General features: G+C 61.2%; 61 protein-coding genes, 1 other RNA gene and 1 pseudogene (2 of these 63 cut by a window edge). 13 read left to right on the top strand and 50 right to left on the bottom strand.

Annotation, left to right across the window (positions count from 1 at the left end; all coding sequences use genetic code 11):
* From C7T36_RS18700 to rnpB, 3 genes are all read right to left on the bottom strand, one after another.
* Positions 1-430: the 5' end (the start) of an RNB domain-containing ribonuclease gene (locus C7T36_RS18700; RefSeq protein ID WP_045067143.1), read on the bottom strand. The gene continues 1,022 nt to the left of window position 1, outside the view; only the first 430 of its 1,452 coding nucleotides appear in the window; the start codon lies at positions 428-430; its stop codon lies off the left edge, out of view.
* Between the two features lie 9 nt (positions 431-439).
* Complete coding sequence (locus C7T36_RS18695; protein ID WP_033233133.1) at positions 440-625, bottom strand: hypothetical protein; 186 nt, start codon at positions 623-625, stop codon at positions 440-442.
* Between the two features lie 336 nt (positions 626-961).
* An RNA gene (rnpB, locus tag C7T36_RS18690) (RNase P RNA component class A) lies at positions 962-1,375 on the bottom strand.
* 54 nt (positions 1,376-1,429) lie between these two features.
* Between rnpB and C7T36_RS18685 the strand changes: the two genes are divergently transcribed.
* Entirely contained in the window at positions 1,430-1,957 is a 528-nt protein-coding gene (locus C7T36_RS18685; RefSeq protein ID WP_045067141.1) for a DUF1697 domain-containing protein, read from the top strand.
* Positions 1,954-3,189, top strand: coding sequence for an SLC13 family permease (locus tag C7T36_RS18680; protein WP_045067140.1), 1,236 nt, complete (start codon positions 1,954-1,956; stop codon positions 3,187-3,189). The genes C7T36_RS18685 and C7T36_RS18680 overlap by 4 nt, the downstream gene beginning before the upstream one ends.
* On the opposite strand, the gene C7T36_RS18675 is transcribed toward C7T36_RS18680, so the two are convergent.
* From C7T36_RS18675 to cobC, 4 genes are all read right to left on the bottom strand, one after another.
* Positions 3,190-4,353 carry a bifunctional RNase H/acid phosphatase gene (locus C7T36_RS18675; RefSeq protein ID WP_033233129.1) on the bottom strand — a complete coding sequence of 388 codons (1,164 nt, stop codon included), beginning with the start codon at positions 4,351-4,353 and terminating at the stop codon, positions 3,190-3,192. It abuts the gene before it with no gap.
* The gene (locus C7T36_RS18670; RefSeq protein WP_045067137.1) at positions 4,350-5,087 is read right to left on the bottom strand and encodes a zinc ribbon domain-containing protein; all 738 of its coding nucleotides are present in this window, start codon (positions 5,085-5,087) and stop codon (positions 4,350-4,352) included. Before C7T36_RS18670 ends, C7T36_RS18675 begins: the two co-directional genes overlap by 4 nt.
* Before the next feature lie 80 nt (positions 5,088-5,167).
* On the bottom strand, positions 5,168-6,298 hold the full coding sequence (locus C7T36_RS18665; protein ID WP_045067136.1) for a Nif3-like dinuclear metal center hexameric protein: 1,131 nt from the start codon (positions 6,296-6,298) through the stop codon (positions 5,168-5,170).
* On the bottom strand, positions 6,295-7,344 hold the full coding sequence (gene cobC, locus C7T36_RS18660) for an Rv2231c family pyridoxal phosphate-dependent protein CobC (protein WP_045067135.1): 1,050 nt from the start codon (positions 7,342-7,344) through the stop codon (positions 6,295-6,297). The genes C7T36_RS18665 and cobC overlap by 4 nt, the downstream gene beginning before the upstream one ends.
* A gap of 56 nt (positions 7,345-7,400) precedes the next feature.
* Here cobC and C7T36_RS18655 point away from each other — a divergent pair, with 56 nt between their 5' ends.
* From C7T36_RS18655 to C7T36_RS18645, 3 genes are read left to right on the top strand one after another with little or no spacing between them, the layout of a single operon-like run.
* Positions 7,401-8,087: an HAD-IA family hydrolase gene (locus tag C7T36_RS18655; protein ID WP_045067134.1), complete on the top strand. Its 687-nt coding sequence runs from the start codon at positions 7,401-7,403 to the stop codon at positions 8,085-8,087.
* Positions 8,074-8,550, top strand: coding sequence for a low molecular weight protein-tyrosine-phosphatase (locus tag C7T36_RS18650; RefSeq protein WP_045067133.1), 477 nt, complete (start codon positions 8,074-8,076; stop codon positions 8,548-8,550). The genes C7T36_RS18655 and C7T36_RS18650 overlap by 14 nt, the downstream gene beginning before the upstream one ends.
* A gap of 50 nt (positions 8,551-8,600) precedes the next feature.
* Positions 8,601-9,494: an SURF1 family protein gene (locus tag C7T36_RS18645; RefSeq protein ID WP_045067132.1), complete on the top strand. Its 894-nt coding sequence runs from the start codon at positions 8,601-8,603 to the stop codon at positions 9,492-9,494.
* On the opposite strand, the gene C7T36_RS18640 is transcribed toward C7T36_RS18645, so the two are convergent.
* The gene (locus C7T36_RS18640; protein WP_045067130.1) at positions 9,435-10,439 is read right to left on the bottom strand and encodes a cobalamin biosynthesis protein; all 1,005 of its coding nucleotides are present in this window, start codon (positions 10,437-10,439) and stop codon (positions 9,435-9,437) included. The two genes, C7T36_RS18645 and C7T36_RS18640, sit on opposite strands and share 60 nt — an antisense overlap.
* Before the next feature lie 34 nt (positions 10,440-10,473).
* Entirely contained in the window at positions 10,474-11,529 is a 1,056-nt protein-coding gene (locus C7T36_RS18635; protein WP_045067127.1) for a type III polyketide synthase, read from the bottom strand.
* A 151-nt stretch (positions 11,530-11,680) separates the two neighbouring features.
* Between C7T36_RS18635 and C7T36_RS18630 the strand changes: the two genes are divergently transcribed.
* Entirely contained in the window at positions 11,681-12,994 is a 1,314-nt protein-coding gene (locus C7T36_RS18630; protein ID WP_052683508.1) for a glycosyltransferase, read from the top strand.
* Positions 12,995-13,005: 11 nt separating this feature from the next.
* Positions 13,006-13,683 carry a YceI family protein gene (locus tag C7T36_RS18625; RefSeq protein WP_045067125.1) on the top strand — a complete coding sequence of 226 codons (678 nt, stop codon included), beginning with the start codon at positions 13,006-13,008 and terminating at the stop codon, positions 13,681-13,683.
* Here the strand turns inward: C7T36_RS18625 and C7T36_RS18620 are convergent.
* Positions 13,656-15,218, bottom strand: a complete 1,563-nt coding sequence (locus tag C7T36_RS18620; protein ID WP_045067122.1) for a bifunctional 3-(3-hydroxy-phenyl)propionate/3-hydroxycinnamic acid hydroxylase — start codon at positions 15,216-15,218, stop codon at positions 13,656-13,658. The two genes, C7T36_RS18625 and C7T36_RS18620, sit on opposite strands and share 28 nt — an antisense overlap.
* A 386-nt stretch (positions 15,219-15,604) precedes the next feature.
* Here C7T36_RS18620 and C7T36_RS18615 point away from each other — a divergent pair, with 386 nt between their 5' ends.
* From C7T36_RS18615 to C7T36_RS30800, 4 genes and pseudogenes are all read left to right on the top strand, one after another.
* Entirely contained in the window at positions 15,605-16,111 is a 507-nt protein-coding gene (locus tag C7T36_RS18615; RefSeq protein WP_045067121.1) for a hypothetical protein, read from the top strand.
* A 299-nt stretch (positions 16,112-16,410) separates the two neighbouring features.
* Positions 16,411-16,608: pseudogene (locus C7T36_RS30600) on the top strand (MerR family transcriptional regulator); the annotation flags it as partial.
* A gap of 33 nt (positions 16,609-16,641) precedes the next feature.
* Entirely contained in the window at positions 16,642-17,043 is a 402-nt protein-coding gene (locus C7T36_RS30595; RefSeq protein ID WP_239654746.1) for a DUF433 domain-containing protein, read from the top strand.
* Positions 17,040-17,456 (top strand): hypothetical protein, encoded by a 417-nt coding sequence (locus tag C7T36_RS30800; RefSeq protein ID WP_045067119.1) that lies wholly within the window; start codon positions 17,040-17,042, stop codon positions 17,454-17,456. Before C7T36_RS30595 ends, C7T36_RS30800 begins: the two co-directional genes overlap by 4 nt.
* Positions 17,457-17,494: 38 nt before the next feature.
* On the opposite strand, the gene C7T36_RS18600 is transcribed toward C7T36_RS30800, so the two are convergent.
* From C7T36_RS18600 to C7T36_RS18520, 17 genes are all read right to left on the bottom strand, one after another.
* Positions 17,495-18,421, bottom strand: a complete 927-nt coding sequence (locus tag C7T36_RS18600) for a recombinase family protein (RefSeq protein WP_045067118.1) — start codon at positions 18,419-18,421, stop codon at positions 17,495-17,497.
* A gap of 97 nt (positions 18,422-18,518) precedes the next feature.
* Positions 18,519-18,902, bottom strand: coding sequence for a hypothetical protein (locus tag C7T36_RS18595; protein ID WP_052683506.1), 384 nt, complete (start codon positions 18,900-18,902; stop codon positions 18,519-18,521).
* An 11-nt stretch (positions 18,903-18,913) separates the two neighbouring features.
* Positions 18,914-20,017 (bottom strand): LGFP repeat-containing protein, encoded by a 1,104-nt coding sequence (locus tag C7T36_RS18590; protein WP_045067117.1) that lies wholly within the window; start codon positions 20,015-20,017, stop codon positions 18,914-18,916.
* Positions 20,018-20,050: 33 nt separating this feature from the next.
* On the bottom strand, positions 20,051-20,830 hold the full coding sequence (locus C7T36_RS18585) for a hypothetical protein (RefSeq protein ID WP_052683505.1): 780 nt from the start codon (positions 20,828-20,830) through the stop codon (positions 20,051-20,053).
* Positions 20,830-21,285 (bottom strand): hypothetical protein, encoded by a 456-nt coding sequence (locus C7T36_RS18580; protein WP_045067115.1) that lies wholly within the window; start codon positions 21,283-21,285, stop codon positions 20,830-20,832. Before C7T36_RS18580 ends, C7T36_RS18585 begins: the two co-directional genes overlap by 1 nt.
* Before the next feature lie 51 nt (positions 21,286-21,336).
* Complete coding sequence (locus C7T36_RS18575; protein ID WP_045067114.1) at positions 21,337-22,965, bottom strand: hypothetical protein; 1,629 nt, start codon at positions 22,963-22,965, stop codon at positions 21,337-21,339.
* A gap of 55 nt (positions 22,966-23,020) precedes the next feature.
* Positions 23,021-24,007 (bottom strand): hypothetical protein, encoded by a 987-nt coding sequence (locus tag C7T36_RS18570; RefSeq protein WP_045067112.1) that lies wholly within the window; start codon positions 24,005-24,007, stop codon positions 23,021-23,023.
* Between the two features lie 15 nt (positions 24,008-24,022).
* Positions 24,023-28,840 (bottom strand): transglycosylase SLT domain-containing protein, encoded by a 4,818-nt coding sequence (locus C7T36_RS30590; protein WP_052683504.1) that lies wholly within the window; start codon positions 28,838-28,840, stop codon positions 24,023-24,025.
* 101 nt (positions 28,841-28,941) lie between these two features.
* Positions 28,942-29,511, bottom strand: a complete 570-nt coding sequence (locus C7T36_RS18560) for a hypothetical protein (RefSeq protein WP_045067110.1) — start codon at positions 29,509-29,511, stop codon at positions 28,942-28,944.
* Between the two features lie 3 nt (positions 29,512-29,514).
* Positions 29,515-30,036, bottom strand: coding sequence for a hypothetical protein (locus tag C7T36_RS18555; RefSeq protein WP_045067109.1), 522 nt, complete (start codon positions 30,034-30,036; stop codon positions 29,515-29,517).
* Positions 30,037-30,046: 10 nt separating this feature from the next.
* Positions 30,047-30,511, bottom strand: a complete 465-nt coding sequence (locus tag C7T36_RS18550; RefSeq protein ID WP_052683503.1) for an HK97 gp10 family phage protein — start codon at positions 30,509-30,511, stop codon at positions 30,047-30,049.
* A complete protein-coding gene (locus C7T36_RS18545; protein ID WP_146153456.1) occupies positions 30,511-30,921 on the bottom strand; it encodes a hypothetical protein in 411 nt (136 codons plus the stop codon). Before C7T36_RS18545 ends, C7T36_RS18550 begins: the two co-directional genes overlap by 1 nt.
* A 46-nt stretch (positions 30,922-30,967) precedes the next feature.
* Positions 30,968-31,513, bottom strand: coding sequence for a hypothetical protein (locus C7T36_RS18540; RefSeq protein ID WP_045067107.1), 546 nt, complete (start codon positions 31,511-31,513; stop codon positions 30,968-30,970).
* A complete protein-coding gene (locus C7T36_RS18535) occupies positions 31,513-32,268 on the bottom strand; it encodes a hypothetical protein (protein WP_052683502.1) in 756 nt (251 codons plus the stop codon). The genes C7T36_RS18540 and C7T36_RS18535 overlap by 1 nt, the downstream gene beginning before the upstream one ends.
* A 1,113-nt stretch (positions 32,269-33,381) precedes the next feature.
* On the bottom strand, positions 33,382-33,879 hold the full coding sequence (locus C7T36_RS18530) for a protein-export chaperone SecB (RefSeq protein ID WP_084702727.1): 498 nt from the start codon (positions 33,877-33,879) through the stop codon (positions 33,382-33,384).
* Entirely contained in the window at positions 33,876-34,154 is a 279-nt protein-coding gene (locus tag C7T36_RS30795; RefSeq protein ID WP_375129323.1) for a helix-turn-helix domain-containing protein, read from the bottom strand. The genes C7T36_RS18530 and C7T36_RS30795 overlap by 4 nt, the downstream gene beginning before the upstream one ends.
* Positions 34,155-34,243: 89 nt before the next feature.
* Entirely contained in the window at positions 34,244-34,597 is a 354-nt protein-coding gene (locus C7T36_RS18520) for a hypothetical protein (RefSeq protein WP_045067104.1), read from the bottom strand.
* Positions 34,598-36,037: 1,440 nt separating this feature from the next.
* Between C7T36_RS18520 and C7T36_RS30155 the strand changes: the two genes are divergently transcribed.
* On the top strand, positions 36,038-36,199 hold the full coding sequence (locus C7T36_RS30155) for a hypothetical protein (RefSeq protein ID WP_162487740.1): 162 nt from the start codon (positions 36,038-36,040) through the stop codon (positions 36,197-36,199).
* 383 nt (positions 36,200-36,582) lie between these two features.
* A complete protein-coding gene (locus tag C7T36_RS18515; protein ID WP_045067103.1) occupies positions 36,583-36,843 on the top strand; it encodes a hypothetical protein in 261 nt (86 codons plus the stop codon).
* A 237-nt stretch (positions 36,844-37,080) separates the two neighbouring features.
* Here C7T36_RS18515 and C7T36_RS18505 read toward each other — a convergent pair whose 3' ends face one another.
* The 23 genes from C7T36_RS18505 to C7T36_RS18400 form a co-directional block, all read right to left on the bottom strand.
* The gene (locus C7T36_RS18505) at positions 37,081-37,791 is read right to left on the bottom strand and encodes a hypothetical protein (protein ID WP_045067101.1); all 711 of its coding nucleotides are present in this window, start codon (positions 37,789-37,791) and stop codon (positions 37,081-37,083) included.
* Positions 37,791-39,581: a hypothetical protein gene (locus C7T36_RS18500; RefSeq protein ID WP_045067098.1), complete on the bottom strand. Its 1,791-nt coding sequence runs from the start codon at positions 39,579-39,581 to the stop codon at positions 37,791-37,793. The genes C7T36_RS18505 and C7T36_RS18500 overlap by 1 nt, the downstream gene beginning before the upstream one ends.
* Before the next feature lie 103 nt (positions 39,582-39,684).
* Positions 39,685-40,377 carry a hypothetical protein gene (locus tag C7T36_RS18495; RefSeq protein ID WP_045067097.1) on the bottom strand — a complete coding sequence of 231 codons (693 nt, stop codon included), beginning with the start codon at positions 40,375-40,377 and terminating at the stop codon, positions 39,685-39,687.
* A 118-nt stretch (positions 40,378-40,495) separates the two neighbouring features.
* Positions 40,496-42,016 carry a hypothetical protein gene (locus C7T36_RS18490; RefSeq protein ID WP_146153455.1) on the bottom strand — a complete coding sequence of 507 codons (1,521 nt, stop codon included), beginning with the start codon at positions 42,014-42,016 and terminating at the stop codon, positions 40,496-40,498.
* Between the two features lie 4 nt (positions 42,017-42,020).
* Entirely contained in the window at positions 42,021-43,196 is a 1,176-nt protein-coding gene (locus C7T36_RS18485) for a hypothetical protein (RefSeq protein ID WP_052683500.1), read from the bottom strand.
* Positions 43,193-43,453 (bottom strand): hypothetical protein, encoded by a 261-nt coding sequence (locus C7T36_RS18480; protein WP_045067095.1) that lies wholly within the window; start codon positions 43,451-43,453, stop codon positions 43,193-43,195. The genes C7T36_RS18485 and C7T36_RS18480 overlap by 4 nt, the downstream gene beginning before the upstream one ends.
* Positions 43,450-43,869, bottom strand: coding sequence for a hypothetical protein (locus tag C7T36_RS18475; protein ID WP_106939770.1), 420 nt, complete (start codon positions 43,867-43,869; stop codon positions 43,450-43,452). The genes C7T36_RS18480 and C7T36_RS18475 overlap by 4 nt, the downstream gene beginning before the upstream one ends.
* The gene (locus C7T36_RS18470) at positions 43,869-44,183 is read right to left on the bottom strand and encodes a hypothetical protein (RefSeq protein ID WP_052683498.1); all 315 of its coding nucleotides are present in this window, start codon (positions 44,181-44,183) and stop codon (positions 43,869-43,871) included. Before C7T36_RS18470 ends, C7T36_RS18475 begins: the two co-directional genes overlap by 1 nt.
* Positions 44,184-44,193: 10 nt before the next feature.
* Positions 44,194-44,988: a hypothetical protein gene (locus C7T36_RS18465; protein WP_045067093.1), complete on the bottom strand. Its 795-nt coding sequence runs from the start codon at positions 44,986-44,988 to the stop codon at positions 44,194-44,196.
* 80 nt (positions 44,989-45,068) lie between these two features.
* Entirely contained in the window at positions 45,069-46,964 is a 1,896-nt protein-coding gene (locus tag C7T36_RS18460) for a major capsid protein (protein ID WP_052683497.1), read from the bottom strand.
* 243 nt (positions 46,965-47,207) lie between these two features.
* Positions 47,208-49,061: a hypothetical protein gene (locus C7T36_RS18455; RefSeq protein ID WP_146153454.1), complete on the bottom strand. Its 1,854-nt coding sequence runs from the start codon at positions 49,059-49,061 to the stop codon at positions 47,208-47,210.
* Positions 49,062-49,149: 88 nt separating this feature from the next.
* On the bottom strand, positions 49,150-49,476 hold the full coding sequence (locus C7T36_RS18450; RefSeq protein WP_045067091.1) for a hypothetical protein: 327 nt from the start codon (positions 49,474-49,476) through the stop codon (positions 49,150-49,152).
* A 3-nt stretch (positions 49,477-49,479) separates the two neighbouring features.
* Positions 49,480-51,543, bottom strand: coding sequence for an ADP-ribosyltransferase (locus C7T36_RS18445; protein WP_146153453.1), 2,064 nt, complete (start codon positions 51,541-51,543; stop codon positions 49,480-49,482).
* Between the two features lie 54 nt (positions 51,544-51,597).
* On the bottom strand, positions 51,598-51,933 hold the full coding sequence (locus C7T36_RS18440) for a hypothetical protein (RefSeq protein WP_045067089.1): 336 nt from the start codon (positions 51,931-51,933) through the stop codon (positions 51,598-51,600).
* Complete coding sequence (locus C7T36_RS18435) at positions 51,930-53,561, bottom strand: hypothetical protein (RefSeq protein ID WP_045067088.1); 1,632 nt, start codon at positions 53,559-53,561, stop codon at positions 51,930-51,932. The genes C7T36_RS18440 and C7T36_RS18435 overlap by 4 nt, the downstream gene beginning before the upstream one ends.
* Positions 53,561-53,863: a hypothetical protein gene (locus C7T36_RS18430; protein ID WP_045067905.1), complete on the bottom strand. Its 303-nt coding sequence runs from the start codon at positions 53,861-53,863 to the stop codon at positions 53,561-53,563. The genes C7T36_RS18435 and C7T36_RS18430 overlap by 1 nt, the downstream gene beginning before the upstream one ends.
* Before the next feature lie 132 nt (positions 53,864-53,995).
* A complete protein-coding gene (locus C7T36_RS18425; RefSeq protein ID WP_146153452.1) occupies positions 53,996-54,838 on the bottom strand; it encodes a hypothetical protein in 843 nt (280 codons plus the stop codon).
* Positions 54,839-55,035: 197 nt separating this feature from the next.
* A complete protein-coding gene (locus C7T36_RS18420) occupies positions 55,036-55,305 on the bottom strand; it encodes a hypothetical protein (protein WP_045067087.1) in 270 nt (89 codons plus the stop codon).
* Positions 55,302-55,835 (bottom strand): hypothetical protein, encoded by a 534-nt coding sequence (locus tag C7T36_RS18415; RefSeq protein ID WP_045067086.1) that lies wholly within the window; start codon positions 55,833-55,835, stop codon positions 55,302-55,304. The genes C7T36_RS18420 and C7T36_RS18415 overlap by 4 nt, the downstream gene beginning before the upstream one ends.
* Positions 55,828-56,109, bottom strand: coding sequence for a hypothetical protein (locus C7T36_RS18410; RefSeq protein ID WP_045067083.1), 282 nt, complete (start codon positions 56,107-56,109; stop codon positions 55,828-55,830). Before C7T36_RS18410 ends, C7T36_RS18415 begins: the two co-directional genes overlap by 8 nt.
* Positions 56,110-56,200: 91 nt before the next feature.
* Positions 56,201-56,398, bottom strand: coding sequence for a hypothetical protein (locus C7T36_RS29865; RefSeq protein ID WP_045067081.1), 198 nt, complete (start codon positions 56,396-56,398; stop codon positions 56,201-56,203).
* Positions 56,395-56,862 (bottom strand): hypothetical protein, encoded by a 468-nt coding sequence (locus tag C7T36_RS18405; protein WP_106939769.1) that lies wholly within the window; start codon positions 56,860-56,862, stop codon positions 56,395-56,397. Before C7T36_RS18405 ends, C7T36_RS29865 begins: the two co-directional genes overlap by 4 nt.
* A gap of 107 nt (positions 56,863-56,969) precedes the next feature.
* Positions 56,970-56,977, bottom strand: the 3' end of a protein-coding gene (locus tag C7T36_RS18400) for a hypothetical protein (protein WP_045067078.1). 1,219 nt of this gene lie beyond the right edge of the window; only the last 8 of its 1,227 coding nucleotides appear in the window; the start codon falls outside the window, past its right edge; it ends in the stop codon at positions 56,970-56,972.

Here is a 56,977-nt window from a genome sequence, read left to right as displayed (position 1 = left end):
GACGAACCACGTCCGGCAGGAGGCTGGCCGAATCTTCCGACAACACACGCGGATGCAGGGGTACGGAACCGTCCGGGAGATAAAAGGTTTGGCCCCGCCCCCGGGTTTCGATGTCGAGCGCGGCGCCCGGAACCACCACCGCGGCAACGTCCGCGATGGCGTAGTGGACAACAAAGCCGTCTGCTGACTTTTCGAGATGGACTGCCTGATCGAGATCCATCGATCCGGGCGGATCGATGGTGACGAACTCGATGTGCGTAGCGTCCAGTCGGCCGTCCGCATGGCGATCTCGGGCATTCTCGGCCTCGACCATCGCCGCACTGCCGAACGCGTCGGGCAACGAAAACTCAGCCCGAATCGTCCCGAAGTCGATTCCCTGCACCGTTATTCGACCTAGGGGCACGCGTCCTCCACCTTCGATTCGGCGCATAAACCGAACTCAGTTGTTCCAGTCGTCGTCGGCCCGATCAGCGGCTTTGTTGCGTTCCGCGGCGATCTGCAGTGCATGCTCTGCCGACTCCCGATCAGGGTACGGCCCCATTCTCGTCAAAGATGAGGGACCCTTGCCTTGGGAGACAGAACCATCGGACACATCGAAGTACCAGAGTCGATCTTCATCAGTCATGAATACAGTGTGGCATTTCAGTGGGAGTCAGGCTTGTAGATCGCTGTGAGACTGCTATTCTTTCGACTTGGCCTGGCAGGTGAAAACCGGACAATCGAACGGTGAGTTCTGCTTGATCGCCCTCGACAAGCTACGAACAGAAATTGGAGCGCGCAATGTCCGCAATTCTTTACGATTACCTTCTCCCGCTCATGGGCCATGACGCGGCAACCTACTGGGCGACCCTGTTGGTCATCAAGCCCATCTGATAACCGCCACACGAACTACGACATACAACCCCCGTCGGCCATGCCGGCGGGGGTTGTATGCGCTTGCGAAGCCTTGAAAAAGTCAGGGCGAACGAGTTGGCGTATAAGCCGGATCCTGTCCTCGACACCGAAGTGACGAGTGGCGACCATCCATCTGGACACACCGTCGCCGGGTGCCTCACGCGGTTCACCCGCAAGCTCGGGCGAGCAGCCCTCGAACACTTGCGCAGCCGCACCGCACGCGATGCGACCTTCAACCTTGCTCCGGGCGGGGTTTACCTAGCCACCCCGGTCACCCGGGGTGCTGGTGCGCTCTTACCGCACCGTTTCACCCTTACCTGCCCCGAAAGGCAGGCGGTCTGTTTTCTGTGGCACTGTCCCGCGAGTTGCCTCGGGTTGCCGTTAACAACCGCCCTGCTCTGTGGAGTCCGGACTTTCCTCGACTCAGGGCCTGTGCACACTACGCGCTGGTTCCCTGATCCGCGGCCGCCCGGCCAACTCGTCCGCCCCAGTAGGTTACCGGGTGGCTGTCGGTGACCCGAACTATGGTCGCTGTATGACTCGGTACGTGGCCCTGCTACGCGGCATCAATGTCGGCGGTATCAACATCAAGATGGTGGACCTTGCGCGCGTCTTCACAGAACTCGGATTCGAGCGTGTGAAAACGGTCCTGGCGTCAGGCAATGTCCTCTTCGACAGCACCAGCGCCGATGTGCCCGCGCTGAAGAAAGCCATCGAAACCGCACTCAACCGCGAATTCGGGTACGAAGCCTGGGTGTTCGTGCTCGACACCGCAGCGCTGCAGGCCATTGTCGACGGATATCCCTTCGATTCCGACCGCGAAGGCTGGCACGCATACGCGATGATCGCGTCGGAGCCGTCGGTGCTCGCAGACCTCGCCGAATCGGCCGCGGGACTCGACCCGGCAGTCGAACAGGTAGCACCGGGTGACGGCGTTCTGTACTGGGAGGTCGAGAAAGGCATGACCGTCAAGAGCGCCTTCGGCAAGAACACCGGCAAACCGAAATTCAAGGCGTACACCACCACCCGCAATCTGAACACGCTCCACAAACTTCTGAAGTGAGCCTGCTTCCGATCATTCTGGTCGGCGTTGTGCTCGTGTTCGCGATCGTTCGCCCACGCGGGCTGCCCGAGATCGTGGTAGCCGGCCCCGCCGCGATTGCCGTGGTTCTCGCCGGCGCGGTCACTGTCGGTGAAGCCCGCGATGAAGTGACAGCAATGGCACCGACCGTCGTGTTCTTGGTTGCGGTGCTGATCCTCGCTCATGCCGCCGACGCTCTCGGTGTCTTTCACTGGGTGAGTCAGGTTCTGCGGCAAGGCTCGCGCCGCGATCCGCGCCGCCTACTCACCTACGTCTTCGGCGCAGCGGCCCTGACAACCGCGGTACTGAGCCTCGATGCAACGGTCGTGCTGCTCACCCCGGCCGTTATCGTTGCCGCCCGATCCATCAACGCCAGCCCACAACCGAACTCGTATGCCGCTGCGCACCTCTCGAATTCGGCGTCTACCCTGCTGCCCGTCTCCAATCTGACCAATCTCATTGCGTTTTCGGCAACCGGACTGACCTTCCTGCACTTCACCGCCCTGATGGCGCTGCCGTGGATCGTGACGATCGTGATCGAATACGTGATCTTTCGATGGTTCTTCCGATCGGAGCTGCGCGCGGACACAACCGACGGACCGGTTCCGGAAATCCGCCACTCCCCCGCACCCGTGCTGCCGTTGTCGATCATCGGCGCAACGCTGTTCGGCTTTGCCGCTTCGGGATTCGTCGGCATCGAACCGGCGTGGGTGGCCGTCGCCGGCGCGGCAGTGCTGTCTGCGATCGCTCTCCGTCGCCGCAGAACCGACCTGAAGCGCATCGTGTACGCGGCCGATCTGTGGTTCTGCGCATTTGTGCTGGTGCTCGGCGTTGTGGTGGCAGGCGTCGCACACGGTCCCGTCGGGGACGCTGTTGCACGGATACTGCCGTCGGATACCGGCTATGTCTCGCTGCTCGTGGTGGCAGCGGTCGCGGCGATCGCGTCGAACCTCGTGAACAACCTGCCGGCCACCTTGCTGATGATCGCGGCCCTTGGCCCCTCGGCCCCGACCGGCCTGGTACTGGCCATGCTCATCGGGGTGAACCTCGGCCCCAATCTGACCTACGTCGGCTCACTCGCAACAATGCTGTGGCGGCGAGTGGCCACCAGCGTGGACGCTGCGCCCACGCTGGCAACCTTCACACTGCTCGGTCTAGCTACGACGCCACTGACCCTTCTCGGGGCAGTCAGCGCTCTCTGGCTTGTTCTGTAGTCAGCGCAGGTGCGACGTGTCGTTAACGAGTCGCACCGATGCTCCACCGTCGGGGTAGAACTCGGCAATGCTCAGCGACGCCAAATCCAGGTGCAGGCGGTACAGCAACGACGGACCAGCGTCGAGCGCCAATTGCACCAGGGTCTTGATCGGTGTCACATGAGAGACGACGAGCAGTGTCGACCCGCCGTACGTTGCGATCAGATCGTCACGCGCGGCAATAACACGCTCGCGAACCTCGTCGAAGCTCTCACCGCCGGGCGGCTTCACGGACGTGTCGGACAACCATGCCGTGTGCAGTTCCGGATCACGCTGCGCCGCTTCACGAAACGTGAGCCCGTCCCAGTCGCCGAAATCGGTTTCGATCAGACCTTTGTGCTCGATCACCGGCAGGCCGAGAACCCGCGCCGACTCCTCGGCTGTCTCGCGCGTGCGGCCGAGCGGAGACGAGACAATGGCGTCGATGCCACCGCGACTGCCGAAACGTGCTGCTGCGCCGGCGGCCTGAGCGCGCCCCAGTGCCGTGAGGATCGGATTACCCCGGCCCGAATAACGGCGATCGACCGACATCGCTGTCTGACCGTGACGCAGCAACAACATCCGCGTCGGCTTGCCCACGCTGGCCGTCCACCCAGGCGAACCGGCGATCTGCGGTTCGGACGAGGTCTCGGCGGGCGCAGTTCTCGGTGTGGACACCGGGACGGGTTCGCTTGCGGTCTCGATACCTGCAGAGTCAAGGCCGGCAGTTTCCATTCCGGCAGCCGCGTCCATCGCCTCGTTTGCCAGTCGATCCGCGTGCGAGTTCTCCGCCCGGGGGATCCAGGTGTACGTCACGCTCGCGAACTGCGCCGCCACCTCTGCGGCCTTGCGCTGGAGCGGAATCATGTCCGGGTGCTTGACCTTCCAGCGACCGGACATCTGCTCGACAACCAGTTTGGAATCCATCCGGACATCAACGTCGGAGGCGCCGAGTTCACCGGCAGCGGTCAATCCCGCAATGAGCCCGCGATACTCCGCAACATTGTTGGTGGCGGTGCCGATGCTTTCCTTGCGTTCGGCCAGCACCGTGCGAGAGCTGTCGAACACGACAGCGCCGTACCCCGCCGGACCTGGGTTTCCCCGCGATCCACCGTCGGCCTCGACGATGACTCGTGACAAACTCACAGACCGGACTCCTTGGTACGCACCATGATTGCGCCGCACTCGGGGCAACGGACAACAACGTCGGATGCCGTGCCGGCAATGCGCGAGATCTCACCGCGGTCGATTTCGATCCGGCAGGCACCACAGCGGCGAGCCTGCAGCAGGGCTGCGCCCGGTCCCCCGAGGGTGCGCTGCTTTTCGTAGATCGCCAGGAAATCGGCGGGGAACTCGCCGACCAGACGCTCACGGTCCGCGACGCAGCGCTCCTGCGCCTTGTTCAGATCGGCCATAGCGTCGTCGCGACGACGCTTGGCGTCGATCAGTTCCTCTTCTGCCTGCGACAGCTGCGCGCCGGCGTGATCGTAATCTGCCTGCAGCGCCTCACGCTGTTCCATGACCTCGAGCAACTCGTCTTCGAGAAGCCCCTGCCTACGCACAAGGCTGCCGAGTTCGTGTTCGAGTTCGGTGAGCTGCTTGGCTGCTACGTTGCCGCTCTGCAAGAGAGTGCGGTCTTTGTCTTCGCGCTGACGGACAGCGTCGATCTCACCTTCGAGCTTGCGGATATCGCGATCGATGTCGTCGATCTGGATTTCGACGCCGACGGACGCGTCCTTGCGGCTGATGCGCTCAGCCTCGAGACGGTCCACTTCCTGCTGCTCGGGAAGCGCACCGCGTCGATGTGCGATCCGGGTGAGCTCCGCATCCACGCCGGCGAGGTCGAGAAGCTTGGCTTGCACCTGTGGTTGGACGTTCACGCTGTGTAACTCCTGCTGTATGTCCGGTGACGGGTCTGCTGTTGAAATGTTCGTGCAACCGTACCTTGATCGGTGGCCACCTACGACGCACTCAGGCACCACGGATCGGTGCGGATGGTGCTGACTCGACTGTGCCACTCGGGAACGGACCCGAATGCGGCGTCGACCACCGACTTCGCCTGGGCACACCACGGATATTCACTGGCCCAATGTGCAACGTCGACGAGCGCCGGTCCACCGGCCCGCAGATGCTCGTCCGCCGGATGATGCCGCAGGTCGGACGTCACGTACGCGTCGACGCCCAGCGCGGACACCACACCGAGATACGAATCGCCGGAACCGCCGCAGACCGCGACGGTACGCACCATCGCGTCGGGGTCGCCGGCCGCGCGAACGCCCCATTCCGTCGACGGCAGTGCTCCTGCGACTCGCGCCGTGAACTCACGCAGCGTTTCGGCGTGCGGAAGCTCACCGATGCGGCCGAGGCCCCGAGAACTCGGGAAGGTGGCCAGCTCGAACACGTCGAAGGCCGGTTCTTCGTAGGGATGTGCGGTGCGCAGAGCGTCGAGTACCGCCGCGCGTTCGGTGCGCGGCGCGATGACCTCGATCCGATCTTCCGAGACCTGCTCGAGCGCGCCGACGCTTCCGATTGCGGGAGTTGCCTTGTCGCCGGGAAGGAATTGCCCGGTGCCCGTGACCGTCCAGCTGCACTCGCTGTAGTCGCCGATGCGGCCGGCTCCTGCCTCGAACAGTGCGCCCTGCACTGCGTCGGTGTGGTCGATCGGCACCATGACCACCCACTTGTCCAGGGGCTGTGAGGGCTTCGGCTCGATCGGGCGCAGCACGGTCAGACCCAAGGCGTCCGCCAGAGCGTCGGAGACGCCGGGATCGGCCGAATCGGCGTTGGTGTGCGCCGAGAACAAGGCACATCCCGCTCTGATCAGCTTGTGCACCAAGGCGCCCTTCGGCGTGTGCGCGCCGACGGTGTCCACTCCGCGCAGCAACAACGGATGGTGCACAACCAGCAGGTCCGCGCCGGAGGCAATTGCGTCGTCGACCACGGATTCGGTGGGATCCACGGCAAAAACGACGCGGCTCACCGAATCGGCCGGGTCCCCGCACACCAATCCGACGGAGTCCCACGACTCGGCCAATGCCGGTGGGTACGCGGCCTCGAGTACAGCTATGACGTCGGCGAGGGTTGTGCTCACAAGATCTCCTTCATCGCGTCGATCAGGATCGACACCTGATGCGGCGGGCGGACTGCCAACCGCAGATGATTCGGGCCGAGTCCGGGGAACGTATCGCACCGTCGAACAGCGATGCCGCGCTCGCGCAGATGCCGACGCATCGCTTCGCCGTCGGCAAGTTCGAGCAGAACAAAGGGTGCCGACGCAGGCTCGTGGACCGAAATACCGTTGGCCGAAAAGCTGAGGGCGCGAAGCTCGCGGCACAACGACTCGCGATCACGAGCGATCGCAGTTGCCTTCTCCTGCGACTGCGCCACCGCCGATGGTTCACAACAGGCCCTGATCGCTTCGATCTGCAAACTTCCGAGGGGCCAATGTGCCCGGCCTTCGGTGAGCCGCGTCAGCACGTCGGCTGCTCCGAGCGCGTAGCCGCATCGCAAACCCGCCAGCGCCCATGTCTTTGTCAGACTGCGCAGCACCAGCACGTCCGGCAGAGACTGATCAGCGACACTCTCGATTTCACCTGGCACCGCGTCGCCGAAGGCCTCGTCCACGACCAGAATTCGGCCCGGCCGACGCAGTGCAAGCACATCGACTTTCGGATGCAACACCGACGTCGGATTGGTGGGGTTACCCAGAACCACCAGATCTGCCGATTCGGGGACGGCTGCGTCACGCAACAGATACGGCGGTTCCAGGATCACCTGCGTCACGGGCACACCGGCTTCGCGCAGAGCCAATTCCGGTTCGGTGAACGAGGGATGGATCAACGCAGCCGATGTCGAGCCGAGCCTGGGCAGCATCGCAAATCCCTCGGCTCCACCGGAGAGCAACAGCACTTCGTCGGGCCGTCGGCCATGGCGCGCAGCGACGGTTTCCCTGGCCCGCAGTTCCGCGGCCGCAGACGGGTACGCACCGAGGCTCGACAGCTCGCGCGCCAGACGCTCCCGAAGCCACTCCGGTGGCCCGTCTCCTTGGACGTTGACGGCAAAATCGAGAAGCCCCGGCTGCGCGTCGACGTCCCCGTGGTGACGCAAACTGTCCAGGTTGTCCGCTGCGATACTCACGGTGACGAGACTACGGGCGCGGACAGGGCTCTCCACGTGCGGGATAATGAGCTTCTGTGAGCTCACTTCCCCTCGATAGTTTTCCCGTTGTCCTCTTCGACCTCGACGGAACCATCACCGATTCGGCCCCCGGAATCCACCGCGGGTTCCGTCATGCGCTGGCTACCGTCGGCCGGCCCGAACCCACCGAAGAGATGCTCGCCGCAGTCATCGGCCCGCCCATGATCGACACATTCCGCTCGATGGATATGCCCGCCGACGAGGTCGACGCGGCGATCGGCGCGTACATCGAGCGCTACGACGCCGTCGGCTGGAGTGAAAACTCGGTCTTCGACGGTATGGACGATGTACTCGCCCGGGCCAGCGCGCACGGCACCCGCTTGGCGGTCGCGACGTCGAAGTCGGAACGGTTTGCGATTCGTATCCTCGAGCACTTCGGCCTCGCCCACTATTTCGAGTTCATCGGCGGCGCCAGCGACGACGGTTCCCGGCGGGCCAAGCCGGATGTCATCGCGCATTCGTTGACCGAACTCGGGCTGACCCCGGTGAGCGCAACCGACGGCGGCACCGCGGATGTGATCATGGTGGGCGATCGCGATCACGACGTTCTGGGAGCAGCCAAGTTCGGAATTCCCGCGCTGTTCGTCGAATGGGGTTACGGTCACGCATCCGAAGCGGACGGCGCCCGTCACTCGGTTGCGTCGACCACCGAACTGGGAGGACTACTCGATGGCCGGCACTAAGTCAGTACTGCACGTGACGTTTGTCTGCACCGGCAATATCTGCCGGTCGCCGATGGCAGAGAAAATCCTGCTCGGCCATCTGCAACGCGAAGGTCTCGACGATCAGGTTCGGGTGACCAGCGCCGGTATCGACGGCTGGCACAGCGGCGAGGAAGCCGACTCACGAACCAACAAGATTCTCCTCGCGGCCAACTACCCGACCGGCCACAGCGCAGCTCAGGTCAACGACGACCACCTGTCGGCGGACCTCGTCGTACCCCTCGACACCGGCCACGATCGTGAGCTCGCTCACCTTGGCGTTCCGACGGAACGACGTCGGCTGCTGCGTTCCTTCGACCCCGATGCCGACGGGGACTCGGTGCCGGACCCCTACTACGGTGACTTCTCCGATTTCGAACTGGTCCAGGATCAGATCGAAGCGGCAATTCCGGACATCCTGGTCTGGATCCGCGAACGACTGTAGGACGCGGAGCTGAATTCACTCAGTTCGGAAGAACGGATACCGTAGTAGTCGTGCGGAGACTCAAATTCTTGTTGCGGCCCGGTTGGTTGGTACTGGCAGCTGTGGTCGGCATCTTCGCCTACATGTGCTTCACCGTGCTGGCGCCATGGCAGCTCGGAAAGAACACGTCCACCGAGTACCGCAACGATCTGATCTCCAATTCCATCAACGCGGAGACAGTGCCCATCGGCAATGTCATCGCCGACGGCACCATCGCGCCGGCCGACGAGTGGCGAAACATCACAGCCACCGGGTCCTATCTCCCCGATGCCGACATCCTCGTCCGCCTTCAGTCCGTCGAGGGTGCACCGGCCTACGAGGTCTTGACTCCGTTCGCCCTCGACGACGGCCGAACCATCCTCGTCAATCGCGGCTTCGTGCGGCCGATCACGGGTGCGGAAGCGCCTCCGATTGCCGCGCCGCCCACCGATCCCGTCACCTTGAACGGCCGGGTTCGCTTGTCGGAGGGCACGGCCCCCGGCCGAGTTCCGATGTTCGAAGACGGCGCGAAGCAGGTCTACTCCATCGACGCGGGCCCGATCGGCGAGTTCATCGGCACCGATCTTGTCAACGCGTACATCCAGCTCGAGCCCGACCAGCCAGGCGGACTCGGCACCATTGCGCTCCCCCAACTCGACGCCGGCCCGTATCTCTCGTACGGATTCCAGTGGCTCGCATTCGGCATCATGGCACCACTCGGACTGGCGTACTTCATCCGTGCGGAATGGCGGGAGCGACGCAAGGAGAAGGAAGAGTCTGCCGATACAGCTGGCGACGACTCGACTCCAGCGCCGACTCCGACCCCAGCACGCACTATCGGGCGTCGCAAAAAGCCGGAGCCCGAGTCAGTTCCGCGAACGGCGAAGGAAGTCAAACTTGCCGACCGCTACGGCAACAGCCGCTGACGTTATCGCGGCTCCGATCTGAACTATCGAGGACAGCCTCGACGCCCGGCGCAAATCCGTCGGCGTCGGGGCTGGTCCGTTTCCGAGCACTGGACGCATTTCGACGCCGTAGGAGTACTGCGTGCGTCCTCCGAGCGAGATACCCAATGCTCCCGCAGCGGTGGCCTCGGCCACGCCCGCATTGGGACTCGGATGCGCCGACGCGTCACGACGCCACGCGGATAGAGACTCGCGCGGCGAACCGCCGACCAACGGTGCCGATGCGGCGGTGATCACACCGGTCAATCGGGCGGGCACAAGATTGACCAGATCGTCGAACCTGGCTGCGGCCCATCCGAAGTTGCGGTACTTCTCGGAGCGGTAGCCGATCATCGCGTCCAATGTGTTTGCGGCGCGGTAGACGAACAAGCCCGGGATACCGAGCACGGCACCCCACAGCAGCGCGCCCACTGTCGCATCGGACGTGTTCTCGGCCACCGATTCCAGAGCCGCTCGGGTGAGGCCCTCCTCGTCCAGGACCGATGGATCGCGTCCGCACAGTGACGGGAGTAGGTCGCGCGCAGCGGTAAGGTCCCCACTTCGCCTGGATTCCTCGAGCCGCACGGCCATGTCGTGTCCGGTCCGCGCGAGCGACGTCCCGCCGAGCACCGCCCACGTGGCCGCGGCCATGACACCGGCGTGTGCGAGCCACCCGCCGCGTCGAGCAACGCTTTCGGAGACCACTCCGAGTGCCCCCACTCCGGTCAACAACACCGTTACGTGCACGGTGCCCGCAACCTTGCTGTCGGAGTAGGAAACCCGCTGCAGAACAATCGCACTCGTACCGAAACCGGCGACGGGATGAAACCTTGCGGGGTCGGCAAAGTAGCGGTCGGCCGCAAAGCCGAGGAGCAGGCCGGCGGCGCGAGCAGTGACAGGGTGACGGTTCTTGGACGCGTTGAGCACAGAACAGTTCTACCCGCGCCCGCTGCCGTCAGGTTCAGACGGCCTGGAACCGCATGGTTTCCGCGGTCAGTCCCGGACCGAAAGCCATCGCACAACCGGCCTTTCCACTGTGCTCGCCGTTCTTGTTCTGCTCCATCATCTCTGCCAGCACGAAGAGCACGGTGGCCGAGGACATGTTTCCGTAGTCGTTGAGGATCTTTCGTGATGCGGCCAGATCGGTCGGCGCCAACTCCAAAGACGTTTCGACGGCATCGAGTACGGACCGACCGCCGGGGTGCACAGCCCACAAGCCGATGTCACTCTTGTCCGCACCGGCAAGAATCAGCTTCATGCTTTCATCGTCCAAAGCGCGCGACAGGGTCCCGGGAACCTTGCCGGACAACACCATGTCGAAGCCGAGCTCACCGATTCTCCACGTGATCAGTTCCGCGGAATCGGGAACCATCACTGCCTGGAAGGAATTCATCGCCAGCCCTTCGGACTCGGCGGAGATCAGGACGGCGGCACAACCGTCGCCGAACACGAGGAACGAGAGCATCGTCTCGAGATCCTCGGACTTCTGCAGATGCAGCGAGCAGAGTTCCGTGCTGACCACGAGGACCCGCGCATTGGGCTCCGAACGAACGATGTGATGCGCCAGCTTGAGTCCGTTGATGCCGGCGAAGCAGCCCATGAACCCGATCTGCGTGCGCTCGACGGACGGGCTGATCCCACACTGATTGATGATCTCGAAGTCGATTCCGGGAGAATAGAATCCGGTACACGTGATGACGATCAGGTGGGTGACCTCGGAGGCACGGTCACCGAGATTCAGACCGTTCACGGCGCGCACGGCCAGTGCCGGTGCGGTGCGTTCGAACTCGATCATGCGCGTTTCGGTGTTGATTCCGTTGGGGTCGCCGCTGTAAAAGTCGTCAACCGAGCTGATTCCGGAGTATCGGTGCGAAATCTGCGCCCGATCGGCCATACGGCGGAACAGCAACTGCTTGCGCCGAAGAGTGAAGGAATTGTCTGCGAACTCCACGAAGGCATCGTGTATGTCATGCTCTGGCACAACCGTCGAGATCTTGTTGATGTAGGCGGTAGTCATGTCGAGCCTCCGAGGCACTTGGTTGAAGCTTCTACAGTGTGCAGAATTCAGATGAAATCACATCGGAGAACAAAACGGGGACCTACGTCGTTTGGCGGACTGTCCAGTCTCACAATGCATCCGAGACCGATACACAGAAACAAGGAGACCGGTGAGTTCGATACTGCTCTGCAGCGCACCGCTGACAGGCCACGTTGTTCCGATGCTCGCTGTCGGAAAAGCTCTGATCGAAACGGGTCACTCCGTATCGATACTGACCGGCGACAAGTTCGCGCGGCGCGCCGACTCAGCGGGAATCACACACATCCCCCTTCCCCCCGAATGCGATTTCGACGAGCACAACATGGAAGCCGCGTTCCCAGGACGGTCACGTCGGCCCGGACCACTTCGTTCCCGATTCGACCTCGAGAGAATCTTTGTCGCATCGATGTCCGCGCAGTACAGGGCAGTTGAGCGCATCATCGAATCCACATCCGTCGATGCCGTCGCCGCCGAGAATTTGTTCATGGGATTGATCCCGCTGCTGAGCGGATCACCCGCTTCCCGACCGCGTGTATTCGCGATCTGCACATCACCTCTCATGTGCACGAGCATCGATACCGCACCGTTCGGACCGGGGTTTCCACCGTCGTCGACCCGCGCCGGACGCATCCGCAACCAGGCGCTCAACAGCGCTTTCGAGTACGGAATTCTGCGCGCCGCACAGTCGTCCGCCGACCGCCAACACCAACAACTGACCGGCACACCGATCCCGGATTTTGTTCTGAACTGGCCCATACTCGCCGATGAAACATTTGTGCTGACCACCGAATCGTTCGAGTATCCGCGCAGCGATCGCGACCACCGATTGACGTTCAGCGGCCCGATCCTCTCGACATCGAGCAGCGATTTCACGCCACCCACATGGTGGAACGACCTCGACGGAGACCGACCAGTGGTGCTCGTCACACAAGGGACCCTCGACAACGGTGACCTGAATCGATTGATGGAACCCACAATTCGCGGCCTGGCCGATCAGGACGTACTTGTGGTCGCCACTACGGGGGGCCGCCCGATCTCCGACGTGTCGGCCACCGCCGAGAACCTCCGCGTCGCGGAGTTCCTCCCCTACGATCAACTTCTTCCCAAGGTCGATGTCATGGTCACCAACGGAGGCTGGGGCGGCGTGCACTACGCCCTCGCACACGGCGTCCCCTTGGTCGTTGCCGGAACCACCGAGGACAAAGCCGAAATCTGCCGCCGGGTGGAAATCTCCGGCACCGGCATCAACTTGCGACGCGGCACCCCACGTTCGCGTTCCATCGCCACCGCCGTCCGACGTGTCCTCGACGACAAAGCGTTCCGCACACGCGCTCAGGAATTGCAACGAGACCTCTCCGAGCTATCAGCCAGCGCAACCATCGCGGCAACCATTGCGGGGGCGTCCGAAAACGTAACTCCCCCATCTGGTTCACAATTGCACTAATCTTCGCCCTCATGAACAAACGATGGTGGTGGGTGATCGGCTCCGCGGTGGCCGTAGTGCTGGCAGTCGTACTTGCCGGACCCTGGGTGTACGCAAATTTCATTCACGGTGATCAGCCGGACGCGCTCGGACTGAGCGACGACGCCGCTCCCGCCGACGCGTCGGCAGAAATCGACGGTACGTGGACCGTCGGGCCCGGATCGAAGGCCGGCTACGAAGTGTGGGAAACGCTCCAGGGACAACGGGTCTTCGTCCGCGGACAGACCGAGAAAGTCAGCGGCACCGCGACCGTCGAATCCGAGAAGCTGACCGAGGGAACCGTCGAGGTCGCCGTTGCCACCATCGCAACCGACGACGGCCGACGCGACTTCCAGTTCAGCAACTCCGTGATGAACGCCAGCAAGTTCCCCAAGGCGACATTCACCATCACCGAACCCGTTGACCTGAGCACAGTCCCCGCCGACGGCACCATAACCACCATCCCGATCACCGGCGAGCTCACTCTCAAGGGCGAAACCCGTCCGGTGACAACTGATTTCGATATCCGTAGGTCGGCTGCCGGAATCGAAGCCGCCGGCGCCATCGATGTCACGTGGACCGATTACAAGATCGACAAGCCCACCATGTTCGCCAACATCATCGTCGAGGATGCCGGCCAGATTCAGTTCTCGATCATCCTGTCCAAGTAGTTCGCCGCGACTCGGGAACCGACCAGCGCACGCGCCCACGTGGATTCGCGCGCAGGCCCGTTCCCGAGTTTTGCATAATCCGCCACCACCCGATCCGGGCGCACGAGAACTGCGCGGGCGCGGTGTCGATCCATCCACGACGACACCGCGCGACCGGTTTCGTCACTACCGACGAGCACTTCCACAGCTCCGAGCGCCGACGCGAGAACCCTGAGATGGGTGTCCATCTCACCGCGATACACCAGAGAAAAACCAGTGCCAAGACGATCGTCGTCCCCGGCATGTGGCTGTGGAAACATCAATCCGACAGGGTTTCTCTCCAACACGGGGCGCCTCGCCAACAGCCCTGCCCGCAGCCTCGGAGAAATCGACTTCATCGCCGGTCCACTGAACCCCGGCACTCGGCACACCGCTGTCAGGATGGATTGACGCGCCTGCGAGATGAAGCCCTTTCCGCCGGCCATCACCCAGCCGATCGCCACAGCAGCTCGAACAATCTGCGTCACATGCGGTTTCCGTTCCTCCTGATAGCTGTCGAGGATCGACCGTTCAGCAGTGCCGTCCACCACCGCCGCCAGCTTCCACGCCAGATTGGCCGCGTCACGCAACCCTGCACCCATGCCTTGCCCGATGAAGGGTGGCGTCAAGTGCGCGGCATCGCCGAGCAGGAAGACGCCGTCGCGCCCCCACACGTCGGCCACAGCGGCACGGAATGTGTATCCGGTATGACGCAGCACTTCCGCTGCCTCCCAGGGCACCTCGCGGAACCACGGTGCCAGTAATGCGCGTAAAGAATCCGCTGACACGAGTTCGTCGACGCTCTCCCCGGGAGTGATCCGGAACTCCCACCGGTAGCGGTCTGGGCCGATCTGCATGAACGTCGACGGGCGCGACGGGTCGCACACTTGGTAGACGCCATCCCACACGTCGAGGGAGACGCCGCACCGCACATCGACAACCAACCAGAGTTCTTCGAAATGGAGATCACGCATCTTCGTGCCGAGGAACTCGCGGGTCCGACTGTTCGCGCCGTCGCACCCGAGCACAAAATCGGCAGTGACTGTGCGCCTCCCTCCGGAATCCTGTTCCACCAGTTCAACTTCGACAACCGATCCCACGCTACGAGTCACCGTCGCCTCCACCCCTGTGACTACGGTAGCCGCGGGAAAGCCCGCAAGATTGCGCCTGAGCAGGTTTTCGAGGTCAGGCTGATCGAACATATTCGCCTGGGGCCAGCCGTGTTCTCCGACGCCTTCACGGCGTAACTCCAGCAGGGTTTCCAAACTGCCGTCCACCAACCGCATCCCTCTGGCGGATTTGCTGATTGCAGCGAATTCGTCAGCTACACCTAGTTTTTGGAGTATCCGGTGGACCTCGTCGTCGAGGTGCACCGCCCGCGGAAGCGGGTAGATGCCGCGGTGGCGTTCGACGACCATGGTCTCGACACCACGTTGGGCGAGCAACGTCGCGGCGGCAATGCCAGTCGGCCCAGCTCCGATGATCAATACTGCTACATGTTGGGCGTGCGTTGGCACCGATGCTCCAGAGTTCGACGTGCAAGAGTTCGATCATCTGTGGGCGGGCACGCCACGTCAAGGGGTTCGTCAGCCAGATGAACCCGGATACCGGACACTAGAGATAAACAAAACCCTGACCGCGCCGGAGCGCAGATCAGGGTTTTTGTATTCGGTGGGCGCGGAGGGTTTCGAACCCTATTTACCCCCCAGGTTAGAGACCCGAAAACCGCGCCCACCTGCGAACCATGCCGGTTGTTTCTGAACCATTCCGGGTTGTTCTACAGCAATTGTGGGCAGGATGTGGGCAAAAGTGGGCATAAGAATCGAACAGCGAAGGGTAATGATCGGAGCAGAGTTCCGAACTAGCTCGGCCGCCTGTCCGGACTGTCTGGTATGTATTGCCCATGAAACGAACCTTGCTCGCTGTGATCGCCGCTGCTGCCTTACTGGCAGGATGTGGAACAGACAGCACCCCTGTCGCAGTGAGCGGTGAGTCGGCAACTATGGTGCCCAGCACTTCTGTTGCCGTGGAAGAGATCGAAGCAACGACTACTCGTAGTTCCGCGACAACGACGGCATCGAACTGGGATCCTGACTCCGCCGATCCGATCGGCGATGCCGCCCAGAAAGAAGCTGAACGTCAAGTCGCTGCTAACCCCGAAGGTTCCGGGAAACTCGCCATCGAGATGACCAAACTGACAGGCGAAAAGCTGACCTCAGCCGATGCCCAATTGATGGCCGGATACCTCTGCGCAATCATCGCTTTGACAGAAATGAACAACGAAGAGGGCTACTCCAACGAGGACGTTGTCGACGAGACAAGCCGAGAAATGGGAATGTCGAAAGAAAATGCCATGCGACTTCTGACACTAGCTGTGGAATACCGCTGCCCCGACGCATCGATCAATTGATCTGATCGCACAGCAAACCTTGACGGCCCCACCAATTGATAGGGCCCTTTGTGTGTTCCGACCGGAAAGTCGGTTCGGCTGATGCTCCATATTTGCGGCGTGCGATGATTCCCGGAACACAAAGATCAGCCCCGGCGGATGCGGCAAACATCCCCGAGGCCCGGCCGACAGGCGAAGTGTCGACATGAACAACGGTACCCGCGCGCACTTCCGTGGACACTCCGATGAATCAACCCGCTTTCACGATCCCCTTCTCGCTGACACAATGAACCCCATGTGCTGGGTTCGACGCGGAGGAGGTGATCAGATTGTCGTTTCCAGTTAATCTCGTTTGCACCCTTACTGGTGCAACACCTGGCCAGTTGGCAGCTTGGCGAAAAGGCCCAAACCCACTCCTTGCCCCTGAGGTGTCCGGGAGACCACGCGCGTTGTATTCATTTCGCGACGTAGTCGCTCTCCGCACAGTCGCCAGCCTTCGAAAAGAGATCCCGCTCCAACGGATTCGACGTGCGTTCCTATCTCTGCAAGATATGGATCTCACTGATCATCCGTCTCGCTACACGCTCACAACTGATGGAACCTCTGTCTTCCTATTGGAAGGCGACAGAGCTACCGACCTTGTGATGTCTCCTCAACAGCAAGTTTTAGTAAGCCTTGACGACGTATTTAAACCATTCAAGAACTGGAAGGGTGAACAGGTCGTCGATTTTCTCAACCCCAGGCCGCGTCTCGAAGTTCGCGAGACCCGCATGGGTGGCTGGCCCACTATTCGTGGCACACGAGTCGCCTACGGAACGATCGCCAATCTGGTTAAGGACGGCGATGTCCCGGCCGAGTTTGTCGGCGAGTATTTCCCCACAGTTAGACCATCTGACGTGGCAGATGCTGTTGACTTCGACCGCCAGGTTGAATCTGTTCGGCGGCGCGCGTGAAGTTCTTTCTTGACGAAAACGTCAACCAAGGAATGATTTCCCATCTGACCTCGATCTTTCGCCCTCACGAGTTCATTGGAGTCAAGGAACTCCACAGTAAAGGCATGGACGACCTCGAACTTTTCGATCATGTGGCATCCGGAGGCTGCGATGTCTTCGTCACCGGTGACCTGATGCAACTGCGGCGGCCGAATGAACGCGATGCCTGCCGAGACGCAGGACTTCACTGGATAGGCATACACCAAGTGCATGCAACCGGCTATCACACAATCGCTGGGCCTGCATCGACTCTGGTGCACGCGCTCCCATTCATCATCGAGAAGCTCGAGTCCACGCCGCGTCCGACATTCTTTCGGTTGAAGAAGTCCGAGCGAAACAATACTCAGGTATTCGATAGCGCTGGGCACCTCTGACGATCGACTGAACCTGGCTGGTCACGCGGGCGTGCACTTCATTTTTTCCAGACGTAAACGATGCGTTCGTCATCGAGCCCACCTGGGCCGCGGCGGTCTGTAGGTTTCACGGTTACGTGGTCGAGAAGGATGGATACAACATCTCGGTGCTGGCGCGGCCCGGCTTGCTCCCACCATTCAACGATCGCCGACGGATCCGGCTCAGGTAATTCGGCGAGCACTTCTTGTTGTTTCATCTTCAGTTCAGTCGCCGCGATATTTGTCCGGACTTTGTCGGTGCCGGCGCGTAGCGTTTCGCGTTCGATGAGTCCGTCAGCGAAGTCTTCACCGAGAGCGGTGTACCGGGATCGGAGATCTTCGATGCGCGCTACCACGGCGTCGCGTGATCCGAGCTCGTTGATCGACTTCGTCAACGCTGCCCGAAATTTCGGTGAGGACAATCGGGCGAGGACACGTTCGGTGACGTCGGCGTCGAGGAGTTCCGCTTGAACGGACACCGTCGCGGGGCACTCGCCACTACGCGTCGAGCAGGTATAGACAGCGGCGCGACCGGCGGACGCTGACGAATACAGAGCCCGACCGCATCCACCGCAGCGAGCGATACCCCCACCGAGCAATGCGATCTGCGTGCGGCCTCCGGTGAACTTCGCGCGCTCCGGATCGAGCAGCAGTTTGCACAGCCGGTTATATGTGCGGGTTTGGAGAATCGCAGGGATACCGGCGTCGACGAGGTTGTCGCCGACTTTCTTCTTTCCGATCATGCGCGGATTGGTGAGCGCCCGTTTGATGGTGATCGGTTGCCACGTTTTGCCGGAGACGGTGGAGATGCCTTCCGACTTGAGGTGTTCGACGAGGCCTCGGAGTGATCCGCCTTCGAGAAGAGTGGTTGCCATCATGCGGATTACGGTTGCTTCGTCTTCGACGGTGGCGTCGTTTTTGTCGGTCCAGCCATATGCACGGCTCACTGTGCCCCCTTCGGTCACTGTATCTACCGTAACTGTAGCGGACATGAGAAAGGGGCGAGACCACATTGGTCCCGCCCCTCACGTCGAGCTAGTCAGATCACCAGGGAGCGCTGACCCGCACCCCGCGGAACTCGACCGGGGTTGGTGTCTTCGCTGCCGCTGTAGCCACACCCAACACCAGACCAGCGAGGGTTACGATGGCGCCCCACTTCTGATCGTTGAGGATGCCGAACACTCCCCCGGCCACGCCCTGGACGGCGACGAGCAGAAGGTACAGCGCGGTCCGCACACTCGATGTGGAATGCAGCGCCGCGAACAGCAGGGTGATGACGCCGAGGATCAGCGCCGACCACTGCGCAACCGTGGCGGTGTCGATGTAACCCCACGAAGCGAGGAGAACTATCGCGGCGCCGCCGTAGCGGTACCAGTTCTCACGGGCGGACGCCGGAACTGCAGTGCGGATGGAATCAAGAATGGACATGAGGGCTCCTATCAGTGGGTGATTGGGAAGTGCTGGTCTGGTCCGTCGGCGGGACGTAGCGCGACGGTTCCGGTCGGCGAGTAGAAGACGTCGCCATGTTCGAAATGCTGGACGATGTCGCCGTTGTCGAGAGTGATCTCGTCGGAGGTGGGCCATCCGAGTTCACCGTTCTCGAAGTCGGCGCGGCGCCAGGTGGCGAGGATCAAACCGTGCACGCGGTGGCCGTCCTGCTCCCCGTACTTGCGGTACAGCGGTCCGCCTTCGAATCCCTGAACGTCACCCCACGGCTTTCCATCCGGCCCTGTAAGTACGGTGTGGTCGCCGATCGGGAACCCGAGCGGACCGGTTTCCCATTCGTAGCTCGCGTACGCATCGAGCAGGTTGTTCGGGATCGCTTTCGCGCCACTCTCGGGCGACCAGTAGATGGCACCATTATCGAAGTGGGAGAACTTTCCGCCGCGGACACGGCAGTCCACCTCACCTTCCTCAAGCAGACCGAGCCATGATGTTTCGCCGCCGATCCGCTTGTACTCCTCGTTGATTGCGTTGAGAACAACCACCGGGACGGGCGCCGGCGCGAGGTACTCGGCAAGGATCTGCTTCGCGAACCACCATGGGAAACCGAGACCAACATCGGTGTGATTGCCGATGCCGAGAACCTTTGTGACGTAGGCATGGTCGGCGATGCCGGACCCGCGGCGGTACTTACCGCCACCTTCAGCGAGGATCTGTGTCGCGATAGTTCCCTTGCGCCGGCAAACCTCGAGGGTGAGCCAGACTGCGATACGAATGTCGTCAGCGCGCTGCATCCACTGCGCTTCGGTCCAAGACGCGCGGGACCCTGCGAAACACAGGTTGTAGGAACGGGAGTTCTCGTCGAGTACCGACCACGAGGCGTAGTCGTCGTCGACGACGTGGCAGAGGATTCGGTCACGGAGTATGTCGTGGTACGACGCGTTGTTCGCGGGATTGCCGCAGAATCCGGCGAGCTGGACCGCCGACGCGTTTCCCTCTTCGGTGTGCCAGTACGCATTCGTGACTGCGGCGCCGAAGCGTGACGATCTGGAATTACTGAGCATCCAACGGGTTTCGAATGCAGGTGCTGCAAGAGTCATGACTTCTCCTGGATGGTGAGTTGTTAGAGGTTGCTACTGCCCGGTGTCGCCGGTGGTGGTGTCTCGTGAAATGTGCTGCACTGTCAGTCGATTTCGGGCCGGGCCACCGATGATGCTGCGAGTTGCTGCAATGACCGTCACGTACACCTGCACCTGATAGTTCGCACCCGGCACCACGACAGACGAAGTTGACAGCGCCGACTGCTCTTTGTCGGTATCGAAGTACTCCATCTTCTCGGAATAGATGGAGCCGTCAGGCTTGAGAACGCGAACATTCCAGCCCACACCACCACCGAGACCAAAGCCGACCGAACCAAACCAGAGCGCGGCCCGAATGTCCCAAAGTCCTTCTTCTTCCAGGACGATTCGGCCATTGGTGATGTGGCAGCCCTGCATAGGTCCGATCTGGTTTGAGAAATTCGCCTGCCCGACATTCGAGAAACCGTTGGCTGTGTTCATGTACGCGGTGCCGTAGTCAAGGAGCGGCGACAGCAAATCACTGCGGTCGATGATGTCGAGTTGACCGTCACGGATGTCTTTCAGCGGACCGGGACCGAAGGAGCCGAGGCCACGGATCGCCAACGAAATGTCACTCAACATTTGCCCAATGTTGAGGAACCCGTTGAGGATGTTCAGCAGTAAGTTGCTGCGGACACCTTCAGCCAGGTCACGGATTTCGACGTTGCGGCCACCGGCGAAGTTGTACGGATCCACATCCTGAAGGCTGTGAACTGTGCTCTTCGTGTACGTTTTCGTCGGAACATAATTCGGCGTGAACGACGGATCGGTCGGTGTCACTCCACCCCACGCCATCAGAATTCGCCTTCGCCGCGCACCTGCGGATCGGCCTGCTCAAGCATCTTGTCGGCGATCCGCTTCTGCTTCATCTGAAATTCCATCGCCGCCATCTGATCCGCGTCGTATCCCGAGATGTCAGCAACTTCGATCTGCTCGCCGGCCTCATCTTCTGGCACCGGGTCAGGGATGTTCACCGACACCCACAGCACCCGATCCGAACCCGTCGCCGCCAGGCTTTCCGGATCGGGCACCGACTTGTACAGCGGATCCTGCGGCGGTGAACAACCCAGATTGTCGAAGACGTGGATCGCGAGAATGTGCTCGGCCATCGAATCCATATGCATCCCCGGCAAACCCTCACCCATCGGGGTGTCCTTGAACAGGTCCGCCATCGGGTGCCGGTTCTTGCGTGCCAACACAATCCCGGTCCGCCTGTCGCGGACGATGCCGTCCTTATCAGCCTTCGCCACAGCACCTCCTTTTCCGGTAGATACTGACAACTGTATCTACTGCTACTGTCCTCAGCTTGCGACACCGATGGATTGCAGCATCGCCTTCAGGCCCTCAACTTGGCGGGACAGCATCGCACCCGGTGTTTGTTCGCGCCGGTCATCGCCAATCGCGATGTCGTATCGCGGATCCTGGTCGCGACCCCACGACAGCTTCAACCCGTACACGTGGTCGATGTAGTAGGTGCCGCGCTTACCGATCTCCACCGCGGTGCGGTCGCCGAGATCGAAATGCTCACCGACGCGCCACGGTGCGAAGTTGACCACCGACACCTGGTAGGAGCGGTACGCCTTCGTCTTGTCGAAGCCCGTCTGGATCGCTTGCAGTGCGGACAGTGATGCACCGGTACCACCGGATGCTTCCCACCACTCGCCGTAACCCGGACCACGAATGCCCATCCTGTTCTGCCGTACCGGATTCGCCATCCGATGGAACGCCAATACGACGTCCTCAATGACAGAGTCGAAGATGCCCAGCGCGAGTCCGGCGTTACCGAACATCGCGCCGATGTATCCCAAAATTGCATTCGCGATGAGCTTCAGGCCAGCGTTTATATAGTCCGGTGAGTGACCGCCAGTGACAATTGCGCCAGCCAACGCCTTGTGAACTGTCGCCTGCCACTGCCCAATTCCCGAGACGCCAGTCCGCTGGGCGTTGCGCCACGTCACGAACGGCCGCTCCGGATCCGTGCCCAGGAACCCGGACAACGAGTACTTCGCCGGGTTCGGGGCGCCCACAACCGCGGTGACAACCTGATTGATCAGATCGTCCGCGATGCCCGTGACGAGATGTGTCAGTCCGTCGATAATGTTTCCGGCCTTGCCGCGGTACCCCGACTTATCGACGACGTCGATCGTGAGTGTCGATTCCGTCAAGATGAAGTGGTCCGGCGCAGGCTGCGGCATGCCCGGGAACCAGCGCTTCACGACCACCTGCAGGCCGGCCAGTGCGAGACACGGTGCAATGACGTCGTGCAGGTTCCCGAAGCGTGTGGTGATGACCTGCCACATCGATGTGTCGCTGAAGAACCCGACACTCGGGAGGACAACAATCGGCCAGTTCGCCGGGTTCAGATTCGCCAACCACGACGACGGATCGAACAGGTCTTCCGGCAAACCCCACAGAGGTCCGAAGCGCCGCCGTAGGTTCAGGAAAATCAGAGACTTGATTCCACGCACAGACGACCCCGCATACGACCAAATCTTGGGGGCTTGCAGCTCTGCTGGGAGGGCAGGATTTGAGTAGCAAATTATTTTTTTGCAGTGCTCGTACTCATGGAGGAACTTGATTTCGATGTACTCGAAACCCTGCTCGTCGCCGCGGTTCGTGATCTCCGACGCCTTACCAGTCCACTCCTTGCCGGCCATCTGCACGCGGATGTGAAGGTCCTCGTCGTCTTCGAGTTCTTCGATGACCCATTCGCGGACTTTGTGATTGCCGAACAGCGTGAGGTTTCCCTCGCCGGTGTCGTTCAGCTTCTCCTCGAACGACGCTGCGACTTCACCCAAGATCGGGACAGGGTTGCGCCAGTTCTTGTCGTAGAGAGTGATCTTCGGGCGCGCGCGCATGATGGAGATGCGTTCGATGGTGCGTTGACGGATTATTCGCCGGACCTCGTCAGGGGTCATCAGATCAGCCATCAGCAATCACCGCCGATACGGTGCAAAGAGTTATCTGTGTGTACCGGAATTGAGTTCACAGTGCTTCACCACCAAAAAAGCGGTCCCACTGCTGTACGGCGAACACACTGAGTTGCGTTTGCGCGGTGCCGCCCTTCAGCGTCACCGGAAGTTCGGCGCCGACAGTGTGTGGTGGCAGCGAGTTATTGAAGTCGCCCTGCAAATTTGCGACTTCCTGACTGTCGTCCATCGCCTCGAGCGCGATCTGCAGCGGGTTCGTCTGAACGTGAAACGACTTCCCCACCCCCAGCGGCGGAAACTCCAAGAAGATCCGCTGACCTGCCGAGGTATGCCACTTCGGGTACACACCCAACGCGTCCGGCAGCGTGAACGTCGACGACGTAGTCAGCTCGCTCGAGGCGTACTCGAGCCAGCATTCCTGATCCGCGAGATTGTCGATCAGCAACGTCCGCTGACTGATCCGATTCGCACCCGACCCGCTACCCGTATCGAACGTGACGGTGTCCTGCAGCGTCCGCGAATACCAGTAGGGGTCGCACGCCAGCAGGGTCAGTGACCACTTGAACTTCGTCGTCAGGCCGGGGCCGAGTTTGAACTGGTCCTTCGGGGTCCGCTCGAGTCGAACGGTGATCTCGCGCCAATCATCCTCGCCGGGACCGAAGTACATGCGGATCACGAAGTCGGGGCGCTTCCCCTTCGGTGGTTTCATGATCTTCCACAGCAGCGTTTCGACTTGCATGAACTCGGTCCAGTTGCGGCCCTGTACACCGATATCGCAGTCGAGGATCCGTTCCTCAACGCGCGGATAGTCACTCGGGGTTGAGCCCGCCTGGTAGGCGTGATTCTCCCGGACCTGGGTGATCGGTGTGTGATAGAAACCCGAGTACCCCTCGAGCAGCGAAATGCCCTGCCCGACAAAGTCCGGTCCGAAGATCGGCACCGACACCAAGTCCTGCTCGAACGTCGGACTCGTCGGGTCGAAGTCCCGCATGATCAGCAGGACTGGGAAACCGCCGTTGAAATCGGGATCGCAAGTGGTCATTGATATCCATTCCCTCTAGACCGGCGTCAGCGTGGATAGGCCCTGGCGGGCGGCGCGTTCCATCTCGGCAGCGAACTGTTGCGGTGTTCCGTTGTAGCCGTGGAACTCCTGCGTGATGTTGTAGGTGTCGCCGCCACCGCTCGAGGTGCGCATGTAGTTCGCGGCGCCCTGATCGACTGCCTCACCCCAACGCCGCTCCAGGCCCAGCGGGGACGCGAACTCGCCACCGATTTCCTTCATCGCATTGATGCCCCAGGTCCGGATCTGCGGGCCGAAGTCCTGCCGCGCCAACCACGCATCAGCGCCTTCCTTGCCGCCGCGCGCAACAGTGTCGTTGTAGAACGTGTCGTCATATCCGGTGTTGTTCGGATCGAACGCCGTCGACGGACCCGACGTAGCTGCAGCTGCAGTTGCCGCGGCGTTCGTGGCACCGTTGTTCGGCATCTGACGCAGAATCTCGATGAAGTCCGGCCGCTCGAGAACCTTCACGAAATCCTCGAAGATCGGCGTCATCTCCGGTGACAGGACACGCTCAGGCTTGATCGTGTACTTCGGCATCAGACCGATACCGTTCGCGATACCACCCTGGTCATAGCCCCCGCCTGTCAATACTGCGACGCCCTGACCGCCGAACTTCGGATCACGAAGCAGGTAGTTCAGCGACGCGCGGAGGTTCGATTCGGGATCCCAGATGTTGTCGAAACCAGGATCCTTGAACGAGGCGAAGGTTGGGTCGATAACCTGGGCGAGGCCCTTCGATGGAACACCGTTCTGGGCGTTGATATCCCAGTCGTTGATCGCGTTCGGGTTACCGCCGGACTCTCGTTGAATTTGGTACAGGTACTTGTCGACCAACGAGCGGTCGATGCCCTTCTCGTCGAAGAGCTTTTCAACGAGTGGGCGCCACTGCTCGGCACCGGAGCTCTTGTCGTACGGGACATCTCCACCGCCGCCGACACTCTGAGACTTTCCGCGAACCATGTTGAGGGCGGCCTCAGACAATTTGTCGTACATAGCCAGTGGGATTTGACCGAACGCACCCAGCCCGTCGAAGTTTGGAATTTGCGATCGAAGCGCCTTGACCGGCGCCTCAAACAGGTTGGCGGCCATGTTGCGGCCACTGTTGACGACAGCTCCCCCAAGGTCTTTCACGCGGTCCCACAACGACTTCTTTTGGTCCTCCGACAGATCGCCGAGCGGTGCCGAGTTGGCCCAGTGAACGTGATCGAAGTGGCCGGGGAGGTCGCCCGCGTACACCTGGTTGGCGAGCTGGTTCTGATCGGTGATCGACTGACCGCCAACGTTGTAGAGCAGCGGACCCGGACCCCAGATCAGCTGTGAAGACTGTGGGTATGCCTCGTAGATCCAGTTCGCGTACTGCTGCTTGTTCGGGCCATCGATGTCGACGGCCTGACCGCGCCCATGGAATCCGGAGTGTCCTGGGCGGAGAGCCGACGTAACTGTCACTTCTGGGAAGGTGTTCTGGATGACGTCGGACATCCACGTGTCGGCATCGGACCCGAACATCACACCGCCACCAATAGCGAAGCGCGCCGGCCCCTTTCCTCCAACGACCTTCCCACCGTCGCGGTAGTTCCCTGCGAGGACACCGTGCCGTATCCGTTCCACCGCAGAATGGCCGCCGGCCGCGTTGACTTCTGCTGCAGTCCACACATGCTCGTTGTTGGACAGCCACGCCGGGATCTTGTCGTCGCGGGGCCCACCTGCGCCGAAGACGGCACCTCCGTCACGACGGTAGATGCGATCTGTGCCTGCGCCCTTGCCGCCTACCTCACCTATTGGGTCGATAGTTGGCCACGCTGGAAGGCCAAGAATCGAGTGGACCGCGTTCCATGCCTTCCCGAGTCCGTTGTTGAGCACTGTGTCGATGATGAAGTTGATTGGTTCTGCGACTTTGGCCTTGAGTCCATCCCAGATGGTTCCGATTCCATCGACGATGGTTCCGAAGAAGTCCTTCAGAGTGGACAGGGCTGTCTTGATGTTTTCGAACTTTTCGGACAGGAACTCTTTCGCCCGCTGCATCGCCTCTTTGGCGTTTTCGAGACGTTCGCCCCACACTCGGGCGAACTCCCGAATACCTTCGATCACGACAGGCAGAACCTTCTCCGCCAACCACGTGATCGCCTGCGTCATCGGCGGCAGAATGTTGTTGACCAACCACACGATCACATCGATCAACTTCGGCAGCAGTTCCGCCGCAATCTCAATCAACTGAGGAATGAACGGCGCGATCGCCAACACGATCTGCGAGAACGAATCAACGATCGTCGGCAGCAACGGCGCAAGCGCCTCGAGGGCCTTCACGATCGCGTCACCCAAAGCCAGTGCCACCTCAGCGAGGATTGGCGCCATCTGCTCGATGATCGGAGCCATCTGATCGACCAACTGCTCGATCACCGGCGCGAACGCATCAAAAATCTTCGTCAACGCCGGCGCCAACGCCCCGACGAGCATCGCGATCATCTTCGCGAGGTGCGGCAGAATCGGAGCCAACGCCGTGACCAGCGACGAGAACGCATCACCCAGTGGGCCGATGGCAGGTGCAAGGGCATCGATTGCACCGACAAGCGCGGTACCAATCGTCTGCAGGATCTCGGACAGCGGTTCGATCAATGGCGCGAGAGCTTCCATCAACGAGCGCAGCAGTTTCGACAGGACGGGCATCACTGGAGTGAGCCCATCAGCGAGCATCGAAATGAACTCCGACAGAACAGGTAAGACGTCGATCAATGCCTCACCAAACACCAACCCGAGCTGTCCCAGGGAAGGTGCGAGCATCGCAATCGACTCACCGAGCGTTTGCAGTAGTGGCCCGAGGATGGGGCCGACGATGTTCCCGAAATCGATCAGCCCGCCGAGCAGCGCATTCAGGCCACCACCGAGACCGTCCATCATCGTGGAGAAGTGACCGATCAGTTCCGTCAACGAACCGTCCGCGAATGCTTCGGTGAAAGCCTCACCGATACTTCCCAGCAGGTTGCCGAGTGAATCACCGAGCTGCCCCATCACCGGCGCTGCAGCATTACCGATGTCGAGGATGCCGGTCGTCAACGCCGCCAGCCCTGGCTGCATTGCCGTGATCAGATCGGCGGTACCAGCGAAAATGTTCTTCAAACTGTCCTGCGCGCCGGCTGATCCCCAGAACGCCGCGAACTCCTTCGCCGCACCGTTGATAGATGTGCCGACCTGCCCCATGCCTTCTTTAAGCATCGGCATCGACGTCGTCGCGAGGTCCGTGAACGCCACGTCCAGTCCAGCGAACATGTTGTCCTGAACTGCTTTACGAACCTCAGTCCAAGCCGGACCGAGTTCACGCATCGCCAACACAAACGACCGCGCATTCGGCGACAACTTCGCCAACGCCTGCGCCGTCTTATCCGCAGCGCTCGACGTATCAGTCAGCGCATCCTCAAGATTCACCTGCGCTTCCGCAACAGCGTCCTGCGCGTCAGCGACACCGCGTTGCGCATCCGCCATGCCCTGCTCGGCATCAGTAACACGATCCGCTGCGTCAGCGACTTTCTCTTTCGCCTCGACAACCCGATCGGACTGCTCGACGCCCTTCTCGTTCGCTTCCCGTGCGTCCTTCTCGATGTCTGCGTTGCGGCGCATCGTTTCTTCTTGCCGACGCAACGCCTTATCGACACCGAGAGCCGCATCAGCGCGGTCCAGGGCCGACGCTGCCGGGTCAGCGAACGTCTGGTCGTACGCTTCCCGTGCGCGAGCGAGCGCCAACTCTGCGTCACGCTCATCGATCGCGGTGCCTTTGAGTGCGAAGTTCAGGTCCTCGATCTGACGGACCGCGTCCTCGCGAGCCTGCGACAAATCCTCCTGTGCCCGTTGCGAATCCTTGTTCGCTCGTGCAACAGTTTTCTCGGCCGATTCGAGGCCACGATTCGCTGACTCCACGCCGCGGTTCGCAGACTCCACACCTTTACGTGCAGATGCGACTTTCTTCGCCTGCGCTTCCGCATCAGACGCCGCGGACTCGGTCTCGGCACTGAACGCGGAGAACGCGTCCCCGATGCCTTTCATGCCGACCAACGTCGTCGCCAAACCAGCCGCGCCAGCGACACCGACAGCACCCAAACCTGCGACCAACGCGCCGACAGCGCCGGCCGCGATACCAGCCGCACCACCGATCGCGCCGATCAACGCGGAGATACCCGCGATCTTCAGCCCCGATGTCGCGACCCGACTCAGCGACATTGCCAGCCGGTTGTTGTGTTGCGTCGATGAAGAGTTCCCGGCGCCGCTACCCTGCGTGACTATGTTCACGGTCTGCGTAACCGGCGCTGTCAGTAGCGCGAGTCGGGCGCGATAGGCAGCCTCGTCCATGTGCAAGTTCACAGGGACGGTGATGTTTTCGGTAGCTAGCTTTGTCTTCAGCCACTGCACGAATCGTCTGATCTCGCCAGCAGTGACGTTGAGATTGATGTTGACTCTGCCATCCGGCAAAGACTTCATCCGCTCTCTGAAAGACGCTTCATCAAGCACTGGTTGCACGTGTGCGATGAACTTCTTTTTCGCGAGCAGAGCGTTCAGTTCGGCACTGAACCTGTTGACTTCCGACTTAGTGACGCGCAATCCGACGTCAGCTTGGACGCCCTTAATCGCGCGGACAGCTCGACGGAACTCAACGACATTCGGATTGAGATCGACCTTCGCGGCAAGTTTGATCCGGTCGAAATGCTTCTGCGCTGCCTTCGTCGCTTTCTCAGCGGCAACTCGAACCCGACGCTCGAACTCGGTGCCGACGTCGCCCCACCGAAGTTCCGCTTCGACTACGGCTTTTGCGTACGGGGCTGTCACGCCGGAGGCTCCTCGGGATCACACAAGAGGTGATGCCCGGCCCACAGCCAGCGACAAGTTCTATATGCAGGGTATCTGCACCTGACAGGTTTAGCGGAAAGTCACCGCTGATGTTGCTTCGCCAACTCGAGGGCAGCCATGAAGTCGAAGCCTTCCGCTTCGACGGCTTCGGGTGTCGTTTCCTCTGTCCGATGGCGCAGGACGATGCGCGGCGGTTCAGTGATGAAGTCTCGCTGCAACTCAGCTGCTCGATCTTTGTCCCCCGCGACTTGCTTTGTAAGAACAGCTTTCGCGGTGTTCGTGGCGCGGGCTGGCGGTAGGGAGATGAGGTCGACTCCACGCATCTGCAGTTCGCCGTCCACTTCTGGCCAGACACCAAGGACGCGCCACCAGATTTCTTGGACGGTCCACCGTGGCATCCCGAACCACGCTTGAACGAGATGGTCAGCGACGTCGTTGAGAAGGTCATTGCCGACGGGTGATTCGAAATCGAGGACCTGTTCGTACAAGTACTGCTCGTCTTCTGCGTCGCGTAGCGATCCGAACACAACATGAATCGGTGTGTGTGCCATCAGGAGGCTGACAAGTTGAACGAGCGGAGGCCGGGTCACATGCATGACCCGGCCATCCAAAACCCACGCGGTGGGGTCGAATCCCCACGGTTCAGCCACCGGCTATCGGCGACTTCGCTCAGCAGCCTTACGGCGCTGCGCACGGTTCAACTGCGGGGTCCAACGGTCGATCAATGCCAGCACGATTTTCTCAAGGATCTCCTGATCGAAATCGTCACCAGCGGCCATCAATCGGTCTTCGATGTACATCAGCGATCCGTCATCGAAGACGTGCGTGATCAGCCGCCACACAGCATGAGCTTTGTCAGCGGCGTTGGAGGACTTCGACATTGCACCGATCAGCAGGTTCCACGCTGCTGGTTCGGGGCGGAACGCGATCAGTTCGACATCGTCGACGGACAGTACCTCGGCGTCGGACTTGTCTCGTACTGGTGCGGTTCGGCCTTTGGTGGTGAACTGCAGTTCTTCTGGGATGGGGTTGTCTTCGTCGTCTACGAGGGCGAGTTCGTCGAGCTCCGCATCGGTGGCTTCGAGGACGTCGACTGCTGATTCGACCTCGTCGATTGTGGGGTTGCCGTCGGCCTGTGAGGGCTTGACTGCTGTCTTGCGGGTGCGTGGAGGCATTGATGATTCCTTAGTTGGTGACGGGGCGGACGGTGACGTTGGTGGAGCCGAGGACTTTTTTCAGTGCGTCGGTGAGGAACGGGTTCGGTTGGATACCTTTGACGGACTTCGCGAACACGAACCCACCGGGACGGCGGGAGCCGCCGCGACGTAGTGGGCCAATTGATTTCGGGGTCGGGAACTTCAGTGCTTTCGCGGTCACCGGCACGATCGGTTTGCCCTTCGGCCCGTAGATGCCGGTGCCCTCGTGGATGTAGCGGGCGCGCTCGAGTGGGGAGCCGACACGCAACTTCGCGGAGGTTCCGGCCAGGGTGACGTGGTGCGTGATCGAGGACCGCAATTGTCCGGTGTCGACGTTGCAGCCGATGCGCGCGAAGTTGACGACTTGCCGGCCGATGTCGTCCATTCTGGCGACGGCATCGTGGGCTAGGCCTTGCTCCATACGTTCCCGATACATCACCACATGGGCAGGCATTAGGTGGTCTTTCTCCGAGTGCGCGGGGGCTTCGGCGGTTCGGTGTCGAGGTCAGCGTTCAACTCGGCGATGGTGTCAGCGGCGTCCGATCGGGTTTCGGTCAGATCCTTCTGCGACGATGCGGCATTCTTCTGCGCCTCCTCGAGCGCGAGTTCCGCCCGACGGCGATCCTCAGCGGATGAATCGACATTCGAGTAGGCGACGTCGATCTCGTGTGAGGCTTCCGCGTACTTCTCGTATGCGAGGTCTCGGTCCGTTTCGAAGGCATCGGGTGCGTCGATGCCCTCGAGTTCGGTGAGTCCTCCGTGTTGGATGAGGTTGTCGACGAACGGAGTGCGCTCGCATACGAACTCGGCGCCCTCCGCCCAATCGACTGTGGTTTGGTTCGCTCGAACATGCACAGTTGTCATACCGCAGATCATACGGTGGACACAGTTGCACTGTGTGTAACGATTTTCATGTGATGTGTGGATCGCCTTCTATAGGTGCGAACACCGAATCGAACTCGGGGATCACTGTGTCGCAGTGGCACCACAATTCGACACCGACCGTGACCGTCATCGACCCACCATGAATGCCACCGGATGGGCCGCGCGGAATCCACGGGCCGCAGAAGAATTGTGTTCCACGATCGAATGCGCACTGCACGGCCCGCATCATTGCCCGCGCATCGTCGAGGGCATCACGGGCGAGGGAATCCAGCTCGTACAGTTCGGGCATCGAATTGTCGTTGGTGTTCTGGTAGCAGCGGAAGACCACAATCTCGAGGTCCGCCACGTATGACACTGGCTGTGACAGATCCATCTGCGCTGGATTCAACGCTGCCGGGAACGCGGCTGTTGGCCAGATCTGTCCAGGTCGCACGAACGCTGTCTCACATCCGTATGCGGGCACCATGTCTCCTGGATGCACTGCCGCCCACTCGACCTGACCGGCGCGCGTCGATTCCAATCGTGAGGTGAGTTCGTTCAGCAGCAGGGTCGCTTTGCCGTAGACGTCCATCAGCGGAACCTCGCCACTCGAGGAGCATCCACCGAATGCACGCGCGACCTGGACCGCAGCTTGTGCGGATTGCAGGCGGCTATCCACTGATCCACTGACGAGACACCAGTAAGACCCTGCTCGAACAGCACAGCCGCATCAACCAGCTGAATGTCCACGCCCTGCCTGGCGACGTGTTGTGCACGGTCCGGCATCTTGCACCGGCCACCCTTGCGGGCGCGAAGGAACTCCACAGCGAGATCGCCAGCAGCCAACTGCCCGGCAAGTGGCACCTCAATGCCCTGCTTGTAGGTGACAGTGAACGCACCTTCCGCGTCGTCGGCGACGGCGAGGTTCTGGTTTTGCGGCCACACTCCCCCGTCGATGCGGATGAGCCAGCGACTGTTGCGGATCCGGTAAGCACTCGGATCGAGGGTGTCGCCGTCGACCGTCACGGAGACGATGGAATGCACGGGCCCCGGCAACGCGACTTCGGATGGATGGTTGCAGCCGTCGACGCAACCACACGAACCGGGCATCCACGAACCGGACACCAACCCAGGGAACCAATCGGCGCCGGACCGGCCGCGGTAGGTGGAGTAGTCCGTCGGGCTGAAGCACGGCCGGACCGTCACTTCCCGCAGCCCGAACACACGACCCGTCAGGGCCCAGAGGTTGCTGGTCGCCAACTCCCCCATCGCCTCTTTGTCGGCCGCCGACGCTTCGCCCCATTCTTTCGCTGACGACTGAACTGGCCATTCGAATGCTGCGCTCACAATGTCTCCAATTGTTTCGGTAGGTACAGATGACAGTATCTACCGAAACGAGCTGAGTCCCGCTTCAGAGCAGTCCGAAGCGGGACGGTCATGTGAACTGCACCACGAACGGTTTACGGTTCAACCAACTCGGGCAGTAGGTGATTGGCTCCCCGGAATGTTCCCCCGACCTTTCCGGTGGGCCGCTTCGGCTTGCCGGGTTGGATACACAACCCCCAGCCCGGCAGGCCACCTTGAACACTCACATGCGGGACAGAATCCGTGTTTGAGGTTCACCGTTTGGGTATGCCGGTGGTGCGGCGCTGAGATCACGGGAAAGTGGTACGCCGCAGGAGGTCCACCTTCTCGTGCGGTCACAGCCAGAAGATGGACGAAGGGGAAAGTGCATCGCATCGGAAGGCGATGTGCACCCGCCGGCGCCCGCTCACAGGTTTGGCGTCGGCGGGTCCACCCAACGCACAACGCCCCGGCCTTGACCAATCGAAATCGGTCATAGCGAGCAACTTGTGAAGCAGCCCAGGGCGATTCGCATAGCAAAGCTGAGTGGAGACTTCAGGGTTTACATGTCTAGGTACAGAATTCTCGACGGATCGGACGGAGCCGTACTCGCACGCGGAGAATTTTACAAAGACCGCGATGCGCACATATGGGCGCACCAGACGCTCACCTCACGGCGACCCCGACCGCCTAAATGCCTCCTGGAAAAGCAGGTTTCCGATGAGTCATGGACTTTTTCAGCGTGGATAGATCTCATGCGGGGTTAAACGGCCGCTCGTGAGAAATTCTGGGCAGGGTTTCGGACTCGATCCAATCGGCTACATACCTGTCGTGGCGATCTCACACGCATGGAGTGCCACTCACGGCCCGCCTTCCGGCTGTCACTCGCCGGGGGTGGGCCCCAAAACTGCGCACCGCTCACCGGCTCGGTGCGCATAGCTCACCGGCGTACCGCGTCCACCGCATGCGCCGGTGAGCTTTTCCCCGCCTCAACACACAAAATGCCCCGCGCCTGACGGGATCGGGGCGGGGCATAGTGAGTCACTCCCGACCCACATCGACAGCAAAGCCTCAAGCTTTCAAAGTTGAGGCTGCACGCGTGACAGCGAACTCTATCTAACTCGCCTCGAAGGTGTCCGGATCTGCAATTTCGATGTCTTCTTCCCCCATCATGGGGCTCAATAGAATCTCAATTGTCGCTCCAGGATATCCGAGTCGGCCAGTCAAATTCTGGACTGTTTCGCGCGCGTATGGATGCAATGTGGTGACACCATAGCCAAGCGCGAAACTTTGCAGTGCCTCGTGTGAAATTCCCTCAGCATCAGAATTGAGTTCCCAGACTCCAATTGTCTTGAAGTCAACGGTCCATGCCGTCTCGGGATAATCCTCATCGTCAGTAGTGGCGGTAACCACATATCGGGCAGTCACCAACATTTCATCACCAGACAATTGACCCATGACGTTTACGTTGTTCTCAAGAATGAATGGCCCGTCAAGCGGAGGATGGTGCGCCTCGGCCCGAATGTCATTCGTAAAGACGCCGTGAATACCAGCAATTTGGGACATAACGCGACTCGCATGCTCTCGCGCTTCTCCCGAACTGATCAAACTCATGCGGCGGCGCCGCTGATCGCTCGCAACGGAGGCCGCCGTGTGTATTGGGCACCGACGTTCCCAGAGACTTGCGACGTCTGACGAATATTCGACCGCGCTGGTTCAGAACCCTGAATGCACAAGCTGAGGTCAACTGAGGCGTCTAGTTGGTGCAGCATCGCGGCAAGAGAGCGCAGAGTCATGTTGCGCGTGCCTTTTAGGCGCTGGCTAATCTCTGTTGGTCGAATGTTGAGACGTTGGGCAAGTTCCTTTTTGCTCACCCCACGCTTTTCCATTGCCTCGTACACCAGTTCGGTGGCAGCCAAGACTAGTCGTTCCTCTGCCAGCAGTGCTTCAGACTCGGGTGTGCTCTCAAACCACGTACTCACGCTTTTGCCGCCTTTTCAATATCACGGGCTTTCTCAGCTTGCGCTGGGACATGCTTGTTCTTGGGCTTCTCGCAGCCATGTGTAGCAATCCAGTCGATTCCAAGCCGGATGATGTACAGGCGATATCCCGGTCCATGGTGAACCTTGATCTCGTGGACATCAGGACTCCCGGGCACCTGGAGGTTCCGCATCTCGTCCGGACTCCGCAGGTATCCAACTTCGGTCAGGCGCTCAAATCGAGCTTGAAACTTGACCTTGACGCGCATGTCGAGTCGGCGAAGAAACACATCAGCATCGCACACCCCTCCATCACCGATTGCACCGTACAGGGTCAGCTTTGACCCTGCCATCAATACCGTGGACCTGTGGGATGAAGTCAAAACTTCATCACTGAACCTACTGTACATCCACTAGTCAAATCAGATGAAGCGAATCCCTCAACAACTTTGCGATGACAGGCAGCAAAGGGCGCTCCAACTGCCACTGCTGGAGGGAGGCCTAGCACAACTCCAGGTCTCAGCTGTGCTGGACTCGGGGGCATCTCTGCATCTCCTCACTAGATCGAACTGACTGGTTCAGGCGTATCTACGGTCCGGGAATCATCGCATGCCTCAAACTTCGACCATCATCGGAACCGACTTTTCGGTCGGAGAACCCCAAAACGCCCCGCACCTGACGGATCAGGTGCGGGGCATAGTGAGCAATTCTGGGCGGGTGAAATCGGGGGTGAAAGTGCACGGAAGCGGGACATGAGTCCCCGCACCGCCTTACCGTTTCTATGCAGGGATTCGGCATGAGGGGGTGAATCCCGACGCGGATAGTGGGTCGCCGCGCTGTGTGCTCAACGCGGATGACAACGAACCCCCAACCTCGCAAATGAGGTTGGGGGTTCGTGACTACTGGTACGTAAGTAGCGAGGCTAAGTTACCGCCGGTACTTTTATCGCGCCCCTGATTCGAGAATTGAACAGTCAGTTCCGCTGAAGGGTGCCAGGCCCCGCCGGCAGCGACTCCCATCCCGGTCGGCGGGGCTTGCCTAACTTTTATCCTGTTTCCGACAGGCCCGCAAGCCGCCATCTCGTTATTAGCTTGGATGCTTTTTGAGCAATTCTGTGCGAATTTCGGATTCGATCACATTTGGTCGCCGGCGTCGCCCACAGAAGGTGTTCTTGCACCTGAGGCCTGCCAAAAAACGACCGGTCCTTAAGAGGTGTGCCGCCGTACTTCAGGGTAGTTTCATGCCGCGAGGTTAGTTCGTTGGACGGTATTGAGAGGGACGCCTAACCTCTGTGTCTGCCAGCCCGCCCCGCCCGGGCTGGCAGACACCACCCACGATAATGGGCGAGTTTCGGATTCGATCCCACCGGTTACATAAGTGTCGTGGCGATATCGGACGCGAGGTTCGCCGCACAGATAGTGGGTCTCCACGTTGTGTGCTCAACGCGGATGACGACAAAGGCCCCCACTCCCATCGATGGGAGTGGGGGCATCGTTCATTTAAGTGAAATCCCCCGACATGGAAGATCCCCCGAACGACAACGGCGCCTGTGGGCTGTGTGCTCAACCTGCAAGAACCTGAACCGCACGGTTGCGAGGCCGCATGATTGCCCCGGCCGCCGCGGCCTGCGAATCATGTACCCACTGGGCCGTGATCGAAACGAGACCTAGGCAGACTCACCCAATAACCGTCCCGCGTGAGCAAGAGCGGGCAGGTGAAATCGTGGGTGAACCTGCTGCTCAAACTGGACCACGGTCCAACCAAACCCGACAACCCGTGGCACACTTTCAGTTATGTGGTGGATTGTCGGAATTGTCGCTGCCTGGATCGTCGTTGGCACGTTTGCTGGATTCTGGATCGGTCGTGCAATCAGCCACACCGACCTCGAAGAATCAGCAGCCGAGCTGCGACGTGCAGAGAAGCGCGAGAAGCAGCCGAATCGTTGCCATGAGTAGTGCCCAGTCAGCGATACGGAGGCGCTTTCGCTTATTTCATCCACGATAGCGGTAACCTCATCATCGCTGACTGGGCAATGTCGCGTGAGCAATTCTGGGCGGGTTGATCAGTCGCGTCTACATGATGTGGCCGCACGCATTGCAGAGCCGGTCGCCAGTGTCGCCGCCGAAATGGTATTCCTTACTGGTCTCCAGGTGGGCACAGTACGGGTCGCCCTTCGCTGCGTGCTGTTCACGTAACTTCATTCCTTCATTCATCTGCATACCCATGAGTATTGACGACGAAATCTACAACGCAACTAATTCGTGAATCTGGACGGTGGCTTGGGTTGTCGGCCATGCGTATACGAACGAGCAACGCGAGATTATGTAGCGTTCTGCCCATGATCAACGAACCATCAGATTCCGATGAAAATGTCCGCAAGGCTCTCGCTGTACTTACCGCATGGCTGAGTGAGGGCGGGAAGTTTGAGTTCGGCCTCGACCAAGCGGAGCAAATTCTTGCCGAACCCAATGGCGCCAGGGAGCTATGCTCAGGCCTCATCAGCATCGCTGGAGTGCTTCTACATGAGAACGAGAATCAGACTGGCGAGTTGCCGCATCAGGCGCTTCAGCGACTTGGCCTCAAGTACTCAGAGGGGTAAGTAGATCTATGGGATGATGCGCGAATGACTGACTTGCTTATCGTTCTCGGCTCGGCACTGTTCTTTTCACAGTAGTCTTTGCCGTTCGAGCACAGAAAGTTCGCGAGCCAGTCACCGCGCCGTCCTATGCCACGACGGGCTGCGAGCAGTGCAACGCTGCCATTGGCCCGGGTGAGGGCATACGGACGCAGGGCTCGATGTATTGCAGCGACGACTGCGCCCGTTGGGCCTGGTAGATCAAACGAGTCCGTGCGCGGCGGCGAGGTTGCTTCGCTCAGCCTGACGTTCAGCAAGCGTCAACGCGGTAGGCCAGATAATGACCTCGGAAAGATCAATCTGACTGAAGCCCGTCGCTCCGTTGCGTCCAATCGTGATGCTTGTCCCGGTGCCAGAGGTGCCCATATCTCCGGTCGTCTCCGTGTTGTCCAGGCCGATGACGCTGCTGGCACCGTTCGCGACGAGGGTGAAGATGTGCCAGTTGAAGTCAATGGGCGTCGTAGAAACGACCGTGGTGGAGAACTGACCAGCAAGGAATCCGCCTGAACTCATGCCGACGTACCGCCCTCCCTGCGACGTGTGCAGGTTGACGATCGGCTGTGCAGTACCGGCAACGGCGTGGAACCGTCCCAGGACCATCACGGTGACTGGCTGGTTGAGCGCAGGTCCGGACACTGAGTCCATGCGGTCATCCACTCCGTCGAACCTGATGAAATGGATACCGCCGTCGATCTGCCTTGTCGGTGCGACGCCGGAGCTGGCCGCCGCCAATCCGTATCCCGATCCTTGAAGGTCGGTCAATGTCTGCACGGGTGCGCCGACCGCGATGGGCGATGCGCCCGCATAGAAGCGGCGCACGGCCCCGGTTTTCAACAGGGGATGGACGTGTTGTGGAGCGTTTCCCGGTGTGGTCATCGCGCCCGGAGTGCGGAGAATCAGTGCGTCAGCCATTAGTTCCATCCTTTGCTTGTGATCGCGGCAGCGATGCAGTTGCCGACTGCCGTGTATCCAGCAGTGGTGAAGTGAATCGGATCCGAATGCAGGCTCGGAGGTATCCGGTCTTCCGCGATCGCGGTCGTGTCATCCGTTGTGGGCGTGAGCCCAGCGTCAGTGAGTCCGTTGTCGATCAGGTATCGGCGCACATCGACAAACCTGGTCCCGTACTCGGCTTTGAGCATGTCGTTGATCGTCGCGACTCGTTGATATCCGACGCTGCCAACAGGCTCGGCCTGGCCATTCGTCACGCTGCACACCAGATATCGCTTCTGCGCGGTGGCAAGGTTCGCAACCATTGCCTTCAGGTCGCGAATTGCGATGTCAGGCTTCGAGGTGTTGTTCCGCCCTGCCCAAATGACCTGCAGTCGTGAGCGTTGGGGGACTCCCTGGCTGGCGTAGAACGGCGTGCCGGGAGGGCAAGCGATTGCCGATCCGCCCGTAGTCCGCGTGAACGTCCACGTGGCAGGGGTCAGTTGCCCGTTTTCCGTGAGCGTTCCAGGCACGCCGGCAAGAGTGCCGTCGAACGTGAACGGGATCGTCGTTTCCCCGCCGCTGTCGCGATACGCGCCCGTGGGGTTGAGTGCAGTCACTGTGACAGGACCAGTTGCGGGGATCGAGTTGCCCGACACCGTGAGCAAGGGAACGGTTCCGCCCTGCCGGAAGGCGATTTCAGTAGTCGTCTGCCCAGCGACGCCAAGGTTTACTGCGGTCATCGACAGCAGTGTTGCCACTCGAGCCAGCCAACCGCCATGAGCAGTCAATGAGTCACCAACTCCGACGACATAGCCTGATTGCGGAAGAACCTCCACAAGTCCGGCCTCGACAGTCCACGCCTTTTGTCCCGTGTCGGTGTCGAACACGACAACGCCCGGTGCAACAACGAGCGCGTTTCGAGGGTCGCCGACATTGGTGACGAGTGTCCGCTTACCGGAGACCATCTCGTTGACGTACAACGATCGGGTCGGCGATGCGCCAGTGATTTCAGGAATATAGCTACCTGCACCGAATGCAAGCCCGAGCCGGACCTTGAGGTGCTGCACCCAGTAGTCGAGCGGGCCGCCGTCTGATTCACGGGCGCTGGGCCACATGAGCTTGCCTGCGCGGTCCACGACGGGGAACAGCACATTTTCGGCCGAACCCTTCGTAATTCCCAGAAGCCCACCGGCAGCGGCGGCGATATCGCTCTTGGTCTGCGCAGGCAGTCGAGCGCTGGTCATCCGGGAGCCAATGAGGTTGGCACTGTGATCGGTTGGGCCACCGTCTGTATCGACAGCTGTGAGAAAGGTCTGCTTGCCCCTCGCGTCGGTGATCGCCACCAGCACGCCCGGAGCTGGTGTCGTGCTTGGAATTCCGGGGTCACTCTTGTGGACTAGTCCAGCGCTCGACTGGGCCAGTGTCGCTGCTTGGGTGGCCACGGTCGGATCGGCTGCAATAGCACCAGCGACCAGTGGCGGTACCTGTGTGGCCACCGACCCGGGTGTGGCGTAAGTCGCCGCCGCTTCCGTCTTGTCGAGCTTCGGAGTGACCGCAGATTCGACCGTCGAAGGCGTGGCATAAGTGCCGTCTCCGACAGCCCTCACACGCTCGTCGATACCCTCCTCCGACAGGCGGCCCTCGAGCTCCTCATGGGCCGCGGCGATGCCGCGTTCCCACCGTTTGATATCCGCTGCCCGGACAGGAGTCTCACCAGGCTTCGGGGGCCGCTTAGGTGAATTCACCCAATCAGTGCGCTCAACGAACGCCATAGCAATCTCCTACAAGTAGTTGGTGCCCCTACTCCCCACGCGCTCCCCGAGGGCTAGCCAGGGAGCGCGTTGTTGCCCGGCAAGAAGCCGGGCAACAGGGGGCCTAAGGGGCCAACGGAACCGCGCCAGCGGTCGGCGCCGGGTAGATGATCGAAGTGGGGTCCATGTGGATGTGCTGATCCGCTGCGATTGGCGTCAGCAGCGGACCTGCGACAGGCTCGGTCGCGGGAGCAACCGGTGCGTTCAACACCACGTCGTACGGCCCAACACCCCACGGCGAGTTCGCTTCAGTCCGTGCGGTGATCGTGAAGTTCGCGAGCGCATTCTCGAACGAGAAATCACCGAGACGGCCACCCTTCAACCACGGGAGAAGCGCGTACCCGTACAGCTTCCCGTCAGGACCGCACACGGTGCCGGGGACATCGGTCCACGTTTCGAGACCGAAGTTGGCTTTGACTGTCGCACCGATCCGGATACCGGTCGCGTTGCCGGCGTAATCCAGAACGATCGGCTGACCGGTGACCTGGCTGAACAGTTCGGGCTCGACCTTCAGAAACGCGATCTCCACGTTCAGGTACTTCAGTTCGTCGTCGGCCTTGTCGACGAATGCGATCTTGCCGGCGGCGTTCTTCGGGGCGGTCTCTTCACCGTCCTCGTACTGAGGCGACACCTTGATGGAGATGTGGCCGTTGGACACGATGGTCGACTTGGGTCCGATGACTGGGGCGCCGCAGTTGTCGAGGTCGGTGGTGCGGACGACGTGTGAGCGGATACTGGGCCAAACGGTGGTGGGCATGTGAGCCTCCGAGCGGGAGTTAATTCGCTCGGCCCACAGCCAGCAGCTCTCTACAGGTCAGGATAGTCGCTGTCCGCTAGGTGGGGCGGGATGCGGGCAGGAATGAACCCCTGCCCGTCTACTTCGGTGCAATCCGCATATTGATCGCCGCGTAGGTTCTCGACGCGGTCGGCGTCACGCTGAGAGCCGGGTAGGACGTGCCAGCAACGGTTTTCGTCGCAAACCCCAGGGTTGGGTCAAGCAGCAACGAGCCACTGGCAGCGGAGTTCACAGTGTCCGTGACTCCTGAGTCGGCCGGCCACGAATAGGTTCCTCGAACACTCGCGTTGCCGTTGAAATATGCGACGTACCGAATCAGCAGTGTCGACTTTGCCGTCGTTCCGGCTCCGGAGAGGTGGGGTGTTGTCGCGGACGTGAGGCGATTGGGTTCGCCGTACGAGAGTGCGCCGGCGTCCTTGACGGTGACGCATCTCCATGCCGACAACGCAGCACCACTCAAGTTCACCGTCACGGTTGCCAATTCTCCCGCCGTCGCGATCTTGTAGAACGTGAAGATCTGCGGCACTGATACGCCCGTGCCGGTCACCGATCCCGCATCCGTCCACCCGGCCGGGGTGGTGACTGTTATTCCTCCAGCAACGACACCGGTCAAGATCAGCAGGTCCCCGGGTAGTGATGCCGACTTATTCACTACCGCACCTGTCACCGACGGCAATGAACTCTTGACATCAGCAGAAATGCTCGGCGGAACGATGGGCGGAAAGACCCGGGTCAAGACTCCGTCGATCATGGTGCGAGCTTCTTTGACGATCTGTCCGTTGTAGCGCAGAGCAATGACAGTTGCAAGCGTCTTCGGCACCGGCCGGGCGTCGATCTCCGCTCCCGTGTGCGGCCCGTACAGTCCGTCGAGGTCGTGGCCCAGGCCAGCGAGTTGCGTGACCTCGGTTGTGAAGCCTTGCCCGGCATACCAAGCAGTGCCGGCGTTGGAGGCTGCGATCGCATTGAAGCCATCGCCTGATCCGGTGCCGTCGTCGAGTGCTCCGACCACCCACCGGCAATGCCACGCCGCTTTGAACGCTGGGTTGTACGGCTCGAACGATGCAGCTGGTGCTTGGCCACCTGCGAAGCAGATGAACCCACCACCCACAATGCCAAGATCAACACCGAAGTGCGGCAGCAGATATCGAGTGATGAACTGGGAGCCACCGGAATATCCCGACAGCCAGATACGTTTCCGGTCGATCTTGTACCGGCCCAGAATGTACGCGATCACGTCTTTCGCGTAGCGGGGATTCTCTTCCTTGCCGTACCAAGCCCACCACGTGAACCGACCGACAGCGTCGTCAGGCGTCAACGGCACCAACAGAATCATGTTGCGCGCCTTAGCCTGCGCGATCAGACCGTTCGCGCCGCCGAGCATCCACGAACTGGCGGGATTGTTGTATTCGAACGCGCCGTCGCCGTGGAAATGGACCATCAGGCCAACGGGTTTCGTCCAGTCAAGGCTGCCGGCGTACAGGTGATACTTCGAGCTGTACGAGTTTGTCGGGGATGAATAGCTCACTCCAGTCACGTCGGTGAGCGCGCCACCGGTCCCGGCCGTGTTGGCCGGCACAACAGCCATTGTTCGTAGCGGCATAGCCTCACTCCACTGTCATGTACAGAACACCGTCGTCACCGGTAGCAGGGAACGACGAAACCACGCGAAGTGCATCACCACGCAACGCTGTTGCGCTCGTCGCCCCAAGTGTGAGACTCGATGTGCCGGCGCCGATATCGTCACGCACTTGAGCAGGTGTCCGCATTTGGATTGCGGCTCCACCGGCTCCCCTCATGAAAGAGCCATCGACCAGATCGCCCCGTCCGGTGCCACCTCGCGCAACAGACAGCGTGCCGGACGTAATGCCCGCCGCGGAGTGTTCATGCGCCAGCGGAGTACGCGCGTCGTACAGTTTGGCGTCATCACCCTTGACGAGAGAAATGCCGCCGACGGTTGGTGAGCCGGAGAAGTTCGGTGAGGCGAGCGGCGCCTTCAGCGCAATCGCAGCGAGTACATCCGCGGCAAAGTTCGGCTGATTACCCAATGCGGCCGCCAGCTCGTACACCGTGTCGAGAGTGTTCGGGGCGTTGCCGATGATGTCAGCGATCTTCGCTGTCGCCACAGCAACGGCGATCGCCTGAACCTGCGCCTCGTTCTGCTTCGTGGCCAGCGCGGTGCTGACGTCCTCGAAGGTGCCGTCGATTTCCTCGAGAATTGTCGTCAGTCGGGCGGCAACTGCAGTTGAGATCGGTTTGTCGGCGTCGCGGGTGTTGTCCACCAGGTTGATGCCAAGTTCCGCTTTCGTCACCGCGCCCTGCTGGCCATCGATTGAGACGACACCGGTGACGGTGGTGGCCGCTTCCTCCGCCAACCGGCGTGCTTCCTGCTCCGACTGCTGCGCATGGAACGCGGACAGGATCGCCGAATCCTTCGACTCCACAACCTCATCGCGGTACTGCTTCACCAAGGAAACCACCGGCGGGTCCGGTGGTTCGTACAGCTCGATCAGTGGCCACAACCGAGTCGGCCCGGCCTCAGGGATGATGATCTTGTACACCGGGCCATGCGCACCGATCCGGACTGTCGCTTCACCCGGATCCAACGACGGCGACGTTAATTTCCCTGCCACGAGACGGCATTTCACCTCTACCGGCATCACGACCCACGTGCCCGCATCATTCTGGCGCCGACGTGACACCGTGAAGTACACAAACGCCAAGTCCGCCGGGAACGGAGCAATCCCATCCAAGCGGCGGAAATCCTCAGTGATCACGGTCATGTGACTGCCCTCCGTCTCGGCATGTCCGGCAGCGTAATTCCCTGCGATGCGGCATCCACCATCACTGCATGTCCCCAGTGCGCCATGTGGGTGGAAAACTCGCGCTCGATTTCCAGATCTTCTTCCACGGTGTCGAGGCGCTGCTCCAACGTCCGAACGTTTGTGGTGGCGACGGACTTCCAGGCCGTCAGCGCACCACCGATCATGATGCCGATACCGTTGATCGCAGCCAGGACGATGCCGACAGTTTCACTCATTTCACCCCTAGGTCAGACCACACACGGATCATCCCGAGGTGAATCAAAGTGGCACCCAACGCAAGCCCACCGGTGAGGATAGGTGCGGGCGGTTCCGAATAAACGGCGGACATGAGCACAGCGGTGCCGTAGAAACCCCAAACGCCGGCGGCAACAGAGTGCGCGTAGCCGACGTAGCGGCGGGAGATCGCGGATACTGCGACCACTGCCGTCGCGAGGAAGAACAGCACTGGCCATACCGGGCCCCAGGACTCGATGATCACAACCAGTGACAGCTGGCCTTCGGGGAGCGGTCGTCGGACCCAGAAGCTGGGGCCGACGTAGGAGATGCCGGTGAACATGGCGACCAACGCCAGGATCAGCGACAGACGTTTCGCGCCGGCCATCGGAACCATCGGCGTTGATCGCCCGTCCATCAGGCGTCCTTAGCTGCGGTCTTGCGCGGTGCGCGAGTCTTCGTCTCAGGCACCGGTTCAGGCTCAGCGGTTTCGGTCAGCGTCTCCATGACGGGCTCGGGCTCGGGCTCGGGCTCGGGCTCGGGCTCGGGAAGAGGCTCCGGATCGTCGTCGTAATCGCCGAAACCAACTTTGGTTGCGAGCTCATCGGACACAACGAACGCCAGACCGGTCCCCGACGTATCGGTGCGCACGTCGTCAGGGGAATCCGCCGCGTCCAAAAGCGCGCGGGCAACTTCCTGCACCTTGTCGGGGGTGGGGATGATCGTGGGCATAACAGTGCTCCTAGCTGCTTGTGAGTTTGACGAGAACGGCGGCTTGTACTGCTTCCCAGGAAGGGACGTAGGTGCGTTCAGCGATCGCGAAGATTTCGTTGGTACGGCGATCAAGAGCGTCGGCCAGCGCCGCGGGACGCTGCTTGACCTCGCTGCGGCGAACTTGCACGGCACCGGTCGCGACGAGCCAAGCCGTATCCACTGCAGCTGGTTCATCATCGACGTCGATGTTCGGGTAGTTACCGAATGACCAACGAGTACCGAGTGCGGTGACCTTGCGGCCGGATTCGACGTCGATTTGCCGGCGCTCGGCAGCGAACATTGCGACATGCCGTGGTGCGTGGATGACACCGACGCCACCGTACTGCTCAGTGAGGTGATCCTCGAGCAGACCGATGCCCTTCACCAACGAGACAGCCGCGGTAGTGAGGATGTCGGTGTCCGCGGTCATCAACGGCAGCGCCTTCTCGACAGCAGCCCATTCACCACCTGTGAGGGCTTTGCGGGCACGGTCAAGCATTTCGGATTCGTCGACACCGACAGCGCGGCAGGTGAATCCGTTGTAGACGATGATCGGATCCGCTTCGACAACCTCGATGCCGTCGGGGACGGTGCGGTCAGGTCCTGGTGTTTCCAGGCATTCCGCAGCGGTGAGTTTCGCGGGCCCTGATGGGTTGCTTTCGAACTGGACACCGTTGACGAAGTGGCGGTCCTCGGGTACCACCAAATCTGCGGCGGTGACGAGTCCGAATCGTGAGGGTGTGAGCGTCGGCGCTGCGACGTATAGAGCCGGTGCGACAGCCACCGTAGCCTCCAAAAGATTGTGGGGTCAGTGGAACACCGCCGGGCACACCGCAGAAGTCTGCAGGTGTGCCCGGCGATGGACTACGGGGTGGTGACGATGATCTTGCCCTGGGCGTCCAGTTCACGAGCGGCACCGACGGCGCCGTTCACTGCGAGCGGGATTCGCACCAGGCGGGACTTCCAACGACGCTTGATGACGAGCAGCTTCTCCTCGATGAAGATGACGTGGTAGTCGTTCTTCTTCAGGTTGACCGTGTCGTACATCGCGGAGACGTTGATGATCTCGCCGCGGGCACGAACGAACGTGCCGGCCTTGTAGATCATCACGTCGATGGTGGTGGGCCACGCGGTGATCGGTGTCGCTGCACCGAATCCTCCGGACACACCGGAGAACGCGTCCTGCCAGTCGTAGACCCAGCGCGGTACAGCGTGGCGGGCCTTGAACCATGCGTCGATCTTCGCGTCGGTGACCTCGAGTGCTTCGGTGACGTTCGATCCGTTGCGCACCGACTGATCAGCGCGGAACACCGGCTTCGCCCACAGCGGGATCGGCACTTCCAGTTCCGCGTTGTCCGCCATACGGTTTGCGTATCGGTAGTCCGTGATCTGGATGTCGAGAGCGTTGAGTACCGACGTGGTCGCGGACGGCCCGAGGGACAGCGTGATCGGAGTACCCGAGAGTGTCTGCTGACGGTTCAGGGTGCGGGTGTTGATGCGGTGCGCGTGAGCGATCAGGCCGTGTTCGACAACTTCCTGAGTGACCTCCGGGTACGCGTCGTTCGCGAGAATGCCGGCCACCACACCCAGACCTACCGCTTCAGCGCGGACATCGGTGAACTCGGGGCACGGTACTCGGTAGAACGGCTTCTCTGTACCAGTGATGGTGCCGCCGGTAGCCGAGGTGAAACCGGACCCTGCGATGGCCTGCGTTTCAGTCTGGATGAACCCAAACGACGAGTCGTTGTAGATTGCCGCGTAGTCGGGGCCCTCGGTGAAGCGGAGACCACCGCGCTTGGCCTGGATCTCAGGCAGGTCGATGAGACCGGCACCGGCATCGGCGAGGACGCCGCCCAGCTCGAACAAGGTCTCGGAGGGTGCGCACCAGCCGCCGGCGGCAACTAGGCTTCCGCCCTTCAGTCGGCTTGTGTCGGCAGCGAAGTCGATCGCTTCCTGATCGTTCTTTCCGTCCGCAGTGAGGTTCTCTTCGAACGGGATCGAGATGGATGCAACGGGGACCGTGTGTTCCTGGTTCGGAACATATCCGGCGGGGAAGCTCTGCAGCTTCACGTTCGCGGCGCGTGCGAGGTCGGATGTGGTCAGGCTCTGTCCCTGACCGAAGCCAGCAACATCGGCGGACGCGAGGATCGTGACCTTCGGACCCTCATCGGCCTTGTCAGCGGGCATGACTACCGTCTTTCGGGGGATCTGGGCGAGGCGTACACGGCGGACGGGTTTCGCAGCGGACGCAGCGACAGCCTCCGGAGCGGCCTCGGAGGGAGCACCGGCATCCACATTCGCGTCAGCCCCTGCAGCGTCCACTGCAACAGCTTCAGCTTCGGCAACAACCTCGGCCTCCGCTTCGGTGGTCGCCTCAGAATCAGCGTTGTCCTCACCCTCTGGTGCGTCGGAACCTGTTGCGGCCTTGACGCGGTTGGACAGTTCAGCGAGACGGGTGCGCTTCACTTCGCCTGCGGCGTCGATGCGTTCCTGCTCGACCTTCACGCCGTCGATGACGTCGGCGAGGGCTTCGACAGCGGCAATGGAATCGTCGGAATCGGCACCGGTAGCACTGATTTCGGTGAAAGACTTGACGGCCTCAGCCTTCAGGGCGGCAACATCGATTTCGGGGTGCGCGGCGAGGTACTCGGCTACAGCCTTCGCGGGATCAGCAGGGGCGGTCGCGGTCGCGTCAGGAGCAGCGCCATCCACGCCGCCCTGTGCTGCGTTGATCAGATTCTGGAGAGTGATGGGGTCCACCGTGGGCCTCCTGGGTCATGCGGGCACTTGGTGCCCGGCCCACAGCCAGCGGCGATCTATAGACACACTCTATCCCGTGTGTTGGGGATGAGTGGTGAAGCTTGGTGTCAGCGCTCGATCTTTGTGTATGTGGCACCGGGTTGGGAGGCTGCGGCGCGTGCCTCTGCTTCCGTGGCGTATCGCTTCACGGTGCCGTCGGATCGACGAACCTGATGCACCGTGCGACGTGCTCCCCCACCGCAATTACATGCCATTGTTCAGTCCTGCCTTTCTAGTAGCTGCTGCCAGGCGCGCTGCCCGGACACGTTGGGTAGCCGTCTGGCGACGGCTCTCTCGATCCGCAGACGCACGGAGTTCCGCGCGGACGTGGGATGCGATTGCGGACGCGGTGATCGGTTCTGCTGTTTCAACTTCGGGCTTTCGTGTTGGTGGGACGCCGGCTGCGATGAGGGATCGCATTCCGGATGCTGCGAGCGCTTGGGTGCGTGGGACTGGAAAGCCTGGAACATTGACGGCAAGGACCGCGACGAGTTCCAGATTGTTGGATCCTCGTTGGATGGTGCGCCAGTCTCCGGACACTCCGGAGCGGCGGAGCTCGGCGACGCGGTCATCGTCGACGCCGGGGAGGATGCGGCCGGAAAGCCATGGCCCCCATAAGCCGTCGGTGCAGCGGACGATGGCGACGGCGGTGCCGGTGTTGTCGTAGTGCGCGGCGGCGGCGCGCGCGGCTTGCTTCATGCCCGCGTGGCCGGTGCCGAGGGTGAGCTTTCCGACTGGGAGTGGGCCTTCGTTGGTGGAGATTTCGCCTTGGTGGAAGTATGCGTATCCGGTGCGCGAGGTGGGTGGGCTGACGCAGACGTCCGCGAACCCGATGTGGCATGAGTCGGCTTGTGCGAGATGCCCGTACACGCGGCCGTCGTCGGTGACGGTGAGGGCGGTGAGTTCATCGGATTCGGGCATGGTGAAGTCTGCGGCGTCGTAGACGACAGCACTGGCGACGAGGCCTGATGTGACGGGTTCGAGGGAGATGTCTCGGATGTCGGTGTCGGCGAAGGATAAGCGGATCCGGTCGAAACGAATGGGTCCGACGTCCGTCAGTTTGCTGACATCGAGTCCGTAGCCTGCGGTGATGTGCGGCAGGAACGTGTCGTACGGTTCCGGGATCGGTGGCAGGTCGGTGTTGTCGGCGATGGCGCCGTACGTGCAGCGTTGCGTTGCGCTGAGCCCGGGCGCTTCGACGAGGTACACGGCGCAGGGCTCATCCCCTGCTGGGTTGAACTGTGCGTGTCCCATGATCGAGCCGGTGAGCGGGGCGGTGAAGTCGAGTTCGCGTATCGCTTGCTCGAGTTGGTCGCGGTGTTCGGGAGTCCAGTCGGCTGCCTTGCCGAGGAACACGAGTGTGGTGTGGAGTACGTCGGCGGGTTCGTATCCGTCGATTGCGAGGCGCGCGCAGTCCTCGGCGGAGGGTACGAGCGCGACCATCGCTCCCGCGTGTTGTTCTGCTGCCGCGGTGAGCGCCGCTGACGCTGCTACAGAAGCGAACTCGTCGTACACAGGTTGGATGCGCGTCGACTCGAATGCGGGCGATGAGACACCGGTGACGCCCATCAGTTTCCACTCGTGGACGCGGAGCATTTGGCCGGCCACGTCGGGCTGCTCGCCGGTGCCGTCTTCGTATGCGGTGTAGGCGGCTGCGAGTTCGTCTGGCGCCCATTCGGATTTGTCAGAGCGGAGTGGGATTTCCTCGAGTGAGATGTCGGACAGGTCGGCGGACACCCAGCCCGCGAATCCGTCACGGAGTTTGCGGGCGTACTCGGCGCCGTACTTGTCCTCGAGGTCCAGTGGTCCTTCGGCCCATAGGAATCCGTCTTCGACCCACGCCCGGGTGATGAGGCCGACGACGCGGGAGCCTTCGTGCTTCTCCCACATTTCGTCTTGTGCGGACAATGCGATTGGCAGTCGCCGGATCGCGGGTTCGGCGTCGTCGGCGAGCATGAATTGCCGCATGTCACCTGATGGCACGTTCAATTGCAGTACTGGCCCGCGCCATCCGGTGGGTAGCGGCTTTTCCCCCGCTGGGGTGGTTGGTGCAGTCACGGCAGTCTCCTCAATAGCGGTGGACACAGATAACTGTATCTACCGCCATCGAGGAGCGGCGTGAACCCGACTGGTATGCAGTCGAGATTCAGTTCCAGACGATGTCGTCGCTGCGGTCCGCGAGATCACCGTGCATGATCATGTGCGTCCGGTTCTCGCGGGCGATCAGATCGAACGCTGCAGTCGCAGTCATGCCGTCGACAGCCATCAACACCATGCGGCGCCGCAATGCGTTCGCAGCCGCATGGTCAGCACTCTTCAACAGGCTGAGCTGCAATCCGTCTTTGTCGTCAGTCCACAAGACACCGAGATGCGGGATGCGCTGCCAACGACCAGGACCCTCGGGGCGGCCGCCGAAACGTCGACCAACGGTGACATCTTTCAGGGGGTAGTCGGTCAGAAACTTGTCGCTCATCGTCTACTCCCCTTCCGTGGTGTCGATGACTTCGGCCTGCAAGATTAGCCGGCCGTTTTGGTCGAATTCGATTCCTGTGAACACGATTGTAGTGCCATCCTTGAGAATCAGTTCGGCTTCCGCGTTCCCGTATTGGGAGAGGATCTCGCTGGGCGCTTGTCCTGCGGCCCCTGAGACGTAGATCGCGGCGTAGCCAGCGGGAACTGTCATCCTGATCGTTACGTCTTCCATGGACGAGTGTGCGGCGCCTGCTGTTGATTGTGTCAGCGATGTGGACATGAATCCCAGGTCAGTGAATGCTCTGCCGAGCAGTGTGGCTGGGTCGTCGCCTCGTTGCAGTTGGAAGGCTTGTGTGGCGGACACTTCCCGGAATACGTCAACGGGTTCGGGGACTCGTGGTGCTTCGTCGATTGCGGTGCGCATTTCGCGGATGGATCGGTATGCGCGTCCGGAGATTGTGCTTAGGTCCCCTTCGCGGAGTCCTCGGTTCATTGATCGGTGGCCGTCGCCTGTGTACAGGGTGACTGCGCGGGCAATGTCTCTGTCGAAGGAGCGGGTGCTGAGTGGCCAGGCTTGTGATGCCCAGGTGTGTGCGTCGTCGAGGTTGTCGAAGACGAGCGGTTCCGGCGCGGGCGCGGTTTCGATGATCGGTTCGAGGATTTCCGGTTCGGTTGGTGCTGGCGCGGGGGTTATTTCCTCGTCGATGTCAGCTTCGTCGGCAGGATCAGTGTCTGGCTGATCGTCTTCAGGTTCGGTTTCGTTGTCGACGAGATCGGTTGAATCTCTTTCGTCGTCAACATCATCCGGTAGCTCTTCGTCGTCAGAGTCCAGGTCCGGTTCTTCGTCTGCCACGTGAAGTTCATCATCAGGTATCTCGTCCTCGAGGTCGGGGATGTCGTCGTGTGGGGTGGTGAACTCTTCGTCGTCGGGTTCAAGCAGATCGGGGTTTACTTGAATGTCGTCGTCGACGTTCACGGTGTCTTGAACGTCGGGTTCGGTGCGTTCTATGGGGTCGAAGATTTCGCCGCGGCGTTCGCGGTTCAGGCGGTCAATCGCTGTCGCTGCGTCGGCTTCGTCGTCGGGGCCGAGTCGGGCGCCCATGGGTGAGACTCCGCGGCCACCCCACATGCCTTGCAGCTCTTGCTGCATTTCACTCTCGGAGAGGATGCGCATTGTGCAGCGGCAGTTGATGACCTCGTGTGCGGGGCCGCCGGGGAATGCGGGATGGTTAAGGAGTGCGGTGCCGACGCGGAAGGGTTCGGCGAGTTTCACGATCTGCCCGTCAGCGACGTTGTGACTCGCTCGGGTTCGTTCGTCGGATGTGGACAGCCACGCTTTGAACATCGGCCGGCCAGTCACTTCGGCGGTCGCCTGCGCAGACGCCAGCGACCCACCCTCCACGGCGCCCTGGATTTCGGTGCGGGCGATACGCCGTGCGAGCCAACGCCACTGCTGTTGAGATTCGTCGTGCTGATTCCACAGGCTGAGCCGCTTCCCCTTCAGGAATGGGATCTCTTCGCGATCTGTTTCGGGGTCAGCGATCTCGGCGTCAATAGCGGAGATGTCAGCGCGGATACGGCGGGTGGGTGCGTCGATGTCGAGGATGCGTGCGATGCGGTCGGTGATCTGTCCGTCGATCGATTCGTTCTGCTGCATCGCCTCCAAGAGTTCGGGGCGCAGTTCTTCGAATGCGCCTTCGGGCCAAATCTTCAGTCGGTCATGGACGGTGGCCATGTGGTGCTCTTGGTAGTGCACTGGGCTGATGTCGGCGGCCCGGGATTGGGCGGCGAATGCTTCACCGAATGCTTCTGCGATGGCGGGTTCGACGTGCTGCTCGAGGGCACGGGCCCACGCTGCGAATGATGCTTGGGCGGCGTCGATGTCGGGGATCGGATCGTCGGCGGCGGCCGTGAGCGCTGGGACGGGCTGCCCGAGGACGAGTTGGCGGGCGGTGTCGAGCCAGATGGTCATGGCTGTGATGACACCGGCGTAAACCTTCTTCTCACCGCGCCGGATTCGCGCGTCCGCCCGCATCCGCTCCGCCAACCACGGATCAGTTCTGGCCATCAGATCACCCAGAACTCGATCAACGCCCACACGATGCGAACGAACTCGAGGACGCTACTCATGTGCGACTGCCAGGACTCGTTCGAGATCTGCGCGTGTGTGCGGGCGGCGAGTCACGATCAGCTCCCGCACGTACCAGTCGCACAGCTCCCGAAGCTTCGTCGACTCCGGCAACACCAGAGTCATGTGATCCCACGCCCCGACCAGAAGTTTGTCGCAATCCGCATGCGTCGCTGCGATCTTCAGATGCGTGTGAAGCAGGTAAGCCGGAACTTCCGGCGCTGTGCCGCGTGACCACCGGCGGAGTGACTTCTTCCCCGCCACCTCGAGCGCACGCAGTACGGCGATCTCACATGCCAAGGTTTCGGCACGGAACAGTGGCACTGTCATTCGCCTGGTCCTGTCTCAACGTTGTCGTTCGGCTGGTCGGTGGGTTGGTCGGGGATGGTTTGCTCCGCCTTCGGCTTGTCGGGCTCAGCCGGCTTCGTGGCCCCGTCAGTCGGGGTGTTGCCGGCGGTTGCTTCCGCGATCTCCGCGGTCTTGTTGAGCACGGACGCATCGACTTCGATGCCCAACTTCGGCAGCAGCAACGGAGCGAGCGAGGGAGCACCGATGAGTAGTCGAGTGAGCAGGTTCTCTTCGCGTTCCTTCGCCGACGGCGCGTCGTTTTCGTCGAACCCGTTCTCGCGACGCATCGTTTCCGCGCCGACCTCACCCTTCTCGAACAGGTCGCGGGAGTCGACAGACTTGTCCGGGCGTAGCTCGAGCTCAGATGCGTCGAACCAGATGAGGTGATCGGCCCAGTCCTCGACGCCGGCGGCCTGCAGCATCGGATGCAAAAACCCGATCGTCAGTGCATGACAAATGGTGGCGACGGTCGGCGACATGACCAGAGTGACTTCCTCCGACGAGATCAACCAACCTGTCCAGTGGTTCGCCTGGCCCATTCCGAGGAGCGTCTCGGGTGGTGAGTCCATACCCAGCCCGATACGTCGGATCGAATTGGTTTCCATCTCAGCGAGCTTCTCGTCCAACGGAGTCGCGAAGCTCATGTACCGGATCTTCTCGATCAGGTCACCAGTCATCCTGGCGACCATGGGCACGACAGCGGCTGCGGAGTCAGGGTTTTGGACTGGGGTCAGGGAGTAGTCAATGAACTCTTCGATGAACGGGTCCGCGTCGGGGTCATCGTCTTCGTGTTGCACTTCGGCGCGGCCTTCGGATGGCAGCCACAGCAGTCCTGAGCCAGCCAGTCGTGAGTCGATCTCGGCGCCGGTGCGCCTGCTGAGTGCTCGGAGGGTGCGTGCGATAGGAAGCACGGCTTTTGCTGGGCAGTCTGCGAGGGCCTGGAATTCGGGGTCTGGTTTCCAGCAGCGGATGACGAGGTCGTTTTCGTTGAGGTTGCGGGATTCGATGCCGTCGTTCAGTTTCCACGCTCGGCCTTGGCCGGTGAGTTCGCTGATGGAGTGCGGTGACCAGGCCAGTCCGGTCGCATCGTCTTCGGTGACAACGATGAGGCTGTCGCCGTTGAAGGTGAGCTGTTGTGCAGCGCGGTGGAGGGCTTGCTGTGTGGCTGCGATGTCACCGAATAGTTCGGAACACAGGTCGTATGCGAGTCCTTCGGTCGCCTTCTCTGGTTCGTTGCCGCTGCTGTCTGGGCGTTTCGCTGCGAACAGTTTGTACTGCGATGCGCCGCGCGCGACACGGTCGCCTGCGAACCGGAATTCCGGTACTTGGCTTCGTAGTTCCCAGGCTTCCTTCTGCCAGCCTGCGACGGGTGGGCGCTTCTTGTGATTGGTGAGGGACTTGCCGTACACCACTTGGGCTGCTGCCGTGACGGATTGCGGCTTGAAGCGACTGTCGGTGGATGGTGTGACGTACTGACCGACTATAGGTCCGCGGCGGGTGGAGGTTCTGCGGCGCTCCGCGCGGGTCGGGCGGCCAGTGGTGTGGGCTCGACTGGTTGTGAGTTGTTCGGCGATGGCGTGGGCGGTGCTGTCGGGGCGGCGTGTGCGCATCAGTCCACCTCTGCCGGGTCGAGATTGGATGCTGCGAGACCAATCAGGTATGAGGCGGTGAGGGCCATGGCGGGGATGATGAAGCCGGGGTGTTCACCGTAAAACCAGCTGAGAGTAAAGAGGCTGCCTGCGACCCAGATCGACAGGCACCAAGCACATGTCAGTGCGTAGGGGATGTCGTGGTCTGGGCCGAGGCGGCGGATGAAGAATGCTCGTAGTCCTCTTGCGAGGTAGTCGCTGTTGATGAAGCGGACGATGCGCGCGGCGGCACCGAGCGTCAGCAGAAAGATCGTGATCGACACGGTGTGCAGCTCCTCTATTCCAGTGGACAGAGTTGAGTGTATCCACCGAAACATTTTTCCTGAGTATTCATCCACTTCGGGAGAACACCCGTGGGTAGCGAGAAGCAGGTTCCCCTACCCACGAGCGGGAAGCTAGATCCGAACGGTAGCTCGCGTCGACTGCTCGTTTCCATTTGAATCGCAATAGGTAACCACGCAAATCGCCGATGGAGGCATCCCGAAAGTTACCGCCATCGGGAATCGGAGTGAGCCCTTTGGCGGCAGGATTTCGGTAAGACCGCGACGGTCCGCAAACAAATCAAACGCTGTCAACAGCTCTCCGTTCGCGTCTTCAAAGTGGTGCTGAACATTTGTCACCGGAGTTGAATACGTGCTTTCGAGAACGAGATACCAATCTTTTGACGTCCTTGGGTTGCCCCGAGAATCAACACCGGCCCGCTCCGATACTTCGATTCGGGGCCACACACCTTTAGCGATCTCGCTCGATTCGTCTGCAAGATCGGCCTTCGGCAGAGCAGGTGGCTGCGGCACTTTGGCCGCCTCTGCTTCGCGTTTGTACTTGTTCGCCATCCGACCCAACAGTTGCTCTAGCGACTGTCGAAGTTCCTCGTCGGACGCGTATGCGCCCGTAAACGCTTTCTTCTGGACCACTTTCAGATATTCGGCGAGTTTGGCGCTTTGGTCTTCCCCACCGCGGGATGGGGCACGGGGGCAGTTGTTGAGCAGGACTGCAACGTCTTTCCCCTTCTTCAACATGCGCTCAATCTCTTCCACCGTGCCAGATTCATGATCGGGAGTGGGTGTGCCGAGTCGGTCAGTAAAGATCACGATGGCGATATCCGAATCGTCGACGATCTGCTCGTTCAGGACGGCCTGCGGATACTCGCCAAAGGCCGGATTACTTCCTTCCTTCCAGTCCGTAGGACTGAAGTGAATCCCGAAAACTCTGCCGTACGTCGTGTTCCAGACGCGCATCGCTCGAACGACAATTTCGCGATGTGCGGGTGGAAGATCGCCGGGGGCGGATATCAAGACCTGAACGATGAGACCACTGTATGACAACGTCAACTCCTCGATGAGATGAAAACCACGTGCTTAGGACTAAGGGTATCGACCCAACCGCTTATCTGTACGAAACGAATACTCGAGCGAACTCAGCGAGTGCGCGATGCTCACAGTTGTTCTTCGTTTCTGATGATGTCCTCGGGGTGCATTGTTTGGCGGCAGACGCCGCAGAGTCCGTGGCCGTGGTTGGCGATGATGCCTTCTTCGAATGTGCGGAGTCTGTTTCGGTGGTGGTCACAGAGTGCGACGCGGGGCATTTCGTTGCGGTGCATGTGGATGTTGGCGATGTGTGCCGCTGGTCTGGCGCAGGGGCCGTGGGGGTCGGTGAGTTCGCAAGTGACGGTGAAGTCGAGGTGCGCGAGAGGATCGTCGCTCATTTCACTCTCCGGTGGTTGCGGGTTTTCGCGGGTCGGTGGTTGCGGCCGGGGATGTCTGCCCACATCGGCGGGGTCTGCCTGGGTTTCGCTGCTTCGCTGATGGCGCGTAGACCGGGCAGCGCTTGCTCGGCGGCTTCGGTCCAAGCCTCCTCAAATCGACGGAAGCCTTCCCTGAGTTCTTTGCCCATGCGCGCGAGCTCTCGTTGTGCGATGTAGGCGCTGACGTCGGGTAGGCCGCAGAGTCGGCGCATTTCGTCGTACGGGATCGGTTCGCGTGGCAGCCAACGGTGGGTGGTGATCTGAAGGCCGGCTTCGGCACGGATCTCATCTGGCGGGGAGGGGCTGAACGCGTAGTCGCGGCCATAGAGCATGGGTTCGCCGTCGGGGATGATCGTGATCTTCTGTCGGCCGAAGCGTCCGCTCTCAACCTGCGCGGCGCCTTCGAAGCGTTGGTCACCGATCTCTACCGCGATGCGGTCACCGGTCTCGATGGGCGGCCCGCTGCGGTACGGCTTGTTGTCGTCACTCATGGGTGGTCCATTCGGTGAGGTACTGGCGGATCACGTGGGTTTCGAACTCTTCGGCGTACCGTTCGCAGTCTTCGAGAGACTCACCAGCGAAACGAGGTTCAACGTTCACGGGATGGCTGACGGCGTAACGGATGCCGGTCGGGAGTAGGTCACCGAGCACTGCGAGTACGACGTCGGCGAGAGCTGACGTGCGTTGTGGGTCCTTGTTCAAGTACGTGCCAAGAGCTGTCTGCAGTCGCCGTTTCGCTTCGGTGCGGATCTGTTCGGGTGTCATTTGGTGTCCTTCAGGTCTTGGTAGAGGAGTGCGCCGATGATGGTGGAGCCGCCGACGATGACGGTGTACGCCACAGCTCCGAGAAAGTAGGTCATGTGCGTGCGGTCTCTACGAGATAGCGGGCGGTGTCGGGGTTGTGGTGTGCGACGTCGTCGCGTGTCGCAGTACGTGTGGGGTGTGAGCGGTTGGCTTCGGAAACCGTTGCCCCCGAATGTGTGCGGCGAGTCCACCGCCACTCCCCCAAACTGTCGCGGTAGATGCGGACAGTGTCCGGCGCCGGCGTGGTCACGACTTTCTCCCCAAAGCTTCGCGGAGAGTGCGGAGGTGAGACTTTCGTACCTCTGCGTATCGACTCCATGGCGCGGTGCGGATCATGCGCTCGAGTAGCGTCGCCTCCGCCTCCACCCTGGCGACCGTGGCCTCCAACTTCTCGGCGCGGGCCTTCCAGTGGTCCCGGTCCTCCACGGTCACGGGCCAAATCTCCATGGCCTTTCTGAGTGCTTCACGGGTTCGCGCTGTCTGTGTCTGGGTGTGCTGCTCCACCACCAACGCCACATGCGCGGAATCGGCAAGACGGAGGGCGGCCTCGCGGTCTCCCACCGCCTCGACTGAGGTGGGAGCTCCGCACACACATGTGCATTCGAGCCAGTACGTGTGAACGCCAGTCTCGGGATCGAGCCGGACCTCCTCACTGACGCAGTTCCGGTAGTGCGCTGCGAGCAGGTCGGTCAACACTTGGTCAGGCGCGGTCACCTCGAAGCGTTGACAGAGGCATCCGCGAGAGTCTCCGTCTGTCCATACGCACCCGTACAACTTCAGCAGGTGGTCATGTTGGTCATGCCCGCATCTCGTGCAGCCGCTCACGCGT

Origin of the sequence: Rhodococcus sp. AD45-ID, from assembly GCF_003023755.1 — a bacterium.
In the GTDB taxonomy this organism is placed as follows: Bacteria; Actinomycetota; Actinomycetes; order Mycobacteriales; family Mycobacteriaceae; genus Rhodococcus_F; species Rhodococcus_F globerula.
This window is presented reverse-complemented; position numbering and strand designations above follow the sequence as displayed.

Bases quoted from the DNA above. Each gene is read 5' to 3' on its own strand.
- C7T36_RS18420 (WP_045067087.1), bottom strand. From the start codon at position 55,305: ATGAGCGACGATCCTCTCGCGCACCTCGACTTCACCGTCACTTGCGAA.
- C7T36_RS18440 (WP_045067089.1), bottom strand. From the start codon at position 51,933: ATGACAGTGCCACTGTTCCGTGCCGAAACCTTGGCATGTGAGATCGCC.
- C7T36_RS18475 (WP_106939770.1), bottom strand. From the start codon at position 43,869: ATGGACGGGCGATCAACGCCGATGGTTCCGATGGCCGGCGCGAAACGT.
- C7T36_RS18435 (WP_045067088.1), bottom strand. From the start codon at position 53,561: ATGCGCACACGCCGCCCCGACAGCACCGCCCACGCCATCGCCGAACAA.
- C7T36_RS18555 (WP_045067109.1), bottom strand. From the start codon at position 30,036: ATGCCTCCACGCACCCGCAAGACAGCAGTCAAGCCCTCACAGGCCGAC.
- C7T36_RS18625 (WP_045067125.1), top strand. From the start codon at position 13,006: ATGAACAAACGATGGTGGTGGGTGATCGGCTCCGCGGTGGCCGTAGTG.
- C7T36_RS18490 (WP_146153455.1), bottom strand. From the start codon at position 42,016: ATGCCGCTACGAACAATGGCTGTTGTGCCGGCCAACACGGCCGGGACC.
- C7T36_RS18570 (WP_045067112.1), bottom strand. From the start codon at position 24,007: ATGACCACTTGCGATCCCGATTTCAACGGCGGTTTCCCAGTCCTGCTG.
- C7T36_RS18650 (WP_045067133.1), top strand. From the start codon at position 8,074: ATGGCCGGCACTAAGTCAGTACTGCACGTGACGTTTGTCTGCACCGGC.
- C7T36_RS18410 (WP_045067083.1), bottom strand. From the start codon at position 56,109: ATGACACCCGAACAGATCCGCACCGAAGCGAAACGGCGACTGCAGACA.
- C7T36_RS18545 (WP_146153456.1), bottom strand. From the start codon at position 30,921: ATGACAACTGTGCATGTTCGAGCGAACCAAACCACAGTCGATTGGGCG.
- C7T36_RS18415 (WP_045067086.1), bottom strand. From the start codon at position 55,835: ATGAGTGACGACAACAAGCCGTACCGCAGCGGGCCGCCCATCGAGACC.
- C7T36_RS18595 (WP_052683506.1), bottom strand. From the start codon at position 18,902: ATGTCCATTCTTGATTCCATCCGCACTGCAGTTCCGGCGTCCGCCCGT.
- C7T36_RS18450 (WP_045067091.1), bottom strand. From the start codon at position 49,476: ATGAGCGACAAGTTTCTGACCGACTACCCCCTGAAAGATGTCACCGTT.
- C7T36_RS18615 (WP_045067121.1), top strand. From the start codon at position 15,605: ATGAAACGAACCTTGCTCGCTGTGATCGCCGCTGCTGCCTTACTGGCA.
- C7T36_RS18695 (WP_033233133.1), bottom strand. From the start codon at position 625: ATGACTGATGAAGATCGACTCTGGTACTTCGATGTGTCCGATGGTTCT.
- C7T36_RS18485 (WP_052683500.1), bottom strand. From the start codon at position 43,196: ATGACCGTGATCACTGAGGATTTCCGCCGCTTGGATGGGATTGCTCCG.
- C7T36_RS18520 (WP_045067104.1), bottom strand. From the start codon at position 34,597: ATGGCAGGGTCAAAGCTGACCCTGTACGGTGCAATCGGTGATGGAGGG.
- C7T36_RS30795 (WP_375129323.1), bottom strand. From the start codon at position 34,154: ATGGAAAAGCGTGGGGTGAGCAAAAAGGAACTTGCCCAACGTCTCAAC.
- C7T36_RS18500 (WP_045067098.1), bottom strand. From the start codon at position 39,581: ATGGCGTTCGTTGAGCGCACTGATTGGGTGAATTCACCTAAGCGGCCC.
- C7T36_RS18635 (WP_045067127.1), bottom strand. From the start codon at position 11,529: ATGACTACCGCCTACATCAACAAGATCTCGACGGTTGTGCCAGAGCAT.
- C7T36_RS18540 (WP_045067107.1), bottom strand. From the start codon at position 31,513: ATGGACGTCTACGGCAAAGCGACCCTGCTGCTGAACGAACTCACCTCA.
- C7T36_RS18425 (WP_146153452.1), bottom strand. From the start codon at position 54,838: ATGCGCGTCTGGAACACGACGTACGGCAGAGTTTTCGGGATTCACTTC.
- C7T36_RS18445 (WP_146153453.1), bottom strand. From the start codon at position 51,543: ATGGCCAGAACTGATCCGTGGTTGGCGGAGCGGATGCGGGCGGACGCG.
- C7T36_RS18480 (WP_045067095.1), bottom strand. From the start codon at position 43,453: ATGAGTGAAACTGTCGGCATCGTCCTGGCTGCGATCAACGGTATCGGC.
- C7T36_RS18470 (WP_052683498.1), bottom strand. From the start codon at position 44,183: ATGCCCACGATCATCCCCACCCCCGACAAGGTGCAGGAAGTTGCCCGC.
- C7T36_RS30595 (WP_239654746.1), top strand. From the start codon at position 16,642: ATGGATCTCACTGATCATCCGTCTCGCTACACGCTCACAACTGATGGA.
- C7T36_RS18505 (WP_045067101.1), bottom strand. From the start codon at position 37,791: ATGGCTGACGCACTGATTCTCCGCACTCCGGGCGCGATGACCACACCG.
- C7T36_RS18550 (WP_052683503.1), bottom strand. From the start codon at position 30,511: ATGCCTGCCCATGTGGTGATGTATCGGGAACGTATGGAGCAAGGCCTA.
- C7T36_RS18575 (WP_045067114.1), bottom strand. From the start codon at position 22,965: ATGGCTGATCTGATGACCCCTGACGAGGTCCGGCGAATAATCCGTCAA.
- C7T36_RS18495 (WP_045067097.1), bottom strand. From the start codon at position 40,377: ATGCCCACCACCGTTTGGCCCAGTATCCGCTCACACGTCGTCCGCACC.
- C7T36_RS18530 (WP_084702727.1), bottom strand. From the start codon at position 33,879: ATGAGTTTGATCAGTTCGGGAGAAGCGCGAGAGCATGCGAGTCGCGTT.
- C7T36_RS18590 (WP_045067117.1), bottom strand. From the start codon at position 20,017: ATGACTCTTGCAGCACCTGCATTCGAAACCCGTTGGATGCTCAGTAAT.
- C7T36_RS18515 (WP_045067103.1), top strand. From the start codon at position 36,583: ATGATCAACGAACCATCAGATTCCGATGAAAATGTCCGCAAGGCTCTC.
- C7T36_RS30155 (WP_162487740.1), top strand. From the start codon at position 36,038: ATGTGGTGGATTGTCGGAATTGTCGCTGCCTGGATCGTCGTTGGCACG.
- C7T36_RS18585 (WP_052683505.1), bottom strand. From the start codon at position 20,830: ATGGCGTGGGGTGGAGTGACACCGACCGATCCGTCGTTCACGCCGAAT.
- C7T36_RS18685 (WP_045067141.1), top strand. From the start codon at position 1,430: ATGACTCGGTACGTGGCCCTGCTACGCGGCATCAATGTCGGCGGTATC.